This window comes from Geminicoccaceae bacterium (assembly GCA_020638465.1).
GTDB lineage: Bacteria > Pseudomonadota > Alphaproteobacteria > Geminicoccales > Geminicoccaceae > JAGREO01.
Genome location: JACKIM010000003.1, coordinates 15,001 through 72,671 on the forward strand (window position 1 = coordinate 15,001; position 57,671 = coordinate 72,671).

The 57,671-nt window shown below is 63.2% G+C and carries 52 protein-coding genes (1 of these 52 running past the window's edge); 34 read left to right on the forward strand and 18 right to left on the reverse strand.

Annotated features, from left to right (window positions below):
- Positions 1 to 184 precede the first annotated feature (184 nt).
- Positions 185 to 1,255 (reverse strand): 2OG-Fe(II) oxygenase, encoded by a 1,071-nt coding sequence (locus tag H6851_19715; protein ID MCB9945834.1) that lies wholly within the window; start codon positions 1,253 to 1,255, stop codon positions 185 to 187.
- A gap of 241 nt (positions 1,256 to 1,496) precedes the next feature.
- Positions 1,497 to 2,126 carry a winged helix-turn-helix transcriptional regulator gene (locus tag H6851_19720; GenBank protein ID MCB9945835.1) on the reverse strand — a complete coding sequence of 210 codons (630 nt, stop codon included), beginning with the start codon at positions 2,124 to 2,126 and terminating at the stop codon, positions 1,497 to 1,499.
- Positions 2,127 to 2,354: 228 nt separating this feature from the next.
- Here H6851_19720 and H6851_19725 point away from each other — a divergent pair, with 228 nt between their 5' ends.
- A complete protein-coding gene (locus tag H6851_19725) occupies positions 2,355 to 3,158 on the forward strand; it encodes a class I SAM-dependent methyltransferase (protein ID MCB9945836.1) in 804 nt (267 codons plus the stop codon).
- Between the two features lie 161 nt (positions 3,159 to 3,319).
- Here the strand turns inward: H6851_19725 and H6851_19730 are convergent, their stop codons facing one another.
- Together H6851_19730 and H6851_19735 are read right to left on the reverse strand one after the other, a co-directional pair.
- Positions 3,320 to 4,393: a Gfo/Idh/MocA family oxidoreductase gene (locus H6851_19730; protein MCB9945837.1), complete on the reverse strand. Its 1,074-nt coding sequence runs from the start codon at positions 4,391 to 4,393 to the stop codon at positions 3,320 to 3,322.
- Positions 4,390 to 5,133, reverse strand: a complete 744-nt coding sequence (locus H6851_19735) for an IclR family transcriptional regulator (protein MCB9945838.1) — start codon at positions 5,131 to 5,133, stop codon at positions 4,390 to 4,392. Before H6851_19735 ends, H6851_19730 begins: the two co-directional genes overlap by 4 nt.
- A gap of 223 nt (positions 5,134 to 5,356) precedes the next feature.
- Between H6851_19735 and H6851_19740 the strand changes: the two genes are divergently transcribed.
- The 3 genes from H6851_19740 to H6851_19750 all read left to right on the forward strand — a co-directional run bounded on the left by H6851_19740 (position 5,357) and on the right by H6851_19750 (position 8,421).
- Positions 5,357 to 6,625, forward strand: a complete 1,269-nt coding sequence (locus tag H6851_19740) for an extracellular solute-binding protein (protein MCB9945839.1) — start codon at positions 5,357 to 5,359, stop codon at positions 6,623 to 6,625.
- A gap of 76 nt (positions 6,626 to 6,701) precedes the next feature.
- Positions 6,702 to 7,583 (forward strand): sugar ABC transporter permease, encoded by an 882-nt coding sequence (locus H6851_19745; GenBank protein MCB9945840.1) that lies wholly within the window; start codon positions 6,702 to 6,704, stop codon positions 7,581 to 7,583.
- A complete protein-coding gene (locus H6851_19750) occupies positions 7,576 to 8,421 on the forward strand; it encodes a carbohydrate ABC transporter permease (protein ID MCB9945841.1) in 846 nt (281 codons plus the stop codon). Before H6851_19745 ends, H6851_19750 begins: the two co-directional genes overlap by 8 nt.
- A gap of 122 nt (positions 8,422 to 8,543) precedes the next feature.
- On the opposite strand, the gene katG is transcribed toward H6851_19750, so the two are convergent.
- The gene (gene katG, locus H6851_19755; protein MCB9945842.1) at positions 8,544 to 10,724 is read right to left on the reverse strand and encodes a catalase/peroxidase HPI; all 2,181 of its coding nucleotides are present in this window, start codon (positions 10,722 to 10,724) and stop codon (positions 8,544 to 8,546) included.
- Positions 10,725 to 10,922: 198 nt separating this feature from the next.
- Here katG and H6851_19760 point away from each other — a divergent pair, with 198 nt between their 5' ends.
- The 14 genes from H6851_19760 to H6851_19825 all read left to right on the forward strand — a co-directional run bounded on the left by H6851_19760 (position 10,923) and on the right by H6851_19825 (position 25,990).
- Positions 10,923 to 11,816 carry a LysR family transcriptional regulator gene (locus H6851_19760; protein MCB9945843.1) on the forward strand — a complete coding sequence of 298 codons (894 nt, stop codon included), beginning with the start codon at positions 10,923 to 10,925 and terminating at the stop codon, positions 11,814 to 11,816.
- Between the two features lie 86 nt (positions 11,817 to 11,902).
- Entirely contained in the window at positions 11,903 to 12,886 is a 984-nt protein-coding gene (locus tag H6851_19765; GenBank protein ID MCB9945844.1) for a TIM barrel protein, read from the forward strand.
- Positions 12,886 to 13,791, forward strand: coding sequence for a MurR/RpiR family transcriptional regulator (locus tag H6851_19770; protein MCB9945845.1), 906 nt, complete (start codon positions 12,886 to 12,888; stop codon positions 13,789 to 13,791). The genes H6851_19765 and H6851_19770 overlap by 1 nt, the downstream gene beginning before the upstream one ends.
- A complete protein-coding gene (locus tag H6851_19775) occupies positions 13,788 to 14,654 on the forward strand; it encodes a bifunctional hydroxymethylpyrimidine kinase/phosphomethylpyrimidine kinase (GenBank protein MCB9945846.1) in 867 nt (288 codons plus the stop codon). Before H6851_19770 ends, H6851_19775 begins: the two co-directional genes overlap by 4 nt.
- 152 nt (positions 14,655 to 14,806) lie before the next feature.
- A complete protein-coding gene (locus tag H6851_19780) occupies positions 14,807 to 16,003 on the forward strand; it encodes an NnrS family protein (protein ID MCB9945847.1) in 1,197 nt (398 codons plus the stop codon).
- A gap of 195 nt (positions 16,004 to 16,198) precedes the next feature.
- Complete coding sequence (locus tag H6851_19785; GenBank protein MCB9945848.1) at positions 16,199 to 16,909, forward strand: Crp/Fnr family transcriptional regulator; 711 nt, start codon at positions 16,199 to 16,201, stop codon at positions 16,907 to 16,909.
- Positions 16,910 to 16,972: 63 nt separating this feature from the next.
- The gene (locus tag H6851_19790; GenBank protein MCB9945849.1) at positions 16,973 to 17,896 is read left to right on the forward strand and encodes a LysR family transcriptional regulator; all 924 of its coding nucleotides are present in this window, start codon (positions 16,973 to 16,975) and stop codon (positions 17,894 to 17,896) included.
- A gap of 96 nt (positions 17,897 to 17,992) precedes the next feature.
- Complete coding sequence (locus tag H6851_19795) at positions 17,993 to 19,003, forward strand: TRAP transporter substrate-binding protein (GenBank protein MCB9945850.1); 1,011 nt, start codon at positions 17,993 to 17,995, stop codon at positions 19,001 to 19,003.
- 79 nt (positions 19,004 to 19,082) lie between these two features.
- Entirely contained in the window at positions 19,083 to 19,577 is a 495-nt protein-coding gene (locus H6851_19800) for a TRAP transporter small permease (GenBank protein MCB9945851.1), read from the forward strand.
- A complete protein-coding gene (locus H6851_19805; protein MCB9945852.1) occupies positions 19,574 to 20,869 on the forward strand; it encodes a TRAP transporter large permease in 1,296 nt (431 codons plus the stop codon). The genes H6851_19800 and H6851_19805 overlap by 4 nt, the downstream gene beginning before the upstream one ends.
- A gap of 15 nt (positions 20,870 to 20,884) precedes the next feature.
- A complete protein-coding gene (locus H6851_19810) occupies positions 20,885 to 21,826 on the forward strand; it encodes a dihydrodipicolinate synthase family protein (GenBank protein MCB9945853.1) in 942 nt (313 codons plus the stop codon).
- Between the two features lie 4 nt (positions 21,827 to 21,830).
- A complete protein-coding gene (locus H6851_19815) occupies positions 21,831 to 24,074 on the forward strand; it encodes a molybdopterin-dependent oxidoreductase (protein ID MCB9945854.1) in 2,244 nt (747 codons plus the stop codon).
- A 6-nt stretch (positions 24,075 to 24,080) separates the two neighbouring features.
- A complete protein-coding gene (locus H6851_19820; GenBank protein MCB9945855.1) occupies positions 24,081 to 24,860 on the forward strand; it encodes an SDR family oxidoreductase in 780 nt (259 codons plus the stop codon).
- Positions 24,860 to 25,990 (forward strand): PLP-dependent cysteine synthase family protein, encoded by a 1,131-nt coding sequence (locus tag H6851_19825; protein ID MCB9945856.1) that lies wholly within the window; start codon positions 24,860 to 24,862, stop codon positions 25,988 to 25,990. Before H6851_19820 ends, H6851_19825 begins: the two co-directional genes overlap by 1 nt.
- A gap of 14 nt (positions 25,991 to 26,004) precedes the next feature.
- Here H6851_19825 and H6851_19830 read toward each other — a convergent pair whose 3' ends face one another.
- From H6851_19830 to H6851_19870, 9 genes are read right to left on the reverse strand one after another with little or no spacing between them, the layout of a single operon-like run.
- Positions 26,005 to 26,346: a DUF4387 domain-containing protein gene (locus tag H6851_19830; GenBank protein ID MCB9945857.1), complete on the reverse strand. Its 342-nt coding sequence runs from the start codon at positions 26,344 to 26,346 to the stop codon at positions 26,005 to 26,007.
- A 2-nt stretch (positions 26,347 to 26,348) separates the two neighbouring features.
- Complete coding sequence (locus H6851_19835) at positions 26,349 to 27,707, reverse strand: acyclic terpene utilization AtuA family protein (GenBank protein MCB9945858.1); 1,359 nt, start codon at positions 27,705 to 27,707, stop codon at positions 26,349 to 26,351.
- Positions 27,708 to 27,737: 30 nt separating this feature from the next.
- A complete protein-coding gene (locus tag H6851_19840) occupies positions 27,738 to 28,712 on the reverse strand; it encodes a sigma-54-dependent Fis family transcriptional regulator (GenBank protein MCB9945859.1) in 975 nt (324 codons plus the stop codon).
- Entirely contained in the window at positions 28,709 to 29,764 is a 1,056-nt protein-coding gene (locus H6851_19845; protein ID MCB9945860.1) for a hypothetical protein, read from the reverse strand. Before H6851_19845 ends, H6851_19840 begins: the two co-directional genes overlap by 4 nt.
- A complete protein-coding gene (locus H6851_19850; GenBank protein MCB9945861.1) occupies positions 29,761 to 30,753 on the reverse strand; it encodes an ATP-binding cassette domain-containing protein in 993 nt (330 codons plus the stop codon). Before H6851_19850 ends, H6851_19845 begins: the two co-directional genes overlap by 4 nt.
- Positions 30,750 to 31,721 carry an ABC transporter ATP-binding protein gene (locus H6851_19855; protein MCB9945862.1) on the reverse strand — a complete coding sequence of 324 codons (972 nt, stop codon included), beginning with the start codon at positions 31,719 to 31,721 and terminating at the stop codon, positions 30,750 to 30,752. The genes H6851_19850 and H6851_19855 overlap by 4 nt, the downstream gene beginning before the upstream one ends.
- The gene (locus tag H6851_19860; protein ID MCB9945863.1) at positions 31,714 to 32,607 is read right to left on the reverse strand and encodes an ABC transporter permease; all 894 of its coding nucleotides are present in this window, start codon (positions 32,605 to 32,607) and stop codon (positions 31,714 to 31,716) included. Before H6851_19860 ends, H6851_19855 begins: the two co-directional genes overlap by 8 nt.
- Positions 32,604 to 33,611: an ABC transporter permease gene (locus H6851_19865; protein ID MCB9945864.1), complete on the reverse strand. Its 1,008-nt coding sequence runs from the start codon at positions 33,609 to 33,611 to the stop codon at positions 32,604 to 32,606. Before H6851_19865 ends, H6851_19860 begins: the two co-directional genes overlap by 4 nt.
- An 11-nt stretch (positions 33,612 to 33,622) precedes the next feature.
- On the reverse strand, positions 33,623 to 35,164 hold the full coding sequence (locus H6851_19870) for an ABC transporter substrate-binding protein (protein MCB9945865.1): 1,542 nt from the start codon (positions 35,162 to 35,164) through the stop codon (positions 33,623 to 33,625).
- A gap of 448 nt (positions 35,165 to 35,612) precedes the next feature.
- On the opposite strand from H6851_19870, the gene H6851_19875 reads away from it, so the two are divergent.
- The 6 genes from H6851_19875 to H6851_19900 are packed head-to-tail and all read left to right on the forward strand — an operon-like array spanning position 35,613 to position 41,783.
- The gene (locus H6851_19875; protein MCB9945866.1) at positions 35,613 to 36,350 is read left to right on the forward strand and encodes a FadR family transcriptional regulator; all 738 of its coding nucleotides are present in this window, start codon (positions 35,613 to 35,615) and stop codon (positions 36,348 to 36,350) included.
- The gene (locus tag H6851_19880) at positions 36,347 to 37,327 is read left to right on the forward strand and encodes an ABC transporter ATP-binding protein (GenBank protein ID MCB9945867.1); all 981 of its coding nucleotides are present in this window, start codon (positions 36,347 to 36,349) and stop codon (positions 37,325 to 37,327) included. The genes H6851_19875 and H6851_19880 overlap by 4 nt, the downstream gene beginning before the upstream one ends.
- The gene (locus H6851_19885) at positions 37,327 to 38,412 is read left to right on the forward strand and encodes an ATP-binding cassette domain-containing protein (protein MCB9945868.1); all 1,086 of its coding nucleotides are present in this window, start codon (positions 37,327 to 37,329) and stop codon (positions 38,410 to 38,412) included. The genes H6851_19880 and H6851_19885 overlap by 1 nt, the downstream gene beginning before the upstream one ends.
- Entirely contained in the window at positions 38,409 to 39,920 is a 1,512-nt protein-coding gene (locus tag H6851_19890) for an ABC transporter substrate-binding protein (GenBank protein MCB9945869.1), read from the forward strand. Before H6851_19885 ends, H6851_19890 begins: the two co-directional genes overlap by 4 nt.
- A 52-nt stretch (positions 39,921 to 39,972) precedes the next feature.
- A complete protein-coding gene (locus H6851_19895) occupies positions 39,973 to 40,917 on the forward strand; it encodes an ABC transporter permease (GenBank protein ID MCB9945870.1) in 945 nt (314 codons plus the stop codon).
- Positions 40,914 to 41,783 carry an ABC transporter permease gene (locus tag H6851_19900; GenBank protein MCB9945871.1) on the forward strand — a complete coding sequence of 290 codons (870 nt, stop codon included), beginning with the start codon at positions 40,914 to 40,916 and terminating at the stop codon, positions 41,781 to 41,783. The genes H6851_19895 and H6851_19900 overlap by 4 nt, the downstream gene beginning before the upstream one ends.
- A 60-nt stretch (positions 41,784 to 41,843) precedes the next feature.
- Here the strand turns inward: H6851_19900 and H6851_19905 are convergent, their stop codons facing one another.
- Entirely contained in the window at positions 41,844 to 42,536 is a 693-nt protein-coding gene (locus tag H6851_19905; protein ID MCB9945872.1) for a hypothetical protein, read from the reverse strand.
- 738 nt (positions 42,537 to 43,274) lie between these two features.
- Between H6851_19905 and H6851_19910 the strand changes: the two genes are divergently transcribed.
- The 8 genes from H6851_19910 (at position 43,275) to H6851_19945 (ending at position 52,099) form a co-directional block, all read left to right on the forward strand.
- On the forward strand, positions 43,275 to 43,883 hold the full coding sequence (locus H6851_19910) for a sigma-70 family RNA polymerase sigma factor (protein ID MCB9945873.1): 609 nt from the start codon (positions 43,275 to 43,277) through the stop codon (positions 43,881 to 43,883).
- A 126-nt stretch (positions 43,884 to 44,009) separates the two neighbouring features.
- Positions 44,010 to 44,876, forward strand: a complete 867-nt coding sequence (locus tag H6851_19915; protein ID MCB9945874.1) for a MurR/RpiR family transcriptional regulator — start codon at positions 44,010 to 44,012, stop codon at positions 44,874 to 44,876.
- Between the two features lie 171 nt (positions 44,877 to 45,047).
- On the forward strand, positions 45,048 to 46,601 hold the full coding sequence (locus tag H6851_19920; GenBank protein MCB9945875.1) for an ABC transporter substrate-binding protein: 1,554 nt from the start codon (positions 45,048 to 45,050) through the stop codon (positions 46,599 to 46,601).
- A gap of 18 nt (positions 46,602 to 46,619) precedes the next feature.
- The gene (locus H6851_19925) at positions 46,620 to 47,540 is read left to right on the forward strand and encodes an ABC transporter permease (GenBank protein MCB9945876.1); all 921 of its coding nucleotides are present in this window, start codon (positions 46,620 to 46,622) and stop codon (positions 47,538 to 47,540) included.
- Positions 47,540 to 48,409, forward strand: a complete 870-nt coding sequence (locus H6851_19930; protein MCB9945877.1) for an ABC transporter permease — start codon at positions 47,540 to 47,542, stop codon at positions 48,407 to 48,409. The genes H6851_19925 and H6851_19930 overlap by 1 nt, the downstream gene beginning before the upstream one ends.
- 19 nt (positions 48,410 to 48,428) lie before the next feature.
- Positions 48,429 to 50,171 (forward strand): ABC transporter ATP-binding protein, encoded by a 1,743-nt coding sequence (locus H6851_19935; protein MCB9945878.1) that lies wholly within the window; start codon positions 48,429 to 48,431, stop codon positions 50,169 to 50,171.
- Entirely contained in the window at positions 50,168 to 51,127 is a 960-nt protein-coding gene (locus H6851_19940) for a hypothetical protein (protein ID MCB9945879.1), read from the forward strand. Before H6851_19935 ends, H6851_19940 begins: the two co-directional genes overlap by 4 nt.
- Before the next feature lie 201 nt (positions 51,128 to 51,328).
- Positions 51,329 to 52,099: an SDR family oxidoreductase gene (locus H6851_19945; GenBank protein MCB9945880.1), complete on the forward strand. Its 771-nt coding sequence runs from the start codon at positions 51,329 to 51,331 to the stop codon at positions 52,097 to 52,099.
- Between the two features lie 71 nt (positions 52,100 to 52,170).
- On the opposite strand, the gene H6851_19950 is transcribed toward H6851_19945, so the two are convergent.
- Positions 52,171 to 53,313: an acyl-CoA dehydrogenase family protein gene (locus H6851_19950; protein MCB9945881.1), complete on the reverse strand. Its 1,143-nt coding sequence runs from the start codon at positions 53,311 to 53,313 to the stop codon at positions 52,171 to 52,173.
- 219 nt (positions 53,314 to 53,532) lie between these two features.
- On the opposite strand from H6851_19950, the gene H6851_19955 reads away from it, so the two are divergent.
- Positions 53,533 to 54,831: a DUF2254 domain-containing protein gene (locus H6851_19955; protein MCB9945882.1), complete on the forward strand. Its 1,299-nt coding sequence runs from the start codon at positions 53,533 to 53,535 to the stop codon at positions 54,829 to 54,831.
- A gap of 160 nt (positions 54,832 to 54,991) precedes the next feature.
- Here H6851_19955 and H6851_19960 read toward each other — a convergent pair whose 3' ends face one another.
- Positions 54,992 to 56,347 carry a mannitol dehydrogenase family protein gene (locus H6851_19960; protein ID MCB9945883.1) on the reverse strand — a complete coding sequence of 452 codons (1,356 nt, stop codon included), beginning with the start codon at positions 56,345 to 56,347 and terminating at the stop codon, positions 54,992 to 54,994.
- A gap of 122 nt (positions 56,348 to 56,469) precedes the next feature.
- Between H6851_19960 and H6851_19965 the strand changes: the two genes are divergently transcribed.
- Entirely contained in the window at positions 56,470 to 57,168 is a 699-nt protein-coding gene (locus H6851_19965) for an orotate phosphoribosyltransferase (GenBank protein MCB9945884.1), read from the forward strand.
- Between the two features lie 27 nt (positions 57,169 to 57,195).
- Here the strand turns inward: H6851_19965 and H6851_19970 are convergent, their stop codons facing one another.
- Positions 57,196 to 57,671: the 3' portion of an ABC transporter permease gene (locus H6851_19970; GenBank protein ID MCB9945885.1), read on the reverse strand. It continues 415 nt past the right edge of the window; only the last 476 of its 891 coding nucleotides appear in the window; its start codon lies off the right edge, out of view — the gene reads right to left on this strand; its stop codon occupies positions 57,196 to 57,198.

The window sequence follows — 57,671 nt, forward strand, 5'->3', positions numbered from 1 at the left end:
ATGCCACGTCCGTCCCGGTCTTTCGTGAATTCCCAAGGCGTTCGTTCGAGCTGTCCACCAGGCTCCCCGGCGACGAGGCGGGCTTATAACCACACTCTCCCTACCCCGCAATAAAAATCTTCAACACCACACCAAACAAATCTCAAATATCCAAACCAAAACCAGCGCCCCAAGCGCGACCGGCTCAGCCTATTTTGGTTCCCTTCCGGCCCGCGGCCGCTTCCCTCTCGATGAGTTTGCGCTCACGTTCGGCACCGGCCGCGTTGGCAAGAAAGGTGAAAACGGCAAAACGACGACCCCGTGTGACAGGCAATGCCTCGTGCAGCAGGTTGCACGAGAACACGACGGCCCCGCCCTGATCGGCGGAATAGAGTTCCCGGCCGAATTCGGGGAAGCATACCTGTCCGCCCTCATAATCCTGTGGATTGAGATTGAGGCTCATCGCGAAGGAACGATGCGCGGTATAGGGCGTGGAATTGTCGCGATGACGCTTGAAAAAATCGCCACGCGCCGAATCGTAGCAACCGACCCGAAGGGCCTCGAAACTCGCGGCATCGAAGTCGAAGGCCCGTTTCATCTCGGGGATCAGGCGCGACATCAACCGGCTCTTCAGGTGATTGAACAGACCCTGATCGGCAATCATGACATCGGCACGCTTCTTGACCTGCAGCCGCGTATCCTTCGCTCCCCGGTTGCTCGAAACCGTGTCCGTGACCTTGTCGCTTACCTGCCAGTAATCGATCAGCCGGCCGCAATCAGCCTTGTCGAGGATGTCGGGAACGATCAGAACTGGAGCCCCGGGCTGTCTCACCACACACGCGCTCGACTTGAAAATGTCCGTCGCAATCGCAATGGCCCGCTCGAACCTGTTGCCGTCAAGAACCGCAACGATCCGGCCACGCGGATTGACCACCAGCAACCCTGTCCCGGCGATACCGATGGCCTTGAACAGCTTGCCTTCGGGATCACGCAGGGGGGCGAAGCTCTCGGTCAGGGCGCCTCCCAGCGGTCTGACCGAAATGATGAACAGCCGTGCATCGAACGCCGCGAGCCTGCCCGCACAATCGACCAGTGTCTCGACGGGAGGCGAGTTTCCTTCTTCGTCGAACAGCCAGAAAACGTGGGTCTCGCCGGCGATGGACTGATGACGGAAGTTGAACAGCTTCCCGTCGTTGTCGGGTAGAACGACTTCGGGAAGCAAGTCGCCGACAATCAGGGCCGGTGGCCTGTTGTCGGCATTTTTGGCAATACTCATGCAGGTTCTCGATTCCGGAGTTTCATCCCAGCGGTTCTGCGGTAACCGCACCACCGTTATTCCACCTTGATCCTGATCATTCCACAACCCTGATGCCTTCTGGAATTATCCCAGGCGAACATCGCCACCGCCTCCATTCTCCACTACTGATCTCGTCGACCAAGCCGTGAAGGAACTGGGAAATGAACTGCCGCTCGATCGTCCTGCCTGCTTCGTCGGCCCCAATTTGCCCCTCTCTCTACTATACGGGCATGTCATGACTTTCCCTGACCGCCAAGATGCTCAGGCTAAACCAGCGGGAAAAGGCCTGCACGTTCCGACTGTCGCCTTCGAGGAGGAGTTCGCGTTTCCGGATCGCCCTATCCAACGGCAGATGCCCGAGCCAGACCTGGATCATGGTCCGCACATGCGCCGTTACGGCGAGCCCGATCTCGTAACCCGGATCGCGGACGCAGATTTCGATTTCGCCATCCCTGAACAGCAACCAGAAGCGGCTTCGCCCGGCCGGCACGCCCAGGAAATGGAAGAACACGACGAACGGGCGCTCCCCGGGAATACCCTCGCTGGTCACCCTGCGCCTGATGTTCCACATTAGAAGGTCGGGATCGAGGTTCTCGTCCCTGGTCATGTCGTCCCGGCTGTACGCCTGCGCCCAGCGTCCCATGCTCTCAAGTACGGGAAACAGGGCAAACCCCGCCTCGGTCAGGCCATAGGTGGTACCGCTCCCGCCTTCGGCGCGCTCACACCGGACAATGCCGTTGTGTTCCAGTTCCTTCAAACGCCGGGACAGCAAGGCGCTTGACATGCGGGGCAGGCCCCGCCGCAGATCAGCATATCGGCTGCCGCCGAAATAGAGCTCCCGCACAACCAACGGTGTCCACCGTGTTGTCAAAAGTTCGGCTGCCCGCGAAATCGGGCAGAACTGTCCATATCCCTGACGCTTGCCCATGTCCGGAGCCTACCGGTCCATTCTTGTCCATTCAACTTCAGTTTATGAACTTGAGCGCTTCGCCTGTCACCCGAAAATGGCGACATCACCTTCAGGTCATCAGGCAGCTCCTTGGCCTGTTGGTAAAAGCGGAATTGGAGAGGGCAAACGATGCGCACGGCAGAGAGATACGACGCCTGGACGGTGGGCCAGAGTTACGACCATTACATGGGCCGCTGGAGCGCCATGGTCGCTGACAGGTTCCTCGACTGGCTGAACGCGCCCGGCGCGGCAAACTGGCTTGAATTGGGATGCGGTACCGGAGCGCTGACCTCCGCAATCCTCGGGCGATGCGCTCCGGGCTCGGTACTCGCCACAGACGCTTCCGAGGACTTCGTCTTTCACGCGCAAGAGGCCATCATGGACCCGCGGGCCCGCTTCCGCGTCGCGGTCGCGGAAGACCTGCCCGCGGATGGCGGCAGCGTCGATGTCGTGACCTCGGGGCTTGTCCTGAACTTCCTGCCCGACCGCATCGCCGGACTCCTGGAAATGTGCCGCGTACTGCGCCCTGGCGGCCTTCTGTCATTTTATGTCTGGGACTATCCTGCCGGCGGCATCGGCTTCATCGACGCCTTCTGGAAGGCCGCAGCCTCTCTTGAGCCGGAGGCTGCCAAGCTTGACGAAGGATCGAGATTCCCCTTCTGCACGAGGAACGGGCTGGCGCGGCTATGCTCAGAGGCGGGGATCGCCGGACCGGAGATCGCTCCGATCGAGATCATCACGGAGTTTCCCGATTTCGAAGCCTTCTGGCATCCCTTCACGTTGGGAGCCGGTCCGGCTCCGGGCTATTGTATGAGCCTGCCCGAAGAACGACGCATGGCGCTGAAATCACTTCTGCAAGAGCGGCTGGGAATGGACGCGCCAGTCCGCCTCGGCGCGCGCGCCTGGGCCGTCAAGGCCCGATGTCCGGGTTAGACCCATGGAGACCGAACCCGGAAAAGTCGGCCATCTCTCTCGCGCGATGGTGGACGCGCTGGTCGAAGTGAATATCCGGCATCCCCTGAACCCCGCATCGGATGTCTTCATTCGGCGTCTGGCGCCACATTTCGGGCTGAAGCGCCTGAACGGGAAGTACCCTAATCCCCGTCGAGGTGGATGCACCTGCCCTCGCTCGCCGATTGCTCGGCAGCCAGCGCAAAACGGAGGACCTGACGCCCTTCGCGCGGTGTCAGCACGGGCTTACCGCCTGACCGCAAGGCCGCAAGGAAGTGGCGCGTGGACAGAATGAAGCTCTGCTCCCAGCCGGTCGGCACATCGTAGACGGTGATCTGCTCGTCGCGATAGAGCGTGACGGGTGGAGTGGCCCCGAGCCGCCCGTGGCCTCCGTTGATGAAGATCACACCGCTGGTACCGGTGATTTCCACGCGATCGTCCTGCGGATAGTGCCGCGATATCACCTCCATTTCCGGTGAATAGACGACCTCGAGATTCCCCACCCGATTTCCAGGGAATCGGAACGAAATCATCGACTGCGCATCGAAGCGGCTGCCTCCGCGCCCTTCGCATTCTCCGATGAAAGCGTGAACATCCGACGGATTGCCCATGAAGTGCCACGCGAGCGCGAACTTGTGGTGACCATCGTCGAAGACCAGCGGCCCGCCGCCGGACCGTTCGCGCTGCTGCCGCCACGCGGTCGCGGATTCCGGCACCTCCCACGCGGTCCGGCTGCGGGCGGCATTCGACTTGATCCGAATGGAAAGGGGCTTGCCGATGGCTCCCGCATCAATCAGCTCCCGAGCCTTGAGAACCGGCGGATAGAAGATGAAATTTTCGAAGACCTTCACTGGCCGGTCGTGGGCTTCGGCCGCAGCGACCAGCCGGTCCGCCTCTTCCAGGTTGCGGCACATCGGCTTTTGTACCGAGACGATCTTGCCGGCATCGATCGCCTTGAGCGCCACCGGGAGGTGCAGGTGATGCGGGAGCAGGATCTCGACAAGGTCGATTTCCGGTCGATTGAGGAATGTCTCGACATCGTCATCGACAGCGACATCGCCGATCCCCCATGCCTGCGCCCTCGAACGCGCCAGATCGGCATCCCGGTCGCACAAAGCGACGATGGCGGCATCGGGATTGGCCAGATATTCGAGCGCATGCAGATCGGATATCCGGCCGGTGCCGATAATCCCCACCCTGACAGGTCGAGTGTTCATGTGTCGCTTCCTCCCTCTTGGCCGGCACGGCCGATGCTGGTGACGATCGAACCCAGTTCCCTCATCCGCCGCTCGTCGATGCGCACGGATGGGCCCGAAATGCCGATGGCGGCCACCATGTACCCATTGTCGTCGATGATCGGGCCGGCCACGCAGCGTATACCCGTGGCGAACTCCTCGTTGTCGACGGCATAGCCGCGACGGCGCGTGGCAGCGATTTCATCGGTCAATTCCACTTCAACGGTCAGCGTCCGGACGGTGAACGACGGCAATTGCCCCGGCAGGCGGGCGTGCCCGAAGGCGAGAAATGCCTTGCCCAATGCCGTGCAATGCAACGGCGCCAGCGAACCGACGGGGTGATCGACCTTCAATGGCAAGGCGGAATCGACCTTGTCGATGTACCAGACGCGCGCACCGACCAGTACCGCCAGATGGGCACATTCACCCGTCATGTCTACGATGTCTTCAAGGCGGCCGCGCCACGCTTCCTTGACGGCCACGATCTCCTCCAGCGTGTGTCCGCCCCGCCGGCCGGCCACGACCTTGCGGCTGGGAAAATACCGGCGACCGCCATTCTGCTCGGCATAGCCCGCGGCAACCAGTGTCTTGAGGATATGGGCCGCATTCGACTTGTCGATACCGAGCACCTGGGCGACATCCGTCAGCCTTACCGGCTCGCGCGCCGATATCATGTAGTCCAGCACCGCCAGGCCTCGGGTCAGGGATTGGAGCAGTCGCATTCTTCACACCCGGTTCCGCCAGGGTCACACGTACTCGGCCGGAAGCCCTGTTCGAAGACGGGGCCGCCATGCGCTCGGGCTCCGCCATTGCCGGGCGATTTTGACGCAATGGCGCCCGTATGCAATCCTCATTGTTGACATAGAGCAAATTTCTTGATGATTCCCGATGATAACGCTGGCTAAAAGTGCCGCATTTCAAAAACCAAGGGAGAGCGATGTGGAAATGATCAAACGCAGGAGCTTCCTGCTCGGCTCGACATGCATGGGCGTTCTCGCGATGTCGGCCCCTCCTGCTGTTGCGCAATCGGGTGAAATCACGATCAGTCACTATTTCACCGGTGAACTCGGTCTCAAGGCGTTCAACGATCAGGTCGCGAAATTCACCGAGGCGACAGGGATCGCCGTCAGGGAAAGCCCGGTCGGGCATGAGGATTTCAAGACCGACATCCTTGTACGCGCCGCCGGCAACAGCCTGCCCGACGTCTTCAGCTACTGGGCCGGCGCGCGCGTCCAGTTCATCGTCGATTCCGGCAGCCTGCACTCCATCGACGACATGTGGGCACGGGATGGCCTGGATTCGGTCATCGCGAAGCCCGTGGCCGACAGTGCGACCCAGTACAATGGTCATCGATATCTCGTGCCGTTCAATTATCACTATGCCGGCATGTTCTATAATGCGAAGGTGCTCGCCGATGCCGGGGTTTCGGACATGCCGAAGTCCTGGGACGATTTCCTTGCCCTGTGCGACGTGTTGAAGGCGCAGGGGGTCACCCCCATCGCGCTCGGCTCGAAGAACCGGTGGCCGGCCCAGTTCTGGTTCGACTACCTGCTGCTGCGCACAGCCGGCCCGGACTATCGGGCCCGGCTCATGTCGGGGGCGGCGAAATATTCGGACCCCGAGGTGGCGGAAGCCATGGACCTGTGGAAGTCATTGTTCGACAAGGGGTATTTTGTCGACAATGCCAATGCCGACGACTGGACGGATGCTGCCGACAAGGTGGCCCGCGGCGACGCCGCCATGACCTTGATGGGCACATGGATCACCGGCTACTGGAACGGCATGGAGCTGGTTCCCGGACAGGACTACGATTTCTTCGAATTCCCGCAGGTGAGCGACGGGATCGCCAATGCCGCCGTCGGTCCGGTGGACGGCCTTGTGATCGCGAGCAATGCCGCCAATGTCGAGGGCGCGGAGAAGTTCCTCGCCTTCATGGTATCCGACCCCGGCGTGCAGGCCGACTGGGCGAATGCGCAAGGCGCCCTCTCGGCCAATGTCAATGTCGATCCGTCGAGCTACAACGCGGTCATGCAGAAGGCGGCGGCAACGGTTGCCGGCGCCGACGCGTTTGCCTTCAACTACGATCTTGCCACGCCTCCGCCCGTGGCCGAGGTCGGACTTTCGATGTTCGCCCGCTTCATCGACGATCCCTCGCAGTCGGCCGATATCCTTGCCCAGGTGACTGGCGACGCCGAAGCAGCCTTCAAGCAATGATATTCCCCGGTGAACCATCTCCGCGAGGGGATGGTTCACCGGGCCAATCCTGACGACGCAAGCGGGACGGCCACGGATGGAACGGCACAATCGTTACTGGCGCACAGTGCTTCTGGCACCACCGCTCCTGATGTTCTCCGTCTTCGTCATCTGGCCGCTCTTCAGTTCATTCTATTACAGCTTCACCGACTGGAACGGATTTTCCAGCGACTACAGGTTCGTCGGCTTCGCCAATTTCATGAAGATCACGACAGACAGGCTGTTCCTTCAGGCAGCCATCAACACTTCGATATGGATGGTCGCAGCCATTATCCTGCCGACGGCACTGGGCCTTGCCCTGGCACTGTTGCTCGATGTGAAGATTCCCGGTGCCCGGATATTCAAGAGCGTATTCTATCTGCCAATCTGCCTGTCGGCGGTGATTGTCGGACAGATCTGGACATGGATTTACCAGCCGGACTGGGGGCTTTTGAATACGCTCGTCAGTGCGGTCATCAACGAGAAATTCAACTATGCGTGGCTGGCCCGGCCTGGCAGTGCGCTCTGGTCGGTTATCGTTGCATGGTCATGGCAACAGACCGGACTGTCGATGGTCATCTACCTGGCAGGATTGACAGCCATCGACGACGACATGCTCAAGGCCAGCGCCCTGGATGGCGCCACCCCGTGGCAGCGCATCCGCTTCATCGTCCTGCCGCTGCTAACCCCCTCGACCGTGGTGGTGATCGCCCTGGCCGTCATCAACTCGCTCAAGGGCTTCGACATCCTCTACATCATGACCGGCGGCGGCCCGTTCAACAGTTCCGACACACTCGCCATGCACATGTACAACGAGAGTTTCAAGAAATACCTGATGGGCTACGGCAGTGCGATCGCGGTGGTCCTGTTCCTGATCGCGATGGCGATCATCGGCCTCTATTTCCGCCAGTTGCGCAAGGTGGAGAGGATCTATGGATGACAGAAACTGCGGGCCGTACAATCCATGGCCGGTCGCGGTCTTCCTCATTCTCTGTCTGCTGGCCGTATTGTTCCTTCTGCCGACCGTTGGAGTTCTCCTCTCGTCGATCAAGACGACGCGCGACATAGCTCTCGGCGACCTCTGGGCGATCCCCTCCAGCCTCCATATGGGCAATTTCACCGAGGTGCTCGGCAATCCCGCCGTACATGTGTATTTTCTCAACACCCTGCTGGTGACTCTCCCGGCGACGATCCTGTCGATCGCGCTCGGCGTGCTTGCCGGCTACGTCTTTGCCAGGATGCCCTTCCGCGGCTCGAACGTCCTGTTCCTCATCGTCGTCGCCGGCATGTTCTTTCCGCCCCAGGTCATCCTTGTCCCGCTCTTCCGGATGTTCAATGCCCTGGGACTCATCGACACGCTCTGGCCGATCATCATCGTTCACAGCGCCCTCGGCATTCCGATCTGCACGTTGCTGATGCGCAATTTCTTTGCCACCATTCCCGGCGCCATGCGCGAATCGGCCATCGTCGAAGGGGCCAGCGAGTGGCAGGTGCTCACCATGGTGGTCCTGCCGCTGAGCCTTCCCGCCCTGGCCGTGCTCGCCACGCTGCAATTCACCTGGATATGGAATGACTTCCTTTGGCCACTGATCTTCACCCAGTCCGACGACAAGCGGACCATCATGATCGGAATCGTCAACCTGAAGGGACAGTATTCGGTGGCCTGGGGCGTACAGGGAGCGCTGTCGCTGGTTGCGAGCCTGCCGACCCTGCTCGTCTTCCTGTTCTTCCAGCGCTACTTCATCAAGGGCCTGACCATGGGGGCCGTAAAAGGATAGCAGCCTGCCGTCTTCGGCCCGGAATGCACAATCAGTCGCGTCGTTGACATGAAAAAGCTCCGGGAGCAGGGCTCCCGGAGCTATCACAATGACAAGATTCGCCTCTTGCGGATCGGCTGGCGTCAGTGCACCAGATCGAAGCGATCGGCGTTCATGACCTTTGTCCAGGCCGCAACGAAGTCGCGAACGAACTTCTCCTTGTTGTCGTCCTGGGCATAGACCTCGGCATAGGCGCGCAACACGGCGTTCGAGCCGAATACCAGATCGACACGGGTGGCGGTCCACTTCGCCGCATCGGTCTTGCGGTCGCGGATCTCGTAGGTTCCGTTGCCTGCCGGAACCCAGCGATAGTCCATGTCGGTCAGGTTGACGAAGAAGTCGGTGGTCAGTGCACCTTCCTTGTCAGTGAACACGCCATGCTTGCTGCCGCCATGGTTGGTCCCCATCACCCGCATGCCACCGACAAGTGCGGTCATCTCATGCGCCGTCAGGCCCATGAGCTGGGTGCGGTCGAGCAGCAGTTCCTCGCCCGGCACAGCGTAGTCCTTCTTCAGCCAATTGCGGTAGCCATCATGGATCGGTTCGAGCGGTGCAAACGAATCGGCATCGGTTATGTCGTCGGTTGCATCGCCGCGGCCGGGAGAGAACGGCACCTCGATATCGAAACCGGCCGCCTTGGCAGCCTTCTCGACACCGACATTGCCGGCAAGCACGATGACATCGGCGAGGCTCGCGCCCGTTTCCTTTGCGATCGGCTCCAGCACTCCCAGCACCTTCGCAAGCCGCTGCGGCTCGTTGCCGGCCCAATCCTTCTGCGGTGCGAGGCGGAGGCGGGCACCATTGGCACCACCGCGCATGTCCGAACCACGGAAGGTGCGGGCACTGTCCCAGGCCGTTGCGACCATCTCGGCGACGGAAAGGCCGCTGGCGGCGATCTTCGCCTTGACCGCCTTGACATCGTAACCGGTGTTGCCGGCGGGGACCGGGTCCTGCCAGATCAGGTCCTCCTGCGGCGCATCCGGGCCGATGTAGCGGGTACGCGGACCCATGTCGCGATGGGTCAGCTTGAACCATGCGCGCGCGAAGGTTTCGGAGAGATAGTCCGGATTCTTGTAGAATTTCTCCGAGATCGCGCGATAGGCGGGATCCTTGATCATCGCCATGTCGGCGTCGGTCATGATCGGGTTGCGGCGGATCGAGGGGTTGTCGGCATCGACCGGCTTGTCCTCCTCCTTGATGTCGATCGGCTCCCACTGGTTGGCACCGGCCGGGCTCTTCTTCAGCTCCCAGTCATAGGTGAAGAGCAGGTAGAAATAGCCATTGTCCCATTTGGTCGGATGGGTCGTCCAGGCACCTTCGATGCCGGAGGAAACCGCCTGCGACGCCCTGCCGGGCTTCTGGTTCGGGTTGGCCCAGCCAAGCCCCTGCATCTCGACCCCGGCACCTTCGGGCTCGGGACCGAGGGCCGACGCATCGCCGTTGCCGTGGCACTTGCCGACGGTGTGGCCACCAGCGGTAAGAGCCACGGTTTCCTCGTCGTTCATCGCCATCCGGGCGAAGGTCTCGCGGATCTGCGCCGCGGTCCTGAGCGGATCGGGCTTGCCGTTGACGCCTTCGGGATTGACGTAGATCAGCCCCATCTGCACGGCTGCGAGCGGGTTCTCCATGGTGTCGGGTTTGCTGACATCGCCGTAGCGCTCATCCGAGGGAGCCAGCCACTGGCGCTCCGCACCCCAATAGGTATCCAGTTCCGGATGCCAGATGTCCTCGCGGCCGAAGGCGAAACCGTAGGTCTTCAGGCCCATCGACTCGTAGGCCATGGTGCCGGCGAGGACGAGCAGGTCGGCCCAGCTCAGGCGATTGCCATACTTCTTCTTGATCGGCCAGAGCAGGCGGCGGGCCTTGTCGAGGCTGACATTGTCCGGCCAGGAGTTCAGCGGCGCGAAACGCTGGTTGCCGGTATTACCACCGCCCCGGCCGTCGGCGATGCGGTAGGTACCGGCGGCATGCCAGGACATGCGGATCATCAGGCCGCCATAGTGGCCCCAGTCGGCCGGCCACCATTCCTGGCTGTCGGTCATGAGCGCCTTGAGATCCTTCTTCAGCGCCTCGACGTCGAGCTTGCGGACCTCTTCCCGGTAGTTGAAGTCCTTGCCCATCGGGTTGGTCTTGGTATCGTGCTGGTGGAGAATTTCCAGCTTGAGCGCATTGGGCCACCAGTCCATGACTGACTTCCCGGTAGCTGTCACGCCCCCGTGCATGACCGGACACTTGCCCGCGTTGTTCGTATCGGTTCCGTGCATATCGACCTCCGACGCACCGTGTATGTGAAAATGATCAGGAGGACGAACGCGCCTTCGGATCTGGTCTTCGCGATTCCTTGTCCACGGGCCTTCGAGGCCGGGCCTCGCGCGGGGCGTCATCCTCTTGTGCGCCGAACTCTATCAGGAATTTTCATAATTTTAATTTGAAATTTCTAATCTGTTTCATAACCTCTCCCTATGGCACAGGTCACCCTGAAACATTTGCGCTATTTCGAAGCTCTCGCCCGCCATTGCCATTTCGGCCGGGCCGCCGAAGCCTGCGCCATTTCCCAGCCAGCCCTGTCCGTACAGGTGAAGGAACTTGAGGAAATCCTGGGTGCGCCGCTCATCGAAAGGGGGTTGCGGCAGACACGGCTGACCAGCCTGGGCGAGGTTTTTGCGTCACGTGCACGCGACATCCTTCGTGCCGTGGACGAACTGGCCGACCTTGCCCGGGCCTCGCACAGCCCGTTCGTCGGCCGGCTGCGCATCGGCGTCATTCCGACGATCGCCCCCTACCTGCTGCCGGCCATCATCAAGGAAATCACCCGGGATTTTCCCGGCCTCGACCTGCGACCGCGCGAGGCGGTGACGCAAAAGCTGATCGAGGACCTCATGGAAGGCCGGCTCGACACCGCCATCGTCGCCCTTCCCGTCTCCGAGCCATCGTTGAACGAAACGGCCCTGTTCGACGAGGAGTTCGTCCTGGTTCGCTCTTTGAACGACTCGAACCGGCCACCGCCGAACGCGCAGATGCTGCGCGAGATGAAACTCCTGTTGCTCGAGGAAGGGCACTGCTTCCGCGATCAGGCGATTTCCTATTGCAAGCTCTCGTCCTTCCGGCCGAGCGAACTGATCGAAGGCAGTTCGCTCTCGACCCTGGTGCAGATGGTGGGTGCCGACATCGGCGTCACCCTCATTCCGCAGATGGCGGTCGCCGTCGAGACCCGCTCGGCAGCAGTCTCCGTGGTCCGCCTGCCGCGCCCCAGGCCGACACGGACGATCGGCATGGTCTGGCGCAGGACCAACCCGCTGTCCGACGAACTCACCCATATCGCCGGCATCATCGCCCGCGCAGGCATTCAATCGTGAAGGTCGAACGGACGCCAGACGCGGAAACAAAACCATCGACAATTTCACGATTTCATATTAATCCGTGAAGTAGAAAAGGATATCCCATGACCAGATTTGCCGCCCGCCTGAATTCCTTTGCCGCATGTGCTCATGCAGCGTCGCCGCAATTCAAGGGCAAGCCGACTCCGATGATGCTGGCACAGCGCGCGGCGGGCGTGCCCGGCCTGACCCATGTGGATCTCAACTTTCCGGATCACGTTGACGATGACATTGGTACCGTGAAGCGGAAGATCAATGAGATGGGGCTCAAGGTCAACGGGCTCGCCATGCGCTACTATTCCAACCCCGCCTTCAGGCTGGGCGCCTTCACGAACCCCGATCCCGTCGTTCGTCGCGAGGCCATCGACCTTACCAGGCGGGGAATCGATGCCGCCCTCGAAATGGGCGCGCCGCTCATGACGATATGGCTCGGCCAGGATGGCTTCGATTACAGCTTCCAGGCCGACTATTCGCGGATATGGCAGGATGAGGTCGACGGGATCCGCGAAGTTGCCGGACATGCTCCCGAATGCATGGTGTCGATCGAATACAAGCCCAACGAGCCGCGTTCCTATGCACTGCTTCCCGACGTGGCCACGACATTGCTGGCCATCGACGAAGCCGGATGCGACAATCTCGGAGTCACGCTTGATTTTGCCCATGTCCTTTATGCCGACGAGATGCCGGCCCTTGCGGCCGCCCATGTCGCCCGGCGCTCCCGTTTGCTGGGCCTCCACCTCAACGATGGATACGGCAAGAGGGACGATGGCCTGATGGTGGCATCCGTCCATCCGCAGGCGACGCTGGAACTGCTGTGGCAGATCCGGCGCGACGGCTATGACGGCGTCATCTATTTCGACACCTTCCCCGATGCATCGGGCATTGACCCGGTGGAGGAATGCGCGACCAATATCGAGACGGTGGAACGCCTCCTCGCGATGTGCGACCGGATCGATGCTGATAATGCCCTGAAAATCGCCATGAACCGGCAGAATTCTCCTCTCGCCCAGAGAGCCATGGGGCGGATCATGTCCGGGTCCTGGTCTTGATGACTTTACGAGATACCGTGAAGTATGGAGATTCGCAGGCCTGCGACCCACGGGCTATCGGCGCTCAGATCCGCATGAAGCTGCCGTTGCTGACACCGCTTGAAGCACGCGTCGTGACGGTCTTGACCGATCGAAACGACATCACGTTCGAAACCCCGTTGCGCGAGGTGTCGAACGATGCCGGCGTTTCCGAGGCGATGATCGTCAAGATTGCGAAAAAGCTTGGCTTCAACGGTTTCCGCGATCTGCGAGAGGCCCTTGTCGTCTACCGCCAGACCGATGTCGCATCGTTGCATCATGAGATTTCCCCCGACGATACGACTGCCGACATCGTGCGGAAGGTCTTCCGCACGGCAGTGCAGGCGCTTGAGGAAACCATGTCGATCCTCGACATGGAGGCATTCGAGCAGGCAGCGGATCTTCTCCATTCGGCGCGCATCCGCGACTTCTACGGTCTTGGCGGCTCAGCACAGATTGCCCGCGACGTCTCACACAAGTTCCTGCGGATCGGACTTCGCAGCACCGTCCATGACGATGCACACATGATGCTGATGTCGGCGTCTCTTCTCGGCCCACAGGACATCGCTGTCTGTTTCAGCCATTCCGGAGCGACGAGAGCGGTATTGGAGGCGGCCCGCCTGGCTCGCCGGAACGGTGCGCGAACGATCGCCCTGACAAATTACGCCTCCTCGCCAATTGTCGAGGTCGCGAACGTGGTTCTGTGCTCGACGGCACAGGGATCGCCGCTACTCGGAGAGAACGCCGCCGCCCGGATCGCCCAGCTCAATATCATGGATGCCATATTTGTCGCGGTCGCCCAGCGCAGCTTCGGTCTGGCCGAAAAACAGTTGGCAAGGACAATGGCCGCCGTCGACTCGTCGAGGAACGAGAAGGTGAGACTGTGAACCCCCGCCGGACGGTCCTCGTTGTCGGTAGCCTGCACTATGACATTTTCGTCGAGGCGCCTCATCGTCCTGAAGCGGGCGAAACCGTCACCGGCCATCGCTGGTTTCCGAAGTCCGGTGGCAAGGGCGGCAATCAGGCCACGGCCATCGCCGGCACCGGATGCCGCTGCCGGATGGTATCAGCGGTGGGCCGCGACGATTTCGCGACCTTCCTCATGGACCGGCTGGCGGCGGCAGGGGTCGAGACCGACCGGGTCCAGGTCACGGACGGGGCCGGCTCCGGAATGAGCGTGGCGATTGCCGATGCTGGTGGAGACTACGGTGCCGTGATCGTGTCCGGGTCCAATCTCCTGATAGAACCGGCAGTATTCGACGATCCGTGTTTATGGGACGATGTCGGATATCTGATACTGCAGAATGAGGTCCCCGAGGAGATCAACCTTGCGGCTGCCCGGGCGGCCCGTTCGCGCGGCATAGAAATCGTCCTGAATGCCGCCCCCGCTCGGCCCATGGGCATGGAATTCCTTTCACTTGTCGATGTTCTCGTGGTCAATGCCGGGGAGGCGCGGATGATGTGCGGTGTCCATGTCGATGCGATCGCCGCGGCCGAACGGGCGGCCCTTCTGCTTGCTGAACACTTTCCTGTCGCAATCGTGACCGCCGGCGGGAATGGCGTTGCGGCAGCATCCGGCAAGGAAGCCTTTTTCGAGCCGGCACACAAGGTCGAGGTCATCAGCACACACGGGGCGGGAGATCACTTCATCGGGAATTTCGTCTCTTCCCGGCTCAGTGGCCAATCTCTCCGAGGGGCCATTCGCCATGCCAACAATGCCGCCGCGGCCCACATTTCCCGGAAATCCTGACATGCAACGGTTCGCGTTCTGCCTTCAGGCCGGAGCGACCGTCAATGGCCGCCCCATTTTTGTTGCGGATGAGGCCGGGGTTGACCGTGGTCATGCACGGGGCGGGAATAAACTGTCATTGTAATCGCACAGGCGGCTTCGGGACGAATTTCATGGCTTGGCATTCCCACTGGCTCGATCGCGGTTTCCGCCCCTTCTTCATGGGGGCCGGTCTATGGGCCGTGCTGGCGATGATGCACTGGCTGCACATGCTGGCGGGGATCGGCACGCAGTCCAGTGCGCTTGAGCCGATGGCATGGCATCGGCACGAGATGATCTTCGGCTATGGCGGTGCAGCCATGGCCGGCTTTCTCCTCACGGCGATACCCAACTGGACGGGACGCCTGCCGGTACGCGGCCTGCCGCTGCTGGGTTTGTTCCTGCTGTGGGTGGCAGGACGACTTGCCGATCTCGGCTCCGGCGAATGGGCAGGTGCGACGGCAGCGCTGGTGGCAGCGGTCGTCGACAGCGGTTTCTGGGCTGTACTGGTGGCTGTCATCCTGCGTGAGCTGGTGACCGGCAAGAACAATCGCAACCTGCCCGTCGCCGGGCTGGTGGCGTTCGTCGGCGTGGCATCGGCGCTCGATCAGGCGGGCTACGATTTCGCCTGGCGACAGGGGCTTGGCGGGATCGTCATGCTCATTCTCCTGGTCGGCGGCCGCGTGACGCCGAGCTTCACCCGCAACTGGCTCGTCAAGGAAGGCTGCGATCATCTTCCGGCACCATTCGGACCATTCGACCGGGTGGCACTGGGAACCGCACTGGCGGCCCTTGTCGCATGGATCGTCCTGCCGGAGGCGGAATGGACGAGCCTGCTGCTGGTGGCAGCCGGCCTTGCCGGCCTCGTGCGCCTGGGACGATGGCAGGGACACCGCACCTTCGCCGAACCGCTGGTGACAATCCTGCATGTGGGATATGGCTGGATCGCCATGGGTCTCCTGCTGGTGGGACTCGACGGGTGGCAGGGCGGCTTGCCGATATCGGCCGTGCACGCACTGACCGCCGGCGGGGTGGCCGTGATGTCGCTGGCGGTGATGACCCGGGCCAGCCTTGGCCATAGCGGTCGCCCCCTGCATGCGGGAATGGGCCTCACGGTCATCTACCTGCTGGTCAATGCGGGAGCATTGCTGAGGGTGACGGCCGAGCTCTGGCCCCTGCCCTATGACGAGATGATCCTGGTCTCCGGCGTGATCTGGGCAGCCGGATTCCTCTTCTACGTCGTGATGTTCACGCCCATGTGGATTCTTGCCCGGCGCAAGAAGGGGGGAGGACGAGGCGGAAACGAGGTGGAACCCGCCCCCTCTCGTTAGGAGGCTCCTCGGGATTTTCCTTTCCGCATCGGGAAAAAGAGCAACCTGTGCCACAACGGGCAGTCTTCCACCAATGGCAAAGCTGTCCGCCGTGGGCAAGCAGTGCTATCAGCTACCGATCGTGAAACAGGGAATGGCTGTCAGGAGTGCTCGACCCGATGTCGGGCAAGGCCGTGCCCGGGGAGCGGAAATGCCATGAACGAAGCGGTGGCGGCGATGGCCCGCACTGCCGGGCTGAGCCCGGATGATCTGGAAATGCTGCGGACAATACCGATTTTTCAGGGCTTTGCCGATACGCAATGGCTGAAGCTTCTCCCGATCATGCGGGTTCGTTCCTACAGCCGCAACCAGATCATCTACAGCCAGGGTGACGTGGCCGACTACATTTACATCGTGCTCCAGGGCTGGATGCGCATCTTCCGTTCGCTGCCCGATGGTAACGAGGTCACGGTGAACCTCTTCACCACGGGAGAAAGTCTCGCGGAGGCAGCCATCTTCGCCGGCGACACCTACCCGGTGTCCGGCGGCACCGTCGAGGATTCCCGGCTGCTGCTGGTATCTGCCACCGGTCTGCGTTCGCTGCTGGGAAATGATCCGAAACTGGCGTTGAACATGTTGGCCAGCATGTCGCAAAAGCTGCACTTTCTCGTCCGCCAGCTCGAACAGGTATCCAATCGCACGGCAAGACAGCGGGTGGCGGCATTCCTGCTGACACTTGCGGAAAAGCAGAAGACATCGACCATCCGCCTGCCGATCGACAAGCATCTGATCGCGGGACGGTTGGGAATGCAGCCCGAGACCTTTTCGCGTGCGCTGACGAAACTGCGCGCCGACGGGGTTTCCACACGTGGGGGCATGGTCCATCTGGCGGACATCAACCGCATAAGACATGTCGTCAATGCCTGATACCGACCGAGTTCCTGTTCCGGTGAAGGCATTCGCTTCCATCAGAACACTGCCCGTTCGTCGATGAACGACCGCCAGATCAACGCCTTTCGTCACGTCATGCGTCATGGCTCGATCACCGCCGCAGCCCAGGCGCTCAACGTTTCACAGCCCGCGGTGAGCCGGCTGATCGCCGATCTCGAACGCCAACTCGGCTTTGCCCTGCTGATCCGCAGCGGCGGACGCTCGACGCCGACGGCCGAGGCCCATGCCTTCAATCAGGAGGTCGAGCGCATGTTCTACGGGCTCGACCGGCTCGCCACCGTTGCCGCCGAAATCCGCGACCTGCGGCGCGCCCGGCTGCGCATCGCAAGCCTGCCGGTGCTCAGCTTCCAGATCGTACCGCAGGCCATGCAGCAATTCCTCTCCGGTCACCGCGGCGTGGCGATCACGCATGGCGTCTACACCTCGGCACTGATCCTTGATCTGCTCGCTTCCCGCCAGATCGATCTCGGCATTGCCCAGGTGCACGCCGGCAGGACCGACATCGACGTCCTTGCCGCATTCCGCAGCGAATGTGTCTGCGTCATGCAACCGGATCATCCCCTCGCATCGAGACCGCACCTGTCACCCGCCGACCTGCGCGACCACGATCTCGTCGTCCTCGGTCACAACACCGTGACATGGAACCATCTGATCCGGCGCTTCGAGGAAGCCGGTGTCGAACTGCGCATCACCGCCGAAACCCAACCATCCTTTTCGGCTTGCGGACTGGCGGCATTGGGCGTGGGCATCGCCATTGTCGATCCGGTCACGCCGGGGGTCTACGGCCCGGCACTGGCAACGGTCCCCTTCACGCCGACCGTCCCCTTTGACTTCGCCATCGCCAAACCGACCGGCATGCCACTGACCCGGCCGGCGGAGGCGTTCCTAGCCGACCTCGTGTCGACGATCGGACTTTATCCCGGTTTCGGCATCAACCTTCGCCGGATTCCAGCCGGATCATAACATTTGCGCATGGAATGACCGGGTTATTGTATTTGACTTTATTGCATGCACGGCTTTCGATATCCGCCACATCAACAATTTCCGGGGATGGACAAGATGATCATCGGCAGACGGAACTTTCTCGCCGGATCGGCCCTCGCCACCACGGCAGTCCTTGCGGGCGCCACACCGGGACCGGCTCGGGCGGCAACCAGGCGCCTGCGCATTCACACGCTGGTCAAGTCACCCCATCCCTACAACGACATGGCCGCTGCCATGAAGGAACAGATCGAGGCGGCCAGCCAGGGCGCACTTGAGGTGCAGATCTTCGATGCTGGCCAGCTTGGCCAGGATCCCGCCGTGATCAGCGAATTGTCGTTGGGCACGATCGACATGATGATCTCGACGGCTTCCAATGCCGCCGAACAGATACCGGAATATGCGATCTTCACGATGCCCTACCTGTTTGGCGGCCTTGACGGTCTGATCGGGCATATCGGTCCGGGAACGCCGGTTCAGGAGCATTTCGAAAAGGTCTACGCCGAACGGGGCGTGGGCATGAAGCTCCTTGCCCTCGGCGGTTCGGGAACCCGCAACCTCTCTGCCGCCAAGGTCAAGGTGGAGCATGTGGCCGATCTCGAAGGTCTCAAGATGCGCACGACCCAGTCACCGATGGACAGTGCGACATGGGCGGCCCTGGGCATGCTTCCCGTGACCGTCGCCTGGGGCGAATTGTATGCGGCCATGCAGACCGGCGTTGCCGACGCCATGGAAAGCTCGCTTCCGGGCTACAATGGCTCCAAGCTCTATGAGGTTGCGCCGCATCTGGCGCTGACCGAACATACCGTGCAGATCAATCACATCTCCATGTCGCAGCGCAGCTGGGACGGCCTCGATGCCGAGCTTCAGGCGATCGTCCAGGATGCGGCGACCGCAGCCAACAAGCTGGGCCTCGACAAGGCCATGCAGTATGACAGCGAGTTGGTGGCCAAGCTGGAATCCGAAAATGGCGTGACCGTCACCCGTCCCGACAAGCAGGAATTCATCGACCGCCTCGAACCGATCCAGAAGGAGCTCGCGGCCAAACTCGACGTTGTCGAGGAATACGAGCTGCTGAAGGCAAGCTGAGCGCCGTGGCGCCGACATCCATCTGATCGCCGGCCGTGGGCCCATCCCTGCGCCTTGCGGCCGGTTTGTGGATACACCAATGTTCAAGCGCCTTTGTAACGGCCTGATGTGGGTCGCCGAAACCCTGTCCTGGATCGCGTTCGCCGCACTGATCGTCACCGTGGCGTGGCAGGTTTCCGCGCGAAACCTGTTGCAGACACCGACGATCTGGACAAGCGACGTCGCCCAGATCCTGTTTACCTGGCTGATCTTCGTGGGGGCAGCCATCGGTCTGCGGCGCCATGCCCATTATTTCGTCGATCTCGTTCCCGCAGGCCATCCCCGCCTTGGTCGGTTGCTCGACTGGCTGGGCATCCTGGCAGGTGCGATCGTTGCCGCGATCCTCATCCGGCAGGGCTGGGTGCTGGCCCAGATCCGCGCTTCGGGCGTCGTGCAGTCACTGGGAATCTCCCGTTTCTGGACCTTCCTTGCCCTCCCGACCGGCGGTTCCCTGATGGCCCTGTTCGTGATCGAGCGGGCGCTCGAACTCTGGCGCGACGGAACGCGAACGCAGGATGCGGCGGGCTCCCGATGAACCCACTGGTCCTGTTGCTCGGCTGCTTTTTTGTTCTCATCGCCCTGCGGGTGAACATCGGTTTTTCGCTGATCCTCGCCTCGGTCGTTGTCATGCTCGTCGAGGACCTGCCGCTCGCTTCGGTGGTCAACCAGATGTATGCCGGCATCGACAGCTTCACCCTGCTGGCCGTTCCGTTTTTCATGTTGCTCGGGCGGATCCTCAACGCGGGTTCGATCACCAACCGCCTGCTTGAGGTCGCCGATGCGACGGTCGGGCACGTCCGCGGCGGGCTGGGGCATGTCAACGTGTTCGTGTCGATGATCTTCGCCTCGCTGTCCGGTTCGGCCGCGGCCGATACGGCGAGCGTCGGCTCGATCCTCATCCCGGCCATGAAGAAAGCCGGCTATGCCCCGGCCTTTGCGGTGGCATTGACAGCGGCTTCCTCGACACTTGGCGTCATCATTCCACCGTCCATCATCCTCATCGTATACGGTGCGTTCGGCAATGTTTCCATAGGCGCACTGTTCCTCGGCGGTGTCGTTCCGGGCATGCTGATCGGCCTGTCGATGATGGGCTACACCTACATACTTGCCCGGAAATACGACTATCCCGCCAACCCCTTCCCCGGTGCGCGCAAGCTCGTCGGCGTACTGGCGCGCGGGGCAGCGCCTCTGTTGATCCCCGTGCTGGTCCTGGGCGGTATCGTGGGCGGTCTTTTCACACCGACCGAAGGGGCGATTGTCGCCGTCCTCTGGGCGTTGTTCCTTTCGCTGTTCGTCTATCGGGACATTCCCTGGAAAAGCCTGCCGGCCCTGCTTTCGGCTGCCGTCATCGATTTCGCCATTCCCATGTTCACCGTCGCCAGTGCCGGCATTTTCGGCTGGATGATCGCCTATCTGGGCGCGGCGGACATCGTCGTGTCGTTCATCCTCGGCATCACCGACAATGGCTATCTGATCATGCTGATGCTGATCGGCTTCCTTCTCCTGGTGGGAATGGTTCTCAATCCGATATCGGCAACGCTGATCTTCCTTCCCGTCATCCAGTCCCTGGCCACGGTTGCCGGCGTCGATCCGGTGCACATGGGGATCGTCAGTACCATCACCCTGTCGGTGGGATTGATCACGCCACCTTATGGCATCTGCCTCCTGATCGCCTCGCAGATCGGTGAGGTACAGCTGGGTCGCGCCATGCTCGCCGCCGCCCCCATCTGCCTGCTGACGATTCTGGTCGCCGTGATCTCCCTTTTCGTGCCCGATCTGGTGCTGGGCTTGCCCAAGCTTCTCGTTCCCGAACTCTTTCGCAGCTGACACAGGAGACTGACCATGGCTCACATCAAACCCAAAGGCTCGTTCGTCGCCCTTGTGACGCCGATGAACCACGATGGCAGCATCGACTTCGAGGGCTTTCGCACATTGCTCGACTGGCATGCCGAGAACGGTACCGAAGCGGTATTGATCATGGGTTCGACCGGCGAGGTCTCCATGCTTTCCGCCGAGGAACGCAGGGAGATCATCAGCCGCACGGTGAAGATGAAGCCCGGCAACATGCTCATGTATTACGGCATCACCGGCAACAATACCGCCACGACCATCGAATATGCCCGTTTCGCCAAGGCGGAGGGTGCCGATGGCGCCATCATGGCCGCTCCCGCCTATATCTGCGCCGACAATGCCGCGATCACCGACTATGCGCTCGAAGTGCTCGACAGCACCGATCTGGCCATGGGTTTCTACAACAATCCGCCACGGGTGAAGACCGACCTGCACTGGAACGACCTGCTGAAGCTGGCCGATCATCCCAACATGGTCGTCCTCAAGGAATCGACGACCCGCGTCGGTCAGGTCGCCCAGGTCTGTGCAGCCAGGCCCGACATGTCGATCATGTGCTGCTGTTCCCCCAATCTGGGGCTGGTGATCCCGACCATGGCACTGGGTGGTCACGGTACCGCCAACATGACGGGCAACATCATTCCCCGGGAAATGGCCGTCATTTCCAAGCCCTGGGCCGACGGTACGGATGCCTTTGCCTGCCGTGAGGCGTGGCTGGAGAACCTGCCCATGCTGCACTTCGCCTATTCCACCATCAATCCGGTGTCGATCAAGACCCTCATGCGGGCTGTGGGTCTGCCTGCCGGCCCGCTGCGCAAGCCGCTTCAGCCCGCTTCGGCGCCCGTGCTGCAAGCCGGCCTCGACGCTTTCGAGACACTGGGCCTCGGTAAAAAATATGGCCTGCGGATGGACCGGAACGCGATTGCTGCCGAGTGATCACATGAGTATCCAGCGCCGGCTGAGCCTGTGTCACTGGGGTGCCTTCACCGCGAGCGTGGGAAATGGCAGGCTCGTCGAGGCTGTCCCCATGGACGGTAGCGGCGCCGATCCCGTGATGATCGGGCGTTGGCCGGAACTGGTCCATTCGCACCTGCGCATCGACCGCCCGCATGTGCGCCGCCGCTTTCTCGAACAAGGCGCGGCAGCGGGCGGCGAGGGACGCGGCAGCGACGAGATGGTGCCTGTCGACTGGGACACGGCGCTCGATCTGGTGGCGAGCGAAATTGCGCGCATCCATGAAACGTTCGGTCCACAGGCAATCTTTGGTGGTTCCTATGGCTGGTCGAGTGCAGGCCGGTTCCACCATGCCCGCACGCAAGTCCGGCGTTTTCTTGCCTCTGCCGGAGGGTTCACCGATCAGGTCGGCAATTACTCGTGGGGGGCCGCGCACGCCTTGCTGCCGCATGTCCTGGGATCGGCGGAAGCCGTTTCGGGGGCGGCCACCGGGTGGGAGAGTATCGCCGGTTCTACTGACACACTGGTGGCCTTTGGCGGGCTCAATCCCAAGAACTGGCGGGTGACGTCGGGCGGCGCCGGGTTCCACCGCATGCCCGAAGCCGTGGTTGAAGCCGCCCGGAACGGGGTGAAATTCATCATCGTCTCACCCCATGCCGACGATGTTCCCGACGGCATCGACGCGCTGACGATCCGGCCACGGCCCAACAGCGATACCGCGATCATGCTGGCACTCGCCCGCGAGGCCCTTGTCAGCGGGCGGGCCGACCTGCCCTTTCTCCAGCACTACACCGTGGGCCATGAGCAACTGGCCGACTATCTGCATGGCCGGATGGACGGAGTAGACAAAACACTGGAGTGGGCGGCAACCATTGCCGATGTTCCACATTCCACGCTTCGGGAATTGTGGCATCGAATCCGGAATGGCCGGGTGATGCTCACCGCGACGTGGTCCCTGCAACGTTCCCAATATGGCGAACAGCCCTATTGGGCACTCATCGCGCTTGCCGCCATGCTCGGCCAGATCGGCTTGCCGGGCGGCGGCTTCTGCTTCGGTTACGGTTCGCTCAACGCCGTGGGTGCGCGGGCGCGCAAGGGCTTCGTGCCTGCCATGCCCGCCATTTCCAACCCCGCAAACAGCGCCATTCCGGCAGCATCCATCCTCGACTGCCTTGCCCATCCGGGGAAGATCATCGCCTTCAACGGCAACACCCTCACCTTCCCTGACATCCGCCTCGTCTACTGGGCGGGCGGCAATCCCTTCCACCATGCCCAGGACCTGTTCGCCCTCGATGCCGCGTGGCGTCGGCCGCAGACCGTGATCGTCAACGAGCCATGGTGGACACCCGCCGCCCGCCGCGCCGACATCGTCCTGCCGGCCACCACATCGGCGGAACGCAACGATATCGGCGGCACTTCGCGTGACCCCCATGTCTTCGCCATGCCCCGTCTCGTGCCGCCGCAGGGCGAGGCACGAGACGACTTCACCATTTTCGCGGCTCTGGCCGAGCGCCTCGGTTGCCACCAGACGTTCACGGATGGACTCGACGAGCAGGGCTGGCTCACCCGGTTGTGGGTGGCGAACGAGGCCCGTGCGACCACCGCCGGCATCGACATTCCAAGTCTTGGCGAGCTCTTCGCCAAGGGGTGCTGGCGAGTACCGCCGCCGGACGGACCCGAAGTGATGCTGGCGGGATTCCGCGCCGATCCGGACGCTGTGCCACTTGCAACGCCATCCGGCCGCATCGAGCTGTTCAGCGCCACGATCGCCGGCTTCGGCCTCGATGACGTACCGGGACATCCGGCGTGGATTGAGCCAGTCGAATGGCTGGGCCGGGCGGCAGCCGATGAACTGCATCTGGTGACCAACCAGCCGTCGCGGCAATTGCACAGCCAGTTGTTCCAGACCCGGACCGACAATGGCCCGGCGCAGGTCGACATCGCGCCGTCCGATGCCGCAGCACGCGGGATCGGCAACGGTGCGCAGGTGCGGCTGTTCAATCGTCGTGGCGCGTGTCTGGCACAGGCGCATGTCAATCATGGCCTGCGTCCGGGTGTGCTGGCGATGCCGACGGGCGCATGGTTCGCCCCCGATCCCGCCCGGCCGCATCTCGAACGCAACGGCAATCCCAACGTGCTCACATCGTCCCGGACGACATCGGGCCTTGGTCAGGGATGCGCTGCCCTGAGCACGCTGGTGCGGATCGAGCCCTGGAATGTGGAAGGATAGAACGCAATGGATATGGGGATTGCCGGCAGGCGGGCCTTGTTGACGGGAGCAAGCAGGGGCATGGGCCTCGCCTGCGCGACGGCACTCGCCGGCGAAGGTGTCGAAGTGACGATCGTTGCCCGCAACGAGGAGACCCTGTGCCGTGCTGCCCGGCACATCGAGGTCGCGACGGGCACGCGGGTGGCCTTCGTCGCCGCCGACATCACCACCGACGAGGGTCGTCGCAAGGCCCTTGGCGCCTGCCCGCAACCGGACATCCTACTCAACAATGCGGGAGGTTTCCCGCCCGGCGATTTTCGCGACTGGGACAGAAACACCTGGATCGCCGCCATCGACCTCATGATGCTGCCTCCCATCCTCATGATCCGCGAGGTCTTTGACGGAATGATGGAGCGCGGCTTCGGCCGCATCGTCAACATCGCCTCGCGCAGCGTGAAGATCGCGCAGCCGGAAATGGGGCTTTCCAACGGCGCACGTTCGGGCCTCGTGGGGTTCATGGCGGGTATTGCACGGGCCGGGACATATCGCGGCGTAACGGTCAACACGCTCCTGCCGGGCATCTTCGATACCGATGCACAGCGCGATCACGTGGCGGCACTTGCCGCCGAAACGGGGCGCGGTTTCGACGAGATCTGGAACGAGCGCGCTGCTGGCAATCCCGCCCGCCGCTATGGCCGTGCCGAAGAAATTGCCGCCTACTTCACCTTCCTCTGCTCGGTTCACGCGGGTTTCATCACCGGCCAGAACCTCATGATCGACGGCGGCAGCTATCCCGGAACCTATTGATGAGCGGTATCGGATCCTGCTGCTGCCCTCAGCTCGCCCCGCTGCCGGTTTCGGCAGATCGCGACTGGGCACACCAAGCTATCGACCTCCTTCAGGGCGATGCCCGCCGGTCGGCGGACACCCATCTGGTCAAGCCGGTCTTCCCCGGCCTGTCCGGCATCTCGATCTACCTGAAGGATGAGAGCACCCATCCAACCGGAAGCCTCAAGCACCGGCTGGCCCGCTCCCTGTTCCTCTACGGCATCTGCAACGGCAGCATCGGACCGCGCACGACACTGGTCGAGGCATCATCCGGTTCCACGGCGGTTTCCGAGGCCTATTTTGCCCATCTGCTCGGATTGCCGTTCATCGCCGTGACGCCGGCGTCGACGAGCACCGCCAAGATCACCGCCATCGAGCGTTTCGGCGGACGTTGCCATCTGGTTGCGTCACCCGCCGCAGTCTATGGCGAGGCCGCGCGCATCGCACATGAAACCAGCGGCCATTATCTCGACCAGTTCACCTATGCCGAACGCGCCACTGACTGGCGTGGTAACAACAATATCGCCGAGAGTATCTTTGGGCAGATGGAAGGCGAGACCCACCCCGTTCCGGACTGGGTGGTCATGAGCGCCGGTACCGGCGGCACATCGGCGACGCTGGGCCGCTACATCCGTTATCGCAAGCTGGCGAGCCGGCTCTGCGTTGTCGACGTCGAGAACTCGACCTTCTACGAAAGCTGGTGTCGACGCGACCGGTCGCTGACCTGTGCCCTGCCATCGCGCATCGAGGGGATAGGCCGTCCGCGGGTCGAGCCTTCCTTCATCCCCGAAGTCATCGACCACATGATCCGGGTGCCCGACGCGGCTTCTCTGGCTGCGGCACACATCCTTTCGGAGCGATTGTTCCGCAGGGTCGGCGGTTCCACCGGGACAAATTTCTTCGGCATGTTGTGGATCGCCGCGAACATGCTGCGCGACGGCCGCCCGGGCTCGCTCGTGTCGCTCATCTGCGACAGCGGCGACCGCTACGGCTCCACCTATTTCAATCCGGACTGGCTGGACGCCAACGGCCTCGACCTCGCCCCCTGGAAGGCGATGATCGAGACGTTCCTGGACACGGGCATATGGAACCAGCCCGCCACCCGATGACTTCACGAGCCGCTTCAGCCTGCATCATGTTCCGGGTCGAGGTCGATTTCGAGGTCGAGCAGGGGCGGGTATTGCTGCGCACCGAAGATGTCGGCGTCACCGGGGCTGCCTGACGGGCGCTCGCGGCGAATCGTGAACTTGATCGCCATGGCCGGATCGAAGGTGACGAAATCCGTGATCTGCTCCGGTGGCACGCCGAACAGCCGCTCGACCCTTTCGCGCGTCAGGCTGCCGCTGTCGCGCACCTTCTCGTAGATATCGCGGTCGGTGAAGATGATATCGAAGGTGATCTTGTCGACGCCCGCATTCTTGCTGCGCACGGTCTTTGCGAGATCCTTGAGATAGTGCCTGGTCATTGTCAGCCGCCGATCGTGGTGATGTGGGTCGGGAAGAGTTCCATGGGATCATCTACGGCGATGGTGTGGTTCAGGGTCCAGCGATAGCCGGCGCTGGCCCGCACCACCTCGTCGAGCGGGAACGCGACGGACCCCGCCGTGCCCTTCACGTCGGGCAGCCGGGCATAGAACATCTGCCGGGTTCCGGTCATCGTCACCTCTTCGGCCATCTCGGATGTCGGAGCGACACCCTGGACGAGTATGCACAGCTCGTGGGCCGGCGTCCTGACCGGCTCCATCGTCCCCATCACGCCGTTGCGGCCATAGACCGTGTAATGCAGCTCGTAGCCCGCGGTGCCGAAGCGCTCCTCGACCTGGTGTCTGGCCCAGCCGATCACCTCGTCGACATGGGCGATCGTGTAGGGATCGCGGATCCCCACCAGTCCGATATAGCGCTCGCCCACCTTGCCCGATCCCTCCAGCTTGACCCGCACCCGGTCGGCATGATGGAACACCTGTCCGGTCACGCGGGTCGTCTTTTCGGAGACTTGTTCGTAATGGCACCGGCTCATGTCCAGCACGCCGCCGGCCACATGTTCGAGGAACGGGTTCGAGCGCTCATACATCGCGTGACCGGCCACCGAAGCTATCGTGCAGCGTTGGTCCGGGTGCATCGCGGTGATGTGAACGCCATCGGACCGCACCTCGCCCATGACGGTTTCCTTGGCTCCATAGGGCTCCGCACAGAAGGAGGCACATTCCAGCGCCTTGCCCAGGAAGTAGGCATCCGCCTCCGCAGCTCCCCTGAAGATTGCCGGTGCGGCAAAGACCACGCAATCCGACGACCGCCCGCCAATGATGACATCGGCTCCCTTGCGCAGCAGATCGAGATAGGGATGGACACCTGCCACCGCGACGATGCGATCGGTCGCGTCCAGTTCCGCTTCGCTCAGCGCATCGCGCCCGTCCAGTCCCTCCACAGGCTCCTGCGAGCGGATGGCAGCACGGACCCTCTCCCTGTCGACCCCGCTGTAGAAATGGCCGAGTCTGAAGGGGGCAAGACCATGCTTGCGCGCGAGATCGCGAATGATATCGCAATACATGTCGACACGGCTGTCGGTGCCGGTATCGCCGGCGGAGCCGATGATCATCGGTACCCCGATCCTCCTGGACGCCAGCAGCATGTCCTCAAGATCGCGGGTCTGCCACGCCTTCGGACTGGCGCAGGTGTCCGAACCGAGTGGTACCGGACCCACGTCATCGCTGCCGCTATCGGCGGCAATGAAATCGGGGCCCGCGTCGACACCGATATGGAAGCTTTCAGGCTTGAGCGGCGCGAAGCCCAGATGGCCATTGGGGCAGATGATCTTGACAAGGCTCATGTTTCTCTCATTCCCGATAGGCGGTTTTCTTCATGGGTCGAGCAATCGCAGCTTCCGCATCTGGTGGCGGAGGGCATGACGCGAAAGGCCGAGGCGTCTGGCCGCTTCTCCCGACCGACCGTTGGCGGCCTTGAGGGCATCGGCGATCAGGCGGCGCTGGAAGACCTCGGTGCGGACATGGAAATCGCCATGAGACGAGCCGTCGTCGATGCCTCCCCGCGGGCACGAACCCTCGACTTCGCGCATGATCCGCGGCGGGATATGACTGGCGAGGATGCAATCATCTTCTTCGAGCGCAATGATGCGTTCGATGAGATTCTCGAGTTCGCGAACATTCCCCGGCCACCGATGATATCGGAAAACCTCGACGACCGACGGTTCCATGCCCTTGATGGTGCGGCCATAGATCCGCGAAAAGCGTTCGATGAAATGTTCCGCCAGCAGCAGCACGTCGTCGCCACGCTCACGCAGCGGTGGCAGGTTGATGCTGATGACTTGCAGGCGGTAGTAGAGATCCTCGCGGAAATGTCCTGCCTTGACCTCGCCGAACAGGATCCGGTTGGTGGCCGCGACAAAGCGGACATCGGTGCCGATGGACTGCTCCGCGCCGATGCGGCGGAAGCGGGCCGTATCGAGCAGCGTCAACAGTTTGGCCTGGAGAACGCTGTCGAGTTCCCGGACTTCATCGAGAAACAGCGTTCCCTTGTCGGCAACCTCGATCAGACCGACACGTCGTCCGACGGCCCCGGTGAATGCGCCGCGCTCGTGCCCGAAGAGTTCCGATTCGAGCAGGCTCGCCGGAATGGCGGCACAATTGATGTCGACGAACTCGAAGGGTGCGCGCGAGGACAATTCGTGCAGGGCCCGGGCGACCAGCCCCTTGCCGGTTCCGGTCTCGCCGTAGATGAGAACGCAGCGGGCCGGGCTCGTGGCGATCTTGCGCACCAGCGCCCGCATGGCCTCGATCTCGCAGCTGTTGCCATGAATCCGGTCGAGTGCGCTCAACGGCCGGCCCCGTCGCCATTCGCCAGTGTTGCAAAGGCGAACCTCTGCAATGGCTGCATGCAGGGCGGGCCGAAAGCGACCGAAAGCGCCGGTGCGCCGGTCTCAAGGCAGGCCAGGGACAATGTGCGCGCGTCATCGTCCTCGCCATGGCGGCACAGGGCCGGCCGGCCGTCTCCGCCGTGGCTCGCCATCAATGCCTGCGGATTGCACCCCATGCCGCTTTCCAGCGCCGCCCGCAGACGCTCCAGGCGCTCCTGCGAGCTTGCTTGCATGCAGTCGCCGGACCGGACAAGGTTCTCGTCGGCGAGCTGGACGAAGTGGTTCGTCCGGGCGACACTCCTGTCACCCCATTCGACCGCGATACCGTTGCAGGCGAGCTCGACGGCGGCCGTGACTCCCTGCCGGTCGGCAAGGACCAGGCAACCGCCACCGACATGACGAAGCTCCCGCAACATCGCCACGGCTGCCTTCACATCGGCGCAAACGGAGAGAATCCGGGTCATGACGAAATAGCGGAGCCAGCCCGGTGCATGATTGCGCACGGATGTCTGGGTATCGGCCACCGCGAGCCCGGCATCGTTGATCCCGCTTGAATACGCACCCGGCGCGCCGAGCGAACCCAGCGACAGCCAGGCATGCGGCATGTCGGGTCCCTCGTGCAGGGCCACCATCTGCAGGGGCGCATGATCGCCACGGAAATCTCGGTTCTTGGCGATCCGGGCTCCGCCCTGCGGATGCGGCATGGCCAGAACCGAGCAGCCATCCCCCTGATATGCCCCGAGATCGCCGAGTATCCCCGCATGAAGATAGATGAAAAGATCCAGCGGATCGACCGCATAGCCCTGGGCAATGCCGTCGATCTCCGCCATGTCGCCGGCACAATGAGCCTGTGCGAAGGCATGCTGCCTGTCGATGAAATCCCGATCGATCCGGATCGTCTCCAGCCGGGCCGCCAGTGCGTCACGCACCGCAGCAGCCGCGTCCGGTCGCAGGGCGGCCTGTCCACGGCCCCGGACATGGGCGTCGCCGCGAAGATGGAGAAAGTTCCTCATGCGCGACCTTCATTGCCATGCAGATGGCAACGTACGCTGACATCGCCTTCCAGCATGACCGCGTCGGGCGATTTTTGACGACAGACGGGCATGGCATGCGGGCAGCGGGTGTGAAACCGGCAGCCGGCGGGCGGGTCGATCGGCGAGGGCGGATCGCCGTCGAGCCTGATGCGCGCCGACGATCCGGCATGGGTCTTCGGTGCCGCGGAAATGAGTGCCTGCGTATAGGGATGGCTGGGCTGGGCGATGACCCGTCTGGCGGGACCGGTCTCGACGATCTCGCCCAGATACATGACCGCCACACGATCGCTGACATAGCCGATGACGGCGATGTCATGACTGACGAACAGGTAGGTCAGCGACAATTCCCGGCGCAGTTCGGCCAGCAGTTCGATCACCTGGGCCTGAATGGAGACATCCAGCGCCGACACCGGCTCGTCGCAGACGACAAGGTCCGGTTCCAGCACGAGGGCACGCGCAATGCCGATGCGCTGACGCTGTCCACCGGAGAACTGATGGGGGAAACGCTGGAGCATCTCGTGCGACAGGCCGACCCGACCCGCGATCGCGACAACCTTGCGCCGGATGACGTCAGCATCGCGCTCGCCATGCAGCTTCAAGGGACGGGCGATGATGGAAAAGACGTTCTGCCGCGGGTTCAGCGAGGCATAGGGATCCTGGAAAATGATCTGCATGCGCCGTCGCAACGCCTTGAGCTGCGACGCATCGGCCCCGGTGACGTCCTCACCGTCGAGCTCCACCGTTCCACCCGTGGGCTCCAGCAGCCGCAGCAGGGTCCGCCCCAGCGTCGACTTCCCGCACCCGCTCTCGCCGATCAGGCCCAGCGTCTCTCCGCGGGCCATGCTCAGGTCTACGCCATCCACGGCCCGAACCGCATGCCCCGGGCGCCCGATGAGCCTGCCGAACATGCTGCCACCGATCTCGTAATGCTTGGTCAATCCTCTCACACGCAGAAAGGTCTCGCTCATGAGGAACTTCCAAGCACGCAGCGCACCGCCCTGCCCGGCGCCCGATCCTCCAGCATCACCGGCTGCATGCAGCGCCCGTGCGCCTGCATGCAGCGCGGGGCAAAGCGGCATCCGGCAGGCAGGCGTGCCAGATCGGGCGGCTGTCCCGGAATGGGGGAAATCGCCTTGTCCAGATGATCGAGATCGGGAATCGAGGCCAGCAGGCCGACGGCATAGGGATGCAGCGGCTGATCGATGAGCTCGCGTGTCGCCGCCCGCTCGACGATCTGCCCTGCATACATCACCATCACCCGGTCGCAATATTCCGCAACAACGCCCAGATCGTGGGTAATGATCACCACGGCCATGCCGAGCTCGCGACGCAGCCGGTCGAGCAGTTCCAGCACCTGGGCCTGGATGGTGACATCCAGCGCCGTTGTCGGTTCGTCGGCGATCAGCAGTTTCGGTTCGCACGCCAGCGCGATGGCGATCATGATCCGCTGGCGCATGCCACCCGAAAACTGGTGCGGATAGTCACGCAACCGGGTCTCCGGTGCAGGGATACCCACCAGACGCAGCAGTTCGAGGGAACGCTCGCGCGTCGCGCGCCGGCCGAGGGCCATACCGTGTGCCCCGAGGGTCTCGGCGATCTGCTCGCCGATCGTGAAGGCCGGGTTGAGCGAGGTCAGGGCATCCTGAAGGGTCATCGCCATCTGCCGCCCGCGAATCCGCCGCCAGGCCCGGTCGTCGAGACCGACCAGTTCGCGACCTTCCAGCCGCACGCTGCCGCGGTCGATCCGGCCGGGCGGACGTACCAGTCCCATGACGCTCTGGAATGTCACGCTCTTGCCGGAACCGCTTTCGCCGACCACGCCGACGCATTCGCCGGCATTCACCGCGAAATCGACACCGTCCACGGCGACAAGGTCGCCATGCCGGGTGGCAAAGACCGTTCGCAGGCCGCGGACTTCGAGCAGGGCATCAGTCATGGAGCTTGGGATCGAAGGCGTCGCGCAATCCCTGGCTGGCGACATTGATGGCAAGGACGAGAATGAGGATGGCCAGTCCGGGGAACGTGCTGACCCACCACGCCTGGAGCATGAACTGCCGCCCGTCGGCAACCATCGACCCCCAGCTCGCCATGGGCGGCTGCACGCCAAGGCCCAGGAACGAAAGACTGGCTTCGAGGATGATGACATGGGCCATGCGGATGGTTGCCACCACCAGCACCGGCGAAAGGATGTTGGGGAGGATCTCGTACCGCATGACCTGCAGGCTGGAGGCGCCGGCCGCCCGCGCCGCCTCGACATATTCGAGTTCGCGCACCGACAGCGTTTCCCCGCGCACCACCCGGCACGGGATGACCCATTCCTTGTAGGCGAGCGCAAGGATGATGTTCTGCAACCCCGGCCCCATCATGGCCATGAGCCCTATGGCAAAGATCAGATAGGGGAAACCGAGGAGGATATCGACGAGCCGCGAGATCAGGATGTCCGGCCAGCCGCGCAGATAGCCGGCCGCCAGACCGGCGACGATGCCGATCGTCGTTGCCACGAGGATGACCGCCGCACCGATGAAGATGGAAATTCGCGCGCCGTAGATGATCCTCGAAAGGATATCCCTGCCAAGCGCATCACATCCGAGCGGGAAGGCCATCTCGCCTCCTGCCACCCAGAACGGAGGCTGGAGGCGGCGGAACAGGTCCGTCTCGTAGGGATCGTGCGGCGCCAGCCACGGTGCGAGGACGGCCGCCAGCAACACCAGGAGAACCACCAGCGTCGCCGCAACGGCCAGACGGTTTTCGGCAAAGATGGCCAGCGACCGCCGCAGCGGGGTTTCGGTGACGGGCAGGGCCGCGTCGGCGACCGCGCTCATAGCCCGACCCTCGGATTGAGCCACGTGTAGAGGATGTCGGCGACCAGATTGAGCATCACATAGGTTACCGCGTAGAGCAGGACCGCCGCCTGAACCAGCGGATAGTTGCGCACGAAGATGCTCTCCACCACCAGCCTCCCCAGGCCGGGCCAGCCGAACACCGTTTCCACGACCATGTTGCCGCCCAGCAGCGAACCCGTCTCGATGGCAGCCACCGTGACGGTGGGAATGAGCGCATTCTTGAGGGCCAGCCTGAACAGCACGCGGCGCTGTGACAAGCCGCGCGCACGGGCGAAGGTGATGTAGTCCTGTCGCAGGACTTCGAGCATCGAGGCCCGGGTGACGCGGGTCAGGATGGCGGCCATGGGCAGGGCCAGCGTGACCGCGGGCAGGATGATATGCGAGAGCGCCTCACCGAACAGGGCGAAGTTGCCGGTGATCAGGCTGTCGACCAGCAACAGCCCGGTAATATCGGGAAGTTCGCTGGAAAAGCCCACCCGGCCTGATACCGGAAGCCAGTGCAGGTTCACCGAGAACAGCATCAGCAGCAGGATGCCGAACCAGAATCCGGGAAGGGAGACACCCAGCAACGATGAAACTGTCGCCAGGCGATCAATGAACCGGTTGCGGTAGAGGGCTGCCAGCACACCCAGCGGGATCGATATGGCCAGCGCCAGGATGAGACTGGCCAGGGTCAGTTCGATGGTGGCCGGCAGCCTTTCGGCGATGACATCGGCCACCGGCCGCCGATGGAAGAAGCTCTGGCCGAAATCGCCCGTTGCGACATTGCCGATGAAAACGAAAAAGCGTTCATGGGCCGGACGGTCGAGACCCATGTCGTGACGGATGCCCGCCTCCTCCTCCGCCGTGACCTGCTGGTCGCCGAGCATGATGTCCACCGGATCGCCCGGCGTGAGCGCCATCATCACGAAGACGATGAAACTCACGCCCAGCAATACCGGCACGAGCTGCACCAGACGTTCGGCGAGCCTCGCAGGTCTCACGTCAGCGGCCCTCAGCCGTCGACACAGGCATCATGCAGGTTGATGCGGCTGTCCGCGCTGGGCTGCCATCCGCTAACCCTCTTCGAGACGCCGTAGACATCCTGCGGAACCCACAGGAAGACCATCGGCACGTCCTTTTGCACCAGATCCTGCGCCTGAATGTAGAGCTGCATGCGTTTGTCGGCATCGGTTTCCGTCGAGGCGGCCGTCAACAGCCCGTCCAGTTCGGGATTGGCATATCCGCTCGAATTGCCGCGCGCATCCGTCATCAATACCGGGTTGAAGATATCGTAGGGATCGAGCGTACCGTTCCCCCACGAGGTGAACCACATGTCGCCTTCGCGCACCTTGGCACCCTCGGTCCGCCACTTGTCGACCAGCTGCGACCCCTCGCCCACCTGCACGGTGGTGCGGATGCCGGCCTTGGTGAGCAGCGATGCGACGGCCTCGGCAATGTCCTTGAAGGCGCCCTCCACGTCCATGGTCACGTCGATACCGTCACCCAGCCCCGCCTCTTCGAGCAGCGAAGCGGTCTTGTCCGGGTCGTAGGGATGTCCCGCCAGCGCGGGATCGAAGGCGAAGGCATCGGGGCTGAGGATGCCCTCGATCGGCACCGCCAGGCCGTTGAGGATCTTGTCGATCACCAGTTGCTTGTCGATGGCATGGGCCAGTGCCTCGCGCACCTTCACATTGTCGAAGGGCGGCTTTTCCATGTTGAGGGCGATGTAGAAACTGCGCGTTCCGTTGACGGTCATCACCTTCGCATTGTCACTGTTCTCGACCGTGGCAATGTCCGACGGCGGCAGCTCGTTGATGATGTCGACATCGCCGGCCAGGAGTGCTGCCACGCGCGAGGAGCTTTCGGGAATGATCTGGAAGATCGCCCGCTCGACGCAGGCCGGACCCACGGGCGGGATCTCGGTGGAACCGCCGTAATAGTCGTCGTAACGGTCCATGATGACCGCCTCGCCCTTGCGCCACTCCGCGAGCCTGAACGGCCCGGTGCCGTTTTCCCTTTCCGCGAGCCCGCCCGGACCGGCAGCCTCGGTGAAACTTTTGGAGACGACCTCCTGAAACGGCAGCATGGCCGGCAGGATCGGCCACGGCTCGGACAGCCTGAAGCGGACGGTCGAATCGTCGACTGCCTCGACATCGACCAGCGGGCCGAGCAGGCCCTTGCGCGGGCTCGTCTGGCCATCCATCGCATTCTCGTCGATCAGCCGATGGAAGGTGAAGGCGACATCACCGGCCGTGAGCGGAGAACCGTCGTGGAAGGTCACGCCGGAGCGCAGCTTCGCCTCCCAGGTGGTGGGATCGACCTGCGTGAAGCTTTCGGCGAGCTGCGGCACGACCTGCATGTTCGCATCGCGGGTCACGACGCCGTCATACATGTTGCGCAGGATGGTCTCGGTCTCGCGCTTGCGATGGTTGGCGGGGTCGAGCGTCAGCGCATCGAGGGTAAAGCCAACCTTGATCTCGCTGGCATGAAGGTCGCCGGCCGCCGCACCGGCCATGACGGCCAGCGCCAGCAAGGATGTCGAAAGCCTTCTCATCGTCTCTCTCCCTCATGTTACATGGCCTGCATCGTTCCGCGGCCGCGACACCGTCGGCAACATCACGGCTGTCGCCGGAACCCGGCCGCGGAGCCAGGCTGCCTCCTGCATGGCACACGACCTGCGAAAACCAAAAAAGCAAGAGGCGTGCCAGACGCAAGGGGCGATTGGAAAAACCTGGCCAAAACCTTCAAATTCCCTTGGGACAGGCGTCTCCGGAGCAGAAATTCCGCACTTCACCGCAATATCGCATGCGTGATCTTGACGCCATTCTGTACCCGGGATGCGCGCATTGCACTCAATAACGGAAACAGGACCGCCCCATGCGACGCATCCTCCCCTGCGATGAGGCAAGCCACGGCTTGCCAGGCCCTGCGATGAGACAAGCCACGGCTTGCCAAGTCCGGTCGATGGCGTTATGGCGGTACCAATTCAGGAATGGTCCCGTATGGGAGGATCGCCGCAGTTCATGTCGATGGTCGGCCATAACCGCAACAATTCGAGCATTGCCCTGGCAGCGCTGCGCCAATGGCTGGCTCAGGATGGCCGTGTACCTGGAGACCGGCTTCCCCCCGAGCGGGAAATGGCCGAGCAATTCGAGGTCGGCAGGCGTTCCCTGCGTCGCGCGCTGGATGTCCTCGAAGCCGAAGGCCAGGTCTGGCGTCATCAGGGCAAGGGGACCTTCATCGGCGTGATGCCCTATCCCGCCGAACCGCCCGTCGCCGAGATCGCCGCTGCGACGGGGCCCGCCGACATCATGACGGCCCGCCTCGCCATCGAACCGGAGCTGGCCGCCCTCTGCTGCCGGTCCGCCGAGCCGGCGGATATCGTCCGCATGCGCTATCTCGCCAAGCGCATCGATGCCACCCGCGATCCCGATGCGGCCGAACTGTGGGACAGCGCATTGCATCGCCTGATTGCCTGGGCGGCCGGCAATCCCCTGCTGCTGGCCAGCTTTGCCCTGGTGGACGAGATCCGGCAGCAGGACGAGTGGCGCGACCTCCGCGAACAGGCCCGCAACGCCGAGAGCCGGGCCCTTTCCGGCCGCCAGCACCGGGAAATCATCGACGCCATCGCCATGCGCGATGCCGATGCCGCACGCCGCGCCATGCGCGCTCACCTGAGCAGCCTTGCCGAAAGGCTGGACGACATCATCGGGGCACCCTTCGTGGACACGTTGCGATGACCGCCGAAGCCCTGCTCACCGTCGAGAACCTCACCATCGGCTTTCGCGGATTGCGGCAGCCGCTCGTCGATGGCGTCGGTTTCGCGATGGAACGCGGACGCACGCTCTGCCTCGTGGGCGAGTCCGGCTGCGGCAAGTCGCTCACCGCCCTCGCGCTCATGGGCCTTCTCGCCTCGCCGCCGACGGAAAGGCGCGCCGGCCGGGCCCTGTTCGAGGGCCGCGACCTTTTCGACCTCGATCTCGCGGCCTTGCAGGACCTGCGCGGCGGCAGGATCGCGATGATCTTCCAGGAGCCGATGACCTCGCTCAATCCGGCCATCCGGATCGGCGAGCAGATCGCCGAGAGCATCCGCAGGCATCAGGGACTGGACCGGGCGGCCGCGAGAAGGCGCGCGCTCGACCGGCTGGAACAGGTCCGCATTCCCGCCGCCGCCCGACGCCTTGACGACTATCCGCACCAGCTTTCGGGCGGCATGCGCCAGAGGGTGATGATCGCCATGGCGCTCGCCAACGATCCGGCCCTGCTGATCGCCGACGAACCGACCACCGCCCTCGATGTCACCATCCAGGCGCAGATCCTCGATCTGATCCGCAACCTCCAGTCCGAAACGGGAGCGGCTCTCCTGCTCATCACCCACGATCTCGGCGTCGTCGCCCAGATGGCCGACGAGGTGGCCGTGATGTATGCCGGCAGGATCGTCGAATCCGGCCCGGCCAGGAACATCTTCGACGACCCGCAGCACCCCTACACGCTGGGGCTCATGGGCTCGCTGCCGACGCTGGACGCCCGGCGCGGGCCGTTGCTCACGATCCCCGGCATCGTGCCCTCGCCCGAACGGCTCCCCGACGGCTGCCGCTTTGCCGACCGCTGCCCGTTCCGGGGGCCGCCTTGCGTCGCGGTCCCGGCGCTCGCCCCACTCGGCGACGGCCATGCCGCCGCCTGTCACTACGTACCGCTTGAGGAAAAGGTCGCGTGATGGCCGCCGTGATCGAGGCCCATGGATTGCAGCGCCACTTCGGCGGCAGATCGTCGTGGTTCGGCCGCTCGTCCCCCGTCCGGGCCGTCGACGGCATCGACCTTGCCATCGAGGAAGGCGAGACCTTCGCCATCGTCGGCGAATCGGGTTGCGGCAAGTCCACGCTGGCACGGGTCCTGGCCGGACTCATGCCCGCCAGCGCCGGCTCGGTCAGCTTTCGCGGACGGGATCTGACCACCCTCGATCCGGCCGAACGCAAGCGGTTGCGCCGCGACATGCAGTTCGTGTTCCAGGACCCGTTCTCCTCGCTCAATCCACGCATGACCGCTGGTGCCCTGATCGGGGAGCCGCTCGCCGCGCATGACATCGGCGATGCCACCGGACGACGACGCAAGGTCGCCGAACTCATGGCCCGCGTCGGCCTGCGGCCCGAACATGCCAGCCGGTATCCGCACGAATTCTCGGGCGGGCAGCGGCAGCGCATCGGCATTGCCCGCGCGCTGGCCACCGGCCCCTCCGTCATCGTCGGCGACGAGCCGGTATCCGCGCTCGACGTGTCGATCCAGGCGCAGGTGATCAACCTGCTCGAAGAACTGAAGACCGAGTTCGGCCTGACGCTGGTCGTCATTTCCCATGACCTGACCGTCATTCATCACATGGCCGACAGGGTCGCGGTGATGTATCTGGGACAGATCGTCGAGCTGGCGCCAGTGCGCGAACTCTTCGCCAGTCCGCGGCATCCCTATACCGCAGCCCTGCTCGCCGCCATTCCGATGGATGGCCGGATGCCCGCGCAACCGCTCGAAGGCGATCCGCCCAATCCGCTCTCGCCACCTTCCGGCTGCCGGTTCCACACGCGCTGCCCCCACGCGGTCGCCGCATGTTCGGCCGACGCACCGGCTCTTGAAGCGACGGAGGATGGCGGGGGGAACCGTGCCGTCGCCTGCCATCGTGCCCGCGAGCTGTCGCTGCGCGGTGCCGATGGGGGCGGGAGGCCGCCCGCGACTGCCGCCGCGAGGCGTTTCGAACTCTATCGCCGGGCACGCGAAGTGCCGGTCATGACAGGAAGGGAACATCGCTCATGACGCTGAAACGGAAGCTCCCGCTGGCCCTCGTCCTGGGACTCTCGGCCACCGCCGTGCAGGCCGCCGACCTGCGCATCGGCCTTCAGGACGATGCGGACATCCTTGATCCCGACCAGTCGCGGACATTCGTCGGCCGCATCGTCTACACCTCGCTGTGCGACAAGCTCGTGGACATCACTCCCGACCTCGAGATCATCCCGCAACTGGCGACCGAATGGGAATGGTCGGAGGATGGCAGGCAGCTCACCATGAAGCTGCGCGAGGGCGTCACCTTCCACGACGGCGAACCGTTCGATGCCGCTGCCGTCGCGGCCAATATCGACCGTTCGAAGACTCTCGACGAAAGCCGCCGCAAGTCGGAGGTCGCGTCGATCGAATCGACCGAGGTCATCGACGACCGCACCATCCGTTTCAACCTGAGCGCACCGGACGCCACCCTGCTGGCCCAGCTTGCCGACCGGGCGGGCATGATGATCGCCCCGAAGGCCGCCAGCGAGGCGGGTGCCGATTTCGGGCTCAAGCCGGTCTGCTCGGGGCCCTACAGGTTCAAGGAGCGCATCCAGCAGGATCGCATCGTCCTGGAGAAGTTCGACGGTTACTGGAACGCCGACGCCTTCCATTTCGATACCGTGACCTTCCTGCCCATTCCCGATACCACGGTGCGTCTCGCCAATCTGCGCGCCGGCGATCTGGACATGATCGAGCGGCTGGCGGCGACCGACCTCCAGTCGGTGAAGGACGACAGTGCGCTCGCCGTGGAGCAGGCGGTGTCGCTGGGCTACCAGGGCATCACCGTCAATGTCGCCAACGGCCCGCGCGCCGACACGCCCATCGGCAAGGACCCCCGCATCCGCCAGGCCCTGTCGCTGGCGGTGGACCGCAATGTCATCAACCAGGTCGTTTTCAACGGTGCCTTCGCCGCCGGCAACCAGCCCTTCGCACCGACCTCGCCCTGGTATGACCAGAAGTTTCCCGTGCCCGCACGCGATGTCGCGAAGGCCAGGGCGCTTCTCGCCGAGGCGGGCTATCCCGACGGCCTGAAGATCGAGGTGCAGGTGACCAACAATCCGGTGCAGATGCAGCTCACGCAGGTCGTGCAGGCCATGGCGTCCGAAGCCGGCATCACCATCGAACTGGTTGCCAAGGAATTCGCCACCCTGCTCAAGGACCAGACAGCGGGCGATTATACCGCCAGCCAGGTGGGCTGGTCCGGCCGGGTGGACCCCGACGGCAACATCCACCAGTTCCTGACCTGCAAGGGCGGCATCAACGACAGCAAGTACTGCAATCCCGAGATCGACAGGCTGCTCGACGAGGCCCGCGCCACCAATGACATGGACAAGCGCAAGGCCAGCTATGACGCCGCCCGCGCGATCCTCGATTCGGACCTGCCGATCATCTATCTCTACCATCCGGTATGGATCTGGGCGCTGAACGGCAGGATCGACGGGTTCGTGCCCTATCCCGACGGCATGATCCGCCTCGAAAACGTCAGCTTCTCCGGCTGATGCGACGGAATGACGGGGCCCGGCGGGCGATACCGCGCCGGGCCGCCATGCCATGACCGGTTTCCTTGTCCGCCGCCTGCTGGTCGCGATTCCGACCATCCTGCTGATCTCGGTCTTCGTCTTCGGCCTCCAGAAGCTGCTGCCGGGCGATCCCGTGCTGGCGATGGCCGGCGAGGAGCGCGACCCGGCCACCCTCGATTTCCTGCGGGAAAAGTACCGCCTGAACGATCCGATCCCGGTCCAGTATGTCCACTGGATCGGCAATGCCGTGCAGGGCGATCTGGGGGTGTCGCTGCGCACCCGCCAGCCGGTCGGCGAGCTGATCGGCCAGAAGCTGCCCGTCACCGTGCAGCTGGCGGTCATGGCGCTGGTCATAGCCCTGGCCATCGGCATTCCCGCCGGCATCGTCTCGGCCTACCGCAAGGGAACCTGGGTCGACTGGCTTGCCAACGTCGTGGCCCTTTCCGGCCTGTCGGTGCCCAATTTCTGGCTGGGCATCATGCTCATCCTGCTGGTCTCCGTCCGCCTCGGCTGGCTGCCGGCCTCGGGCTATACCTCGTTCGCCGAGGATCCCCTGCGCTCGATCGAGACCATGCTGATGCCCGCCTTCGTGCTCGGTACCGGGCTCGCCGCCACGCTGATGCGCCACACCCGTTCGGCGATGCTGGGCGTCCTGCGCTCGGACTACATCCGCACCGCACGGGCCAAGGGGCTGGGGGAGAACGTGGTCGTCATCAAGCATGCGCTGCGCAACGCGCTGGTCCCCATCGTCACCATCACCACGCTGCTGTTCGGCGAACTGCTCGGCGGCGCGGTGCTCACCGAGCAGATCTTCACCATTCCCGGCTTCGGCAAGCTGGTCGTCGATGCCGTCTTCACCCGCGACTATGCCGTCGTCCAGGGCATCGTCCTTTGCACCGGCATCGCCTTCATCCTGCTCAACATCCTCGCCGATGCCATCTACCGCCTGCTCAACCCGCGCATGGAGGATGGATGAACGCCGCCGCCACCGCCACCGACCAGGCCGAACCGCGCCAGCCCAATCGTGTCTGGCGCAAGTTCAAGCACAACCCCTCGGCCATCCTCGGTGCCCTGCTCGTCCTGTTCTTCGTCGCCGTGGCCGTCCTCGCCCCGGTCCTGCCCGTGGCGGACCCGACGGCGACCGACTGGGGCGCGGTGCGCAAGGCGCCGGATGCCGTTCACCTCCTCGGGACGGACGAGATCGGCCGCGACATCCTCTCGCGCATGATCTGGGGGGCCCGCGCGTCATTGCTCGCCGGTGTCGTTTCGGTGGCGATCGCCATGATCCTGGGCGTGCCGTTCGGCGTGCTGGCGGGCTATCTGCGCGGCTGGACCGACATGGCCATAAGCCGTGTCACCGAGGCCCTGCTGGCCGCCCCCTTCCTCATCCTTGCCATTGCCCTTGCCGCGTTCCTCGGTCCCTCGCTGATGAATGCCATGCTCGCCATCGGTCTCTCGGCCATGCCGATCTTCATCCGCATCGCCCGCGGCCAGACCATGTCGGTGATGACCGAGGACTATGTCGAGAGCGCCCATGCCATCGGCCTGGGCCACGGCGCCATCGTCGCCCGCTACATCCTGCCGAACATCGTCCCGCCCCTGCTGGTCCAGGCCACGCTCACGATTGCCACGGCCATCATCGCCGAGGCTTCCCTCTCCTTTCTCGGTCTCGGACAGCAGCCGCCGGCACCCTCGTGGGGCTCCATGCTCAACACGGCGAAGAACTTCCTCGACCAGGCGCCGTGGATGGCGCTCTGGCCCGGTCTCGCCATCTTTCTCGTCGTCCTCGGCTTCAATCTCCTTGGCGACGGGCTCCGCGACGCCCTCGACCCGCGCGAATAGAGGGGCGCGAAATACCTTCGATTTTCGTCGAATTTTAGGGATCGGGGCCGGTTCGGCCGGTCAGGCGGGGGCGTCGCGAAGAAAGGACGTGCCGTCGGCTGTGGAATTGTCCGGCGGTGCGGGAACCGTCCCGGCCGCCGGGGCGTGGGCTGCTTTCGCCGCGTCGCGTTCCGCCGACAGTGCCGTGCCGGCGGCCAGCAGCAGGGCGTGAATGTGGCCGGTCAGCCTGCACAGGAGACGGCGGCGGCCGCGGGCACGTTGCAGCGCCGTCTGGTGCTCCGGGTCCTGCCGCAGTTCGCGGATGCGTTCGGTTGACGGCACGGGATGTTCCCCGGTGCGGGAACGCGATCGCGCAGGTTGATCCATCCGCCGCAGCACGCTGTCCAGCAGGGCCTCCAGCGGGCGATAGCCGCGCTTCTGGGTTGCCCAGCGCAGCCATTCCAGCTCGTCACGGTTGTCCTCGCCGGCGAAGTGGAACAGGTGCTGGCACAGTTCGGCAAACCACGGGCGCGCCCGGTCGGCGAGGAAGGCGCGCAGCCCGTCGCGGCCATCGGCGGCGAGGCATTCGAGCGCCATGATCAGTGTCCGGACGGTCTCCGGGAGGAGCCGGTCATCGCCGGGCGGGTCCATGTCGCGACAGCCCGCCACCTCCGGTTCCGCCTGCCGCCCGGTGGCCCGCAGCCAGGCGAACCGCAACAGTCGTGCCAACCCCCAACGCGAGATCCGCCGCGCCAGCCTCAACGGACGCGTCATGGAATCTGCAGGTGTGGGGTTGGTCGACATGCCTTCGATTCTGCCATGGGTAACATGGAATGTAAAGGAAATTATTCCTTTTATGAATGACGGAAACAATGTCTTCTGGACCCGGAGCGGAGGAAAGGCCGGACCACTTGCGTGAAATACCTGTATGAACGACCTTCCCGCAGGTGGATTGTTTCCTTGACCAATGCGCTGACATGACTGCAAAAAGCGTTGTCAGTGGAGGAACCGTCCCCAATTTAAACCGTTAAGCAGGGAACGTACCTCGTCCAGATCTTCAACCATGCGGGACACACGGATCCGATATCCGAGGGACAACCAGACGGCGATGCACAAGGCACGGTTCTCACCCCGTCTCAATCCAAACGACCTACCGGACAGCGACTGTCTTTTCGACCGGTGGCTGACGCGGCAGTTCCGCACACTGCATGGTCCCGGCGAAAGGGACCCCCTCCCCGAACGGCTGCAGAAACTTGTCGATGCCTTTCCATCGCGCGATGACGACACGTGCTGCCACGGCAAAGGACATTACGGCCAGCGGGAAAAACCGGACTGCTGACAGGTCGGGCCGAAACATTTCTCCCCCGAAGTGGACGTGAACAGGACAGATTACCCATATCGGGTCTGCAACCTGAATGTCGCACCTTTTGTCACAAAAAGATATTTGCAGATTGGTATTACCAGTTCAGAGTATTGTGCATATGTGAAATAAATGTCGTTTGGGGGAATGTCATGTCGGTTTGTCGCGATGATGTCGTCGCATTGATGCCGGACTTGCGCGCGTTCGCCAGAAGCCTCGTTTCGGGAAACAATGCGCTGGCCGACGATCTCGTGCAGGATACGCTGGTCAATGCCCTCCAGGCCCAGGACCAGTTCGAGGAGGGAAGCAACCTGCGCGGCTGGCTGTTCACGATTCTCCGCAATCGCTTCTTCAGCCTGCGCGCCCGGAAATACGTCACCTCCGAAATCGGCACCGACAACCTCGAAGCCCTTGCCTGGGTGGCACCGGAGCAGGAAAGCAGGATCGAAGTCATCGCATTCAAACGGGCCTTTGCCGCCCTCGGTTCGAGCCATCGCGAGGTGCTGGTGCTGGCCATCGTCCAGGGCCTGCCCTATGAGGAGGTGGCCCGGATATGCCGTTGCGAGGTCGGAACGGTCAAGAGCCGGATCAACCGTGCCCGCAAGCGGCTGCGCGACCTCCTGTTCGATGGCGGGCATGACCGACGGATGTCCGACTCCGCGGCGCAGGCAGGCCCCCCGGTAGCCGACCGGCGCAAGGTGGTGACCGTCATGCCCGACCGCTTGTCCCCCGTGCCCGAACCGGTCCAGCCGGCAGACTGAGGCTCCCGGACAGCCATCCGGTCGGGATTTCCTCAACAGGGAGGAAATCATGTGTCATGTTCGGTTTGCGGAACCGAATGGCGCCATCGGCATTCCGGGGCGACCGATGAAACGGAGGCATCATATTTGGCACCCGGAAAGCCCCTGCTGCAACGCATCCTCGATGCCTATGGCGACATGCCGCGGGGCGAACGCCGGCTTGCCGACCTGCTGCTCGCCAATGCGGCGGCGATCGTCGAGCGCAATGCGACGGAACTCGCCGCTTCGGTCGGCATCTCCAAGGCGACGGCCGCGCGCTTTTTCCGCCGCCTCGACTATCCCAGCTTCCGCGCGGCGCAGGCGGACGTTCGCGGACAAGGGTTCGGCCATCCACCGCTGGACTACAGCGAACGTTTCCCCCACCTCGGCGGCCGGCGACCGGAACTGAGCCAGCATCTCGAATCCGAAACGGCCAACCTGATCAAGACCATCGAGCAGCAGCGCCCCGACGAGCTCGCCCGTGCCGTTCGGCTCATGGCGCGGGCCGAAAAGCTGTGGGTGGTGGGCTTCGGCGACAACTATCCGCTGGCCCATCTCGCCCGCGCCCAACTCATCAAGATCCGCAGCGACATCCGAATGTTGCCCATCGGCGGCTTTTCCATGCCCGAGGAATTCGCATCGATCACCGCCAATGACGTGATGCTCGCCCTCGGCGTCGGCCGCCGCACGCGCGCTCTCCGCTACGTCGTCACCGGGGCGATCCAGGCCGGCGCGCGCGTGATCTACCTCACCGACAGCAGCGGCCTCGACCGTCCGGGTGACGGCAGCATGGTGCTGCGTTGCCGCAATACCAGCCCGACGCTGTTCGACTCGCCGACCGCCGCGGTGAGCCTCATCCATTACCTGTGCAGCACGCTGGCCGCCCTGCTCGGCGAGAGCACGATCAGCCGTCTTCGCCGGATCGACGACATCCATCACAGTTGGGGTGTCGTCGACGAATTGCCGGTCAACTGACCGTTCACGGTTGGCGACTGGCTTCTCCGGTGGCGTGCTGATTGTTTCATTTATGAAATTCGACATTCGATTTCTGAAATTTCCTTGACCCGATCTCCCGTGCGCCTTCCCATCCTCGCGTACCCTTGCCCGGTTCCACGCCGGGCCCCTTGAACCCGGGGAAGGACGCAGATGACCGAACACAAGAACAGCATCAAGCTTGCCGGAGCGGGGCTGGCCTGCGGTCTCATGGCGAGCACGGCCATGGCACAGGAGGTCAACTGGGCGCGTTACGGCGACATCGATTCGCTCGACCCCCATCGTGCCACCTCGACGCTGTCCATGCAGGTCTGGGACCAGATCTACGAGACCCTGCTGGCATTCGACATGGACGGCAATCCCCAGCCGCACATCGCGAAGAGCTGGGAAATCAGCGATGACGGGCTCGAATACACCTTCGCGCTGCAGGACGGTGTCCTGTGCCATGACGGCACCCCGTTCGACGCCAACGACGTCAAGTTCACCGTCGACCGCGCGTTCGACGAAGGCAATCCGAGCCTGACGAAGACCAGCTGGGGCCCGGTCTCCAGTGTCGAGGTGATCGACGATCTCACGGTCAAGTTCACCTTCGAGAGCCGCTTCGGACCGTTCCTGCCATTCCTCGCCGACAGCTTCTCCTCGATGGTCTGCGATTCCAACGATCCCGCGACCTTCGGCAGTTCGACCGGGATCGGTGCCGGACCGTTCAAGCTGGTGGAATGGATCAAGGGTGACCGGGTCATCCTGGAAAAGAATCCCGATTACACGAATTTCGGACGTCCCTTCGACAACAAGGGACCTGTCCAGTTCGACAGGCTGGTCATCTCCACCGTGCCGGAAGCGCAGACCCGGCTTGCGGGCCTCCAGACCGGCGAGATCCAGGTCGCCGAGCCCCCCTTTGACGATGTGGCCGCCATCCGCGATTCCGGCGAGCTCGACATCATCGTCGCCGACAACACCGGGCAGAACGTGTTCTGGGAGTTCGCGGTCCATCGCCCGCCCTTCGACGACATCCGCGCACGGCAGGCCGTGGCCTATGCCACCGATCCGCAGATGGCGATCGACATCATCTATGGAGACCTGAGCCAGCGGGAATGGTGCCCGATCGCACGCGGCGTGTTCGGCAACGACCAGGATTTCTGCAGGCAGTACGGCTACGAGTACAATCCGGAAAAGGCGAAGGAACTCCTCGGGGAACTGGGCTATGGCCCGGACAATCCGTTGGAGACGACGATGTTCGTGTGGACCGGCGGAAATCGTCACAAACTGGCGGAAATCTTCCAGAACCAGCTTTCTCAGGTTGGTATCAATGCCGGTATCGAGATCATGGACATCGGAACCATGAATGCGCGGGTGAAGGAGCAGAACGAGATCACCGATCCGTCGACTCCGGGGACCTTCGACATGATGACATGGTCCTGGTACGATCCGGATATCCTCTATGCCCTGTGGCACAGCCCCGGCGCCTATTCGGGTTATTCGACCCCCGAACTCGACCGGCTGCTTGAGGAAACCCGCACGACCATCGACCCGCAGGCACGACTGGAAAAGGTGCAGGCCGTCATCAGGGACCTGATGGAGAATGCCGTCCATGTCGGACTCTACACACCGGGATGGGAATGGGTGTTCGCGGTGAGGCCGGAAGTCTCGGGCTTCAAGGTCGGCCCCTTCCTGCATCCGATGTTCAACGACGTCGTCGTCAAGTAGGAAACGGGAGCGAGGGCGGTGATCCGCTACATCATCCAGCGTTGCCTTGCCGCCCTCGTCACCATCTGGATCGCGACGATTGCCGTCACCCTGCTGATCCACGCGGTGCCGGGTGATCCGGTCCGCATCATGTATGCCAAGTTCCAGTCCACGCCCGAGCAGATCGAGGCCGTGCGCACGGCACTGGGGCTCGACCAGCCGATATACATCCAGTACTGGATGTATATCCAGCGCATCTTCGAGGGCGACCTGGGCCGCTCCATCGTTGGCAACCAGCCCGTTCTCGAAGTGCTTCTCGCCCGCTTCCCCGCAACCCTGCTCCTGGCGACGACCAGCCTGCTGATCGCCGTCGTCGTCGGAATGAGCCTGGGTTTCCTCGCCGCCTACAGGCGCGGCACATGGATCGATGCCGGCGCGATGCTGGTGGCCATTCTCGGCGTGTCGATGCCGCATTTCTGGCTCGGCCTGCTGCTGCTGTTCTTCTTCGCGCTCAAGCTCGGCTGGCTGCCGGTGGCGGGAGGCAACCTGGCGAGCCTCGTCCTGCCCGCGCTGACACTCGGACTTTCGAATGCGGCGGTCCTGGCACGCCTCACCCGCTCCGCCATGATCGACATCTTCGATCAGGACTTCGTGCGTACCGCCCGGGCCAAGGGACTGCCTCAGGCCGTCGTCCTCTACCGCCATGCCCTGCGCGCCGGGCTCGTTCCCATTGTCTCGATGATGGGGTTGCAGTTCGCCTACATGATGGGAGGTGCAATCGTCGTGGAAAATGTCTTTGCGTGGAACGGTGTCGGCAGACTCGCCATCGAGGCGGTCTTCGCCCGCGATTATCCGTTGATCCAGGGATTCATCCTGTTCTTTGCCACGGTGGTCGTGATCGTCTCCCTGCTCATCGACCTGCTCTACGCCGTCCTCGACCCGCGAATCAGGTACAGCTGATGGCCACCGCCACGGACATTGCCGAACGGCAACCCAGACGTCGCTTCTGGCTGGAGCTGCTGGCGACACCGACGGGCCTTCTGGGTTCCGTGATCGTCGCCACCCTTGTCATTATGGCCGTTTTCGCCACCTGGATTGCACCTTATGACCCGCTGGCCATGGCCGCCGGTCCGAGACTTGCCCCACCCGATGCGCAATACTGGTTCGGCACCGACGATTTCGGTCGCGACGTCTTCTCCCGCATCGTCTACGGGTCTCGCCTGACCCTGCAGATCGGCGTCATCGCGGTGGGAATATCGCTCACCTCGGGCCTTCTGCTGGGACTGGTGGCCGGCTATGCCGGAGGCTGGACGGAACGGGTCCTGATGCGACTGGTCGATGTCCTGTTCTCGTTCACCGAGATCGTCATCGCACTGGCCTGTCTCGCCATTCTGGGCATCGGTCTCACAAACGCGATGATCGCCATCGGGATAGCGTCCATCCCGTTCTATGCCCGTATCACCCATTCGGTCGTTCTGGTGGAAAAGGGCAAACCCTATTTCGAGGCCGCGGTCGCAGCCGGTTGCAACCACGTGCGGATGATCTTCCTGCACCTGCTGCCCAATGTCGTGCCGACTCTCATCGTCGTCGGTACGCTGGGCATCTCCACAGCCGTCCTCGCGGCGGCCGGACTGAGCTTCCTGGGATTGGGTGCGCAGCCGCCCGAACCCGAGTGGGGGTTCATGCTGTCCTCCTCGCGCGACCTCATCAACAAGGCACCATGGATGATGATCTTCCCGGGAACGGCCATCGCGATCACCGTTCTGGGCTTCAATCTCCTTGGCGACGGCATCCGCGAGGTGCTCGATCCTCGCCAGGCCCGTCGCTGACAGCGTGTCGGAGCAGAACATGAGCGAACCGGTTCTCGATGTCCGCGACCTGACCATCAGCTTCGGCCACGGCCGGCATCGCCATACCGCCGTGCAATCGCTGTCCTATCACCTGGACAAGGGCGAAACGCTGGCCATCGTCGGTGAGAGCGGCTCCGGCAAGTCGGTTTCAAGCCTCGCCCTTCTGGGCCTGCTCCCGGAAGGACACGCGACCGTCGAAAGCGGCAGCGCCATGTTCGAGGGGCGCGATCTTCTCCACCTGGAGGAAGCTGCCATCCGCAACCTGCGGGGCGACCGTCTGACGATGATCTTCCAGGAACCGATGACCTCGCTCAACCCGGTGCTCAAGATCGGCCTGCAACTCACCGAGGCCCTCGTCGAGCACAAGGGCATGGATCAGGGCGAAGCCGATGCCCGCGCCATGGAGATGCTGGATCTGGTAGCGCTGCCGGATCCGTCCGGGACGATGAAGCGCTATCCGCATGAACTCTCGGGGGGAATGCGCCAGCGGGTGATGATTGCCATGGCGATGGCAAGCGACCCGGCCATTCTCATTGCCGACGAACCGACCACGGCTCTGGATGTTACCGTCCAGGCACAGATCCTCGATCTGATGCGCAACCTGAAGGACAGCTTCGGCACGAGCATCATCCTGATCACGCATGACATGGGCGTGGTTGCGGAGATGGCCGACCGCGTCGTCGTCATGCATCGCGGGGAGAAGGTCGAGGAGGGAACCGTCGACCGGATCTTCGACAACCCCGGGAAGGACTACACGAGGCGACTGCTGGCAGCGGTCCCGCGATTGGGCAGCCTTGCCGGTACGAGCTCACCGAAAGCGGTTGTCGGCGAGCCCGAATTGCCGACGACGGACATCGTTGTCGAGGCGCGCGGGATGACCAAGCGTTTTGGCGGCGGCACATGGTGGAACCGGGGCAAGGGCACCCTCGCCATGGACGATGTCGGTTTTACGCTGCACCATGGCGAAACGCTGGCCATCGTCGGCGAAAGCGGTTCGGGAAAGTCGACAACCGGTCGGGCCATTCTCCGCCTGATCGAGGTCGACAAGGGACAGATCACCGTCAGCGGCGAGAATATCCGCAAGCTCGGGAATGCTGCCGTCCGATCGGCAAGGCGGCACATGCAGATGATCTTCCAGGACCCGTTCGCGAGCCTCAACCCGCGCATGTCGGTGGGCCGCCTCGTGATGGAGCCGATGCTTATCCACGGCATGGCATCGGGCTCGGAACTCGAACAACGCGCGGTAACCCTGTTCGAGCGGGTGGGGCTCGATGCCGATCACATGCGGCGTTACCCGCACGAATTCTCCGGCGGTCAGCGCCAGCGGATCGCCATCGCCCGTGCATTGGGTACCCAACCGTCGCTGATCGTGGCCGACGAGCCGACCAGCGCTTTGGATGTCTCCGTCCAGGCCCAGGTCCTGGAACTCATGCTTGAACTGCAACAATCGATGGGATTGTCCTATCTGTTCATCTCGCACGACATGGCGGTTGTCGAGGAAATGAGCCATCGGGTAGCCGTCATGCACAAGGGAAGAATTGTCGAGATGGGATCGCGCGCCGATGTCCTCTATCATCCATTGCACGACTACACCCGCTCCCTGCTGGCCGCCGTGCCGGTAGCCGATCCGCACCGGCAACGCGGGATCCTTCCGGCACTCGACCTGGCGCATTTGCCGCGCGGGCCGCTTGCCGAAGTGGCGCCCGGTCACTGGGTGGCCCGGGAAGCGGACGCAGCATGACCATCGGCATAGCCGCCGCCGGCAAGGGAGCTGGCCTTGGCGTCTTCAGGGCCCTGGCAGCCGTCGAGAAGGTCGGTCGCGGAGCCATCGGCGGATTTGTCAGCATGGCGGCCATCACCGGTGATGGAAGGTTGCTTCGGGCAGAAACCCAACGTGGTGGGACCCTCACCCTTTTCACCGAAGGTGAAACCACCGGCACGCTGCCGCCGGATGACATCGCCCTTGCCCCCTTCGCCGTCGTCATGTCGAGCGGTCCCGACCGTCCTCATCCGCTGGCCCAGTTCACGCCCGGCGATCCCCTGGCCGGGCTGGTGACAGGTCACCGCCTGCCCAACATGCCGGGCGCCGGTGGGAAGATACCCAATCTGGAAGTTCTGGAACGGTTGCGTGCGGGTGCCGATGCACGTTCGGCGGTGAACGAGGTTCTGGCCGCCATGCCGGATGCGGATGCAGGGGTGGTCGCCATCGACCTGTCGGGCCGGATCCATCTCGGCAATACGGATTTCACCGCCACGCGGGGCGATCTCGGACAGGCCCTGATGGAAGCACCGCACGGACGGGCCGCCGTCCTGCACAACGCCATCCACCCGCATCGCGGCCTGGCCGAACTGGCCGCGGCCACGGCCCTGGATGCCATGGCGCCGGGCGATCGCAGCGATTTCGATGTCACATTCAACGGCAACGTGCCGCTCGAACTCGGCCCCGCCAATGTGGCCCTGATCGACGATGAAGGGCGCATTGCCATGATCCGTGTCACCCAGGCATCGTGGCTGGGCACGACCTTCGAGGGTGCGGCGATCAATTTCAACGCCGCGATCTGCCGGAACGAAACGCTGCTCGGCCATGCCGTATCCGAACCCTATTGCGTTGCACGCAATCGCCACGTGATTTCCATGAGTGGCAGCAGCCATGCCCGGATCGGTGTGCGCGCCATTCGCCCATCCCCACCGGGATGACCGCCCTTTCGCGTGAAAGAACTCTCGACATTGCAGGCCCCTGCGGCAAACTGTCGGCATCCGATCGGGCATCCGCCAGTTCGGATACGATGTCGATTTTCAGGATATATTCACTTTTTATTACAATAAGTTGCAATGAAAAGTGAATGTACATGATGAAAATCGACATGGCTGGAAACAACAGTGGAAACGGGGAGAACCATGGGACTTGTCCAATACGATCTGCGCGGCAAGCGTGCGCTGGTGACGGGTGGAGCATCGGGCATCGGCCTTGCGGCCGTCACCATGCTGGCGCGGGCCGGAGCGGCGGTGGCACTGAACCACCTGCCGGGCGACCCCATGGCCGATGACGCACTGGCAAGGCTGACTGCCGAGGGACTGGATGTCCGCTCCGCACCCGGGTCGGTGGCTGAGGCCGAAGCCGTCGGGTCGATGGTCGAGCGGGCCATGTCCGACCTCGGCGGGCTCGACTATCTGGTCAACAATGCCGGAACTCCGGCAACCAGGGTGCCCATCCCTCCCGGTGATCTTGATGCGATGACGGACGGTTTCTGGCAGCAGATCCTCGATACCAATCTTCTTGGACCCTTTCGGTGCACGAAGGCTGCCGTCCACGCCCTGAAGGAAGCACGGGGTGCCATCGTCAGCACGGCATCGATCGCCGGCATCAACACCCAAGGCAGTTCGGTGGCCTACGGCGCGAGCAAGGCCGGCGTGATCAACCTCACCCGCGCGCTTGCCCGTGGACTCGGACCCGAAATCCGCGTCAATGCCGTGGCACCGGGCCATGTGGAAACACCCTGGACGGCGGCCTGGCCCGAGGAGCGCCGGCTGGAAGTGATCGAGAAGGCCCCCATGAAAAGGGCCTGCCGGGCCGAGGACATTGCCGAAGTGATGATGTTCCTGCTGGCGGGTGCTTCCATGGTCACCGGTCAGACCATCATCGTCGACGGAGGTCTCACCCTGCAATAATTCCCCGCCTGGCCGGGGATGTTTTCACAGCATCATTTCGGAAATATCCACCGGCGCCCCGGCGGTGCCGGTCACCTTCGCGCACCCTTGGCCATCAGTTCGCGGGCGATGATCATGCGCTGGATCTGGTTGGTTCCCTCGTAGATCTGCGTGATCTTGGCATCGCGGTAGAGTCGCTCGACCTCGAACCCCCGGATATATCCCGATCCGCCGAAGACCTGGACTGCATCCGCCGTCCGCGCCACCGCCATGTCACTGGCGAAGCATTTCGCCATCGAGCAATATCGGGTCGCATCCTCGCCCAGATCGATCTTGCCTGCTGCATGATGCACGAGCAGCCGCGCCGCCTCTATATCCTTGGCCATGTCGGCCAGCAGCCATTGAACACCCTGGAATTCGGAAATGTGCCGGCCGAACTGCTTGCGCTGACCGGCATAGTCGACCGCTGCCTCAAGCCCCGCCTGCGCAATGCCCACGGCCAGTGCGGCAATTCCCACCCTGCCCTTGTCCAGCACCGACATCATCATGTGAAAGCCGCGTCCCTGCTCTCCCAGCAACGCTTCGGCCCCGAGCCTCACATCGGTGAAGGTCAGCGATCCCACCTGCGATGCGCGCTGTCCCATCTTGTGTTCCTTCGGGCCCCGCTCGACGCCCGCCGCATGAAAGTCGACGATGAAGATCGACATTCCGCGATTGCCGGCCTCCCTGTCGGTGCGGGCCAGCACGAAGCCGAGATCGGCGACCGGGGCATTGTGGATCCAGATCTTGCCGCCATCCAGGATCCAGCCGTCACCATCGCGGACCGCCGTGGTCCGTATACCCGAAACATCGGTCCCTGCCTCCGCTTCGGTGATGCAATAGGCCACCTTGCGCCGCATGGAGAGGATCTCCGGCAACAGCCTGCGCTGTGCTCCGGTTCCGTGGCGGACAAGGAGGGTCGCGATCAGTTCCACCAGTCCGCACTGATCGGCGATGCTCGCATAACCGCGGGAAAGTTCCTCCATGACGAGAGCATAGGTCAGCGTATCGAATCCGGGACCGCCCATCTCCTCGGGTACGCCGATGCCGAAAAGGCCAAGCCGGGCCATCTGGTCGTAGATCCCGGCAGGGAAGCACTCCTCCCGGTCCAGGGATTCGGCGGCAGGCCGTATGACTTCGTCGGCAAAGCTGCGCGCCATTTCGCGCACCTGCTCCTGTATTTGCGAAACATGCATGGCGACCTCACCTCCTGACGATTTTTCGGGCCGGTTCTTCACGACACCGGCCGCTCGACTACAACATGACCTGGATATCGTATTTGTCGATACTGCCTTCTGCATCTACGCAGCCCCGGACAAGGTGGCAACCGCCCGTCGCGACGGTTGTCCCTTGCCTGCCCGTCCGGCACGACCAAGATTACCGGAAGCCCGCAAGCGCCCAGGTGAAGGATCGACATGCGCCACGCTCTCCTGCGCTACCTCATGAACCGGATATCGACCAGCCTCTGGCTCCTGCCGCTCATCTGCGTCATCGCGGCATGTTTCTCGGCATGGGTATTTTACCATATCGACAACTCGCAGGTCGGACTGAAGCTGAGCTACTGGCTCGGCATCCATTCCCTCGACGCCTCCAGCGCGAAGCTGATCCTCTCGACCATCGCGGGCTCGATGATGACCATTGCATCGCTGGTGTTCTCGATCACGCTGATGACACTCACGCTCGCCAGCCAGCAACTGGGCTCACGGCTGATCGAATGGTTCATGAACAATCGCCTGACCCAGCTGGTTCTCGGGTCGTACATCGCCCTCTTCGTCTACACGCTCCTGAGCATCGGTTCGGTCTCCGACAACGACACCGGCTTCAACTCTCACATCACCGTCGTGGCCGCCATATGCGCCACGGTCGCCAACCTGATACTGCTCGTCATCTACATCCACAGGGCGGCCCTGCACATCCAGACGGATACCGTCATCTCGGCAAGCGGCAACCAGCTCAACGAATCGATCGAGAGCCGGTTCAAGACCATCGGGCAACACGCGCAGGTGGAGGTGAAACCCTATCTCGAAGGCGAACCGGTGACGATCTGCGCTACCGATGCCGGTTACGTCCAGACGATCGACATCGGCGCGTTGCTGGATCTGGCCACGAAACATGAGGGGTTCATCAAGGTGGAGCGCCAGGCCGGCGATTTTGTCGTCGAGGGAGTACCGCTGGCCAGGATATGGGGGTGTGGCGACGAAGCTCTCGAAAAGATCGAGGACAATGTCCGCGGCAATTTCGTATTCGGCCCGAAGCGGACCGCGGCGCAGGACATCCAGTTCGCCCTTCGCGGTCTGGTGGAGATTGCCCTGCGTGCCCTTTCCCCGGGAATCAACGATCCCCACACGGCACTGGCCTGCATCGACTACATCGGCAGTGCTCTGGTCAAGCTCATGACCGGGCCCGTCGATCCGAAAATGTTGCCGGACGACAAGGGTATCGCAAGGCTGGCTCTCAGCGGGCCTTCACTGGACGACTATGCCGATACGGGCTTCAACCCGATACGTCATGCAGGTGCGGACAATCCGCTGGTTCTGGGACGACTGGCGGACGTCCAGCTCATGCTGCTCTCCCTGTCCGACGACGAGGAGGAATGCATGTTGTGGAAGCGACACCTTCGGCGCACGCTCGAAACGGCCGAACGCTGCATTGCCGAACCGGCGGAACGGGTGGACCTGCAACAGCGGATTGGCACTGCCATCGGCGCCCGATAGAGCTTTTCCCGTTCAGGCGGAATAGCCTGAACGATCAGGAAATGCGTCGAAACAAACAGATAGAGCCAGTTTTCCGATTTCACCTAATCGGGAAACGCTCTAGTCGCGCGCGCCTCTTGTCGACTTTCCCGATCAGGTGAATATCCTCCGACAAGTATTGTCAGATACGGGTAATTTCCGCGCAGACAGCGGCCTGCACGGCCGCATCGGCGCCGATCCTCTCGCCGAATATCGAACGCATGCCGAGAAACGCCCGTGCCGTTTCCTGCGGTCTGGCGGAAATCCTCGACGCGAGTTCCGCGGTCATCGGATCGGGAGAGGCAAGTCCCCGCTGCCAGACAGCGATCCACGCCGCGACCGCCCGACAGAGCAACCGCGGGACACGCCCCTCCCGAAGGTGCCATTCCAGCGCCGGAACCAGCCGCTGGGCAATCTTCTGGCTGCTGTCCATGGCGATCTGGGCGACACGATGCCGGATCGCCGGGTTGGCGAAGCGCTCGATCACCGAATCGACATGGGCATGAGGATCGAGACCGGCGGGAACGGCTGTGGCGGGGATCATCTCCTCTTTCAGCAATGCTTCAATAAACGTCCGTATCGTATTGTCAGCCATACTGTCCGCGACCGTCTCATGCCCTCGCAACAGGCCCAGCCATGCCAGCGAGGAATGCGGCGCGTTGACCAGCCGCAGCTTGGCATTCTCGAACGGTTCCACATCGCCGGTGATCAGGGCGCCATGCCGGTCCCAGGCTGGCCGCGCCCCGTCGAACCGGTCCTCGATGACCCACTGGCTGAACGGCTCGGTGACGACCGCCGCATGGTCCATCCAGCCGAGCTGGCGTGCGATGGCCTGCCGGTCGGCATCGGTCGTGGCCGGCGTGATCCTGTCGACCATGGATGACGGGCACGCCAGGTCGCGCTCGATGGCATCGGCCAGTTCTCCGTCGATCTTGCGGGCAAACCGGATGATGGCGGATTTCAGCAGCTGACCGTTTCCGCGCAGGTTGTCGAGGCTCATCACCGTCGGCCAGTCGAGGCCGGCATGGCGGCGGGCGGACAGGATGGCCGTGAGCAGGCCCGCGACGGTCACGGGATTGTCCCGATTCGCCAGATCATGACGAATGTCGGATTGATCGAGGTCGAGAGCTCCGGTGGCCGGATCGAGCGAATATCCCTTTTCGGTGACCGTCATGCTGATGATGGAAAGTCCCGGATCGACGGCCAGGCGCATGACCCGTTCCCGATCGCGCGCCAGGGCCACGGCTTCACGGATGACGCCGATCGGCCGCGTACGCAATCCGTCGGCGTGCAACTCGCTGAGCGAGTAGATGCAATCCCGCTCGCGCAAGGCATCGACGACGGCCGTCGAACGCATGCTGACGGCAGCGATCCCCATGGAGGGATCTTCGGCAAGCGCCTTCTGGCTGTAGTCGGCCATGTGCGCGCGAAAGAACGCACCCGGGCCCAGATGCATGATGCGCGTCGCCTCCGCTCGCTGCACCGGAATTGTCTCCATGGCCGCAACCTCCCCCCTGTCCGGTGCATCACCGACGATGGTTCCACCTTGCCGCAAAAGGCTCTAGGAGCATTCTAGCCGGGCCGGAACCCGCCAGATACCCAAAGGAGGAGCCATCACTCATGTTCACCAGCAGCTTTCCCGACCGCCAGGAGATGAACAGGCTCACCGCACGCATGCTGCTCGAAATCGAGGCCGTGCATTTCAGGAGCGACGAGCCCTACACCCTGACCTCCGGCCTCAGGAGCCCGGTCTATATCGACTGCCGCAAGCTCATTTCCTATCCGCGCATCCGCCGCACATTGATGGATTTCGCCACGACGACATTGCTGCGCGATTGCGGCTTCGAATGCTTCGATGCCGTGGCCGGCGGCGAGACAGCAGGCATACCCTTCGCGGCCTGGCTTGCCGACAAGCTCGACCTGCCGATGCTCTACGTGCGCAAGAAGCCCAAGGGCTTCGGACGCAACGCCCGCATCGAGGGGCATATGACCGAAGGGCAGAGGGTGCTCCTGGTCGAGGATCTCACGACGGATGGCGGCAGCAAGGTGAAGTTCGCACAGGGCCTGCGGGAGGCCGGTGCGATCGTCACCGACACCATCGTGGTGTTCTACTACGACATCTTCAGGGATGCGCGTGCCAACCTGGAAAGGCACGGCCTGCGGCTGCACAGTCTCGCAACCTGGTGGGATGTTCTCCAGTATTGTCGCAATGAGGATTATTTCGACAACGCGACATTGAACGAGGTCGAAGCCTTTCTCAATTCACCGCTGGAATGGTCGGCGGCGCGCGGCGGTGCAGGTGAAATCTCCAGCGGATGAGATATTTTCCCATTGGCGATCGCCTCATCAGCGATCGCGCAGTTTCTGCGCATAGACATTGATGACCAGGGCAAGCAGCAGGATCAGCCCGCGGATGAGGACCTTGAGGAAACTGTCGATGTCGATGTGATCAAGGCCGTTGTTGAGCACGCCCAGCACGAACAGGCCGATGATGGTGTTGGGTATGCCACCGACGCCGCCGAACAGGGAGGTGCCCCCCACCACGACGGCGGCAATCGAATCGAGGAGAAAGTCATCGAACTGGTTTTGTTGCGCACTGCCGTAATACGCCACCCCGAGCATGCCGGCGACACCGGAACAGACCGCACCGATGATCATCACCGAGGCGGTGATCAATTTGACGTTGACGCCCGAGAATTCCGCCGCCTCGCGATTGCCGCCTACCATGTAAACGTACCGGCCGAAGCGGGTATAGGTGAGCACGAAATGCCCCACCAGGAGAAAGACGCCGGCGACGATGACGATTACCGGCACCGAACCGA

Excerpts from the sequence above, each read along its gene's own strand:
- H6851_19715 (MCB9945834.1), bottom strand. The coding sequence starts at position 1,255 with ATGAGTATTGCCAAAAATGCCGACAACAGGCCACCGGCCCTGATTGTC.
- H6851_19725 (MCB9945836.1), top strand. The coding sequence starts at position 2,355 with ATGCGCACGGCAGAGAGATACGACGCCTGGACGGTGGGCCAGAGTTAC.
- H6851_19730 (MCB9945837.1), bottom strand. The coding sequence starts at position 4,393 with ATGAACACTCGACCTGTCAGGGTGGGGATTATCGGCACCGGCCGGATA.
- H6851_19735 (MCB9945838.1), bottom strand. The coding sequence starts at position 5,133 with ATGCGACTGCTCCAATCCCTGACCCGAGGCCTGGCGGTGCTGGACTAC.
- H6851_19740 (MCB9945839.1), top strand. The coding sequence starts at position 5,357 with ATGATCAAACGCAGGAGCTTCCTGCTCGGCTCGACATGCATGGGCGTT.
- H6851_19745 (MCB9945840.1), top strand. The coding sequence starts at position 6,702 with ATGGAACGGCACAATCGTTACTGGCGCACAGTGCTTCTGGCACCACCG.
- H6851_19750 (MCB9945841.1), top strand. The coding sequence starts at position 7,576 with ATGGATGACAGAAACTGCGGGCCGTACAATCCATGGCCGGTCGCGGTC.
- katG (MCB9945842.1), bottom strand. The coding sequence starts at position 10,724 with ATGCACGGAACCGATACGAACAACGCGGGCAAGTGTCCGGTCATGCAC.
- H6851_19760 (MCB9945843.1), top strand. The coding sequence starts at position 10,923 with ATGGCACAGGTCACCCTGAAACATTTGCGCTATTTCGAAGCTCTCGCC.
- H6851_19765 (MCB9945844.1), top strand. The coding sequence starts at position 11,903 with ATGACCAGATTTGCCGCCCGCCTGAATTCCTTTGCCGCATGTGCTCAT.
- H6851_19770 (MCB9945845.1), top strand. The coding sequence starts at position 12,886 with ATGACTTTACGAGATACCGTGAAGTATGGAGATTCGCAGGCCTGCGAC.
- H6851_19780 (MCB9945847.1), top strand. The coding sequence starts at position 14,807 with ATGGCTTGGCATTCCCACTGGCTCGATCGCGGTTTCCGCCCCTTCTTC.
- H6851_19785 (MCB9945848.1), top strand. The coding sequence starts at position 16,199 with ATGAACGAAGCGGTGGCGGCGATGGCCCGCACTGCCGGGCTGAGCCCG.
- H6851_19790 (MCB9945849.1), top strand. The coding sequence starts at position 16,973 with ATGAACGACCGCCAGATCAACGCCTTTCGTCACGTCATGCGTCATGGC.
- H6851_19795 (MCB9945850.1), top strand. The coding sequence starts at position 17,993 with ATGATCATCGGCAGACGGAACTTTCTCGCCGGATCGGCCCTCGCCACC.
- H6851_19800 (MCB9945851.1), top strand. The coding sequence starts at position 19,083 with ATGTTCAAGCGCCTTTGTAACGGCCTGATGTGGGTCGCCGAAACCCTG.
- H6851_19805 (MCB9945852.1), top strand. The coding sequence starts at position 19,574 with ATGAACCCACTGGTCCTGTTGCTCGGCTGCTTTTTTGTTCTCATCGCC.
- H6851_19810 (MCB9945853.1), top strand. The coding sequence starts at position 20,885 with ATGGCTCACATCAAACCCAAAGGCTCGTTCGTCGCCCTTGTGACGCCG.
- H6851_19815 (MCB9945854.1), top strand. The coding sequence starts at position 21,831 with ATGAGTATCCAGCGCCGGCTGAGCCTGTGTCACTGGGGTGCCTTCACC.
- H6851_19820 (MCB9945855.1), top strand. The coding sequence starts at position 24,081 with ATGGATATGGGGATTGCCGGCAGGCGGGCCTTGTTGACGGGAGCAAGC.
- H6851_19825 (MCB9945856.1), top strand. The coding sequence starts at position 24,860 with ATGAGCGGTATCGGATCCTGCTGCTGCCCTCAGCTCGCCCCGCTGCCG.
- H6851_19830 (MCB9945857.1), bottom strand. The coding sequence starts at position 26,346 with ATGACCAGGCACTATCTCAAGGATCTCGCAAAGACCGTGCGCAGCAAG.
- H6851_19835 (MCB9945858.1), bottom strand. The coding sequence starts at position 27,707 with ATGAGCCTTGTCAAGATCATCTGCCCCAATGGCCATCTGGGCTTCGCG.
- H6851_19845 (MCB9945860.1), bottom strand. The coding sequence starts at position 29,764 with ATGAGGAACTTTCTCCATCTTCGCGGCGACGCCCATGTCCGGGGCCGT.
- H6851_19850 (MCB9945861.1), bottom strand. The coding sequence starts at position 30,753 with ATGAGCGAGACCTTTCTGCGTGTGAGAGGATTGACCAAGCATTACGAG.
- H6851_19855 (MCB9945862.1), bottom strand. The coding sequence starts at position 31,721 with ATGACTGATGCCCTGCTCGAAGTCCGCGGCCTGCGAACGGTCTTTGCC.
- H6851_19860 (MCB9945863.1), bottom strand. The coding sequence starts at position 32,607 with ATGAGCGCGGTCGCCGACGCGGCCCTGCCCGTCACCGAAACCCCGCTG.
- H6851_19870 (MCB9945865.1), bottom strand. The coding sequence starts at position 35,164 with ATGAGAAGGCTTTCGACATCCTTGCTGGCGCTGGCCGTCATGGCCGGT.
- H6851_19875 (MCB9945866.1), top strand. The coding sequence starts at position 35,613 with ATGGGAGGATCGCCGCAGTTCATGTCGATGGTCGGCCATAACCGCAAC.
- H6851_19880 (MCB9945867.1), top strand. The coding sequence starts at position 36,347 with ATGACCGCCGAAGCCCTGCTCACCGTCGAGAACCTCACCATCGGCTTT.
- H6851_19885 (MCB9945868.1), top strand. The coding sequence starts at position 37,327 with ATGGCCGCCGTGATCGAGGCCCATGGATTGCAGCGCCACTTCGGCGGC.
- H6851_19890 (MCB9945869.1), top strand. The coding sequence starts at position 38,409 with ATGACGCTGAAACGGAAGCTCCCGCTGGCCCTCGTCCTGGGACTCTCG.
- H6851_19895 (MCB9945870.1), top strand. The coding sequence starts at position 39,973 with ATGACCGGTTTCCTTGTCCGCCGCCTGCTGGTCGCGATTCCGACCATC.
- H6851_19900 (MCB9945871.1), top strand. The coding sequence starts at position 40,914 with ATGAACGCCGCCGCCACCGCCACCGACCAGGCCGAACCGCGCCAGCCC.
- H6851_19905 (MCB9945872.1), bottom strand. The coding sequence starts at position 42,536 with ATGACGCGTCCGTTGAGGCTGGCGCGGCGGATCTCGCGTTGGGGGTTG.
- H6851_19910 (MCB9945873.1), top strand. The coding sequence starts at position 43,275 with ATGTCGGTTTGTCGCGATGATGTCGTCGCATTGATGCCGGACTTGCGC.
- H6851_19920 (MCB9945875.1), top strand. The coding sequence starts at position 45,048 with ATGACCGAACACAAGAACAGCATCAAGCTTGCCGGAGCGGGGCTGGCC.
- H6851_19930 (MCB9945877.1), top strand. The coding sequence starts at position 47,540 with ATGGCCACCGCCACGGACATTGCCGAACGGCAACCCAGACGTCGCTTC.
- H6851_19935 (MCB9945878.1), top strand. The coding sequence starts at position 48,429 with ATGAGCGAACCGGTTCTCGATGTCCGCGACCTGACCATCAGCTTCGGC.
- H6851_19940 (MCB9945879.1), top strand. The coding sequence starts at position 50,168 with ATGACCATCGGCATAGCCGCCGCCGGCAAGGGAGCTGGCCTTGGCGTC.
- H6851_19945 (MCB9945880.1), top strand. The coding sequence starts at position 51,329 with ATGGGACTTGTCCAATACGATCTGCGCGGCAAGCGTGCGCTGGTGACG.
- H6851_19950 (MCB9945881.1), bottom strand. The coding sequence starts at position 53,313 with ATGCATGTTTCGCAAATACAGGAGCAGGTGCGCGAAATGGCGCGCAGC.
- H6851_19955 (MCB9945882.1), top strand. The coding sequence starts at position 53,533 with ATGCGCCACGCTCTCCTGCGCTACCTCATGAACCGGATATCGACCAGC.
- H6851_19960 (MCB9945883.1), bottom strand. The coding sequence starts at position 56,347 with ATGGAGACAATTCCGGTGCAGCGAGCGGAGGCGACGCGCATCATGCAT.
- H6851_19965 (MCB9945884.1), top strand. The coding sequence starts at position 56,470 with ATGTTCACCAGCAGCTTTCCCGACCGCCAGGAGATGAACAGGCTCACC.